Origin of the sequence: Streptomyces brasiliensis (genome assembly GCF_014647875.1) — a bacterium.
In the GTDB taxonomy this organism is placed as follows: Bacteria; Actinomycetota; Actinomycetes; order Streptomycetales; family Streptomycetaceae; genus Streptomyces; species Streptomyces brasiliensis.
Genome location: NZ_BMQA01000009.1, coordinates 281,659 through 332,244 on the forward strand (window position 1 = coordinate 281,659; position 50,586 = coordinate 332,244).

Sequence of the window (50,586 nt, forward strand, 5' to 3'; positions counted from 1 at the left end):
CATCGACGACAACACGATCCAGGCGAAGAACGTCGCCGACATGGTGTTCCACGAGGAGCAGTCCTCCTACCTCGCCGGTGTCGCCGCGGCCAAGGCCACCAAGAAGAACCACATCGGGTTCATCGGTGGTGTGGACATCCCGCTGATCCACAAGTTCGAGGCCGGGTTCGACCAGGGCGCCAAGTCCGTGAACCCGAAGATCAAGATCGAGTCGCAGTACCTCACCCAGACCGCCCAGGAGGGTGGCTTCTCCAGCCCCGACAAGGGCAAGGACGCCGCCAACGGCCAGATCGAGGCGGGTGCCGACGTCGTCTACCACGCCGCCGGCCTGTCCGGCCAGGGCGTGATCCAGGCCGCCGCCACGCACAAGGTGTGGGCGATCGGCGTCGACTCCGACCAGTACGGGCAGAGCGCGCTGGCCCAGTACAAGGACTACATCCTCGGCTCCGCCCTGAAGAACGTCGGCGGTGCCGTGTACGACCTCACCAAGTCCGTCGTCGAGGGCAAGCCGCTCAGCGGTGAGGTGCGCGGCGACCTCAAGTCGGGCGGTGTGGGCTTCGCCGACACGAACCCGAAGTACCAGGCGATGACCGACGTCGTCTCCGCGGTCGACAAGGCCAAGGAGGACATCATCTCCGGCAAGATCACCGTCGACACCGAGTGATCGCCGGGGCCTGACGGGGGCCCCGAGACCGCCCGGCATCGTCGCAGCCCGGACGCCCCTTGCCTCGCGCAAGGGGCGTTCTGCTGTCCGTCACGATGGGCGTGAGTGTGGCCACAGGTGGATAACGGACCGGACAGAAGGGTTTTTCCGTCTGGTCTACGCGCGTTACGCTGCGGCGGAATCAGCGCCTGGTATGGGCGCTTGCACGAAGGAGTCTCGTTCCATGCGCCGGGTGTCCCGTATAGCGGTTGCAGGCGTTGCAACCGCAGCCCTTGCCGTCACTGCTTCCGCCTGCGGAAGCTCGTCCACCTCGTCCTCCGCCGGCGACGGCAAGTCCAAGGGCATCGGCCTTGCGTACGACATCGGCGGCAAGGGCGACCAGTCGTTCAACGACGCCGCCTACGCCGGTCTGCAGAAGGCCGAGAAGGACTTCGGCGTCAGCGGCCGGGACATCGAGCCGCAGGACGGCGAGACGGACGCGGACAAGGTGCAGCGCCTGGAGACCCTGGCCAAGTCGGGCTACGACCCGATCATCGGCGTCGGCTACTCCTACGCCCCCGCCGTGAAGGAAGTCGCGGCCAAGTACCCGAAGGTGACCTTCGGCATCATCGACGACAACACCATCGAGTCGAAGAACGTGGCCGACATGGTGTTCCACGAGGAGCAGTCCTCCTACCTCGCGGGCGTCGCCGCGGCCAAGGCCACCAAGAAGGACCACATCGGGTTCATCGGTGGTGTGGACATCCCGCTGATCCACAAGTTCGAGGCGGGCTACGTCCAGGGCGCCAAGTCCGTGAACCCGAAGATCAAGATCGAGTCGCAGTACCTCACCCAGACCGCCCAGGAGGGTGGCTTCTCCAGCCCCGACAAGGGCAAGGACGCCGCCAACGGCCAGATCGAGGCGGGCGCGGACGTCGTCTACGCCGCCGCCGGTCTGTCCGGCCAGGGTGTCATCGAGTCCGCCGCCACGCACAAGGTGTGGGCGATCGGCGTCGACTCCGACCAGTACAAGCAGGACGCGCTGGCGAAGTACAAGGACTACATCCTGACCTCGGCCCTCAAGAACGTCGAGGGCGCGGTGTACGACCTGTCCCAGTCCGTCCTCAAGGACAAGAAGCCGTTGTCCGGCGAGATCCGCGGCGACCTGAAGTCGGGCGGTGTGGGCATCTCCGAGTCCAACCCGGTCTTCAAGAACAACGCCGACCTGCAGGCCGCGCTGAAGAAGGCCGAGGAAGGCATCAAGAACGGCACCATCCAGGTCAAGACTTCCTGACCGGAGGTCATGGGCCTGTCCCAGGCATGGCCAAAAGTGCGCCGTAATGACACCGTTACGGCCACGGAACGGGGCGCCGGGAGGATGACCTCCCTGCGCCCCGTCAGCGCGGCACAATGCTCGGAACCGGATCGAGAACAACCAAGATCGATCAGGTCCGGGCACTATTTAAAGCAGGGGCGCTACGCGCGTAGAGCGGCCCCTTTCCCGAGGAGAGTGCGCCATCGACGCGTCCAGCAGCCCTCCGCTCACCGCAGAGTCGACAGTCGCGGTCGAGCTGGCGGGGATCACCAAACGATTCCCGGGTGTCGTGGCCAACCACGACATCCACCTGACCGTCCGCAAGGGGACCGTCCACGCCCTCGTCGGCGAGAACGGTGCGGGCAAGTCGACCCTGATGAAGATCCTCTACGGCATGCAGAAGCCGGACGAGGGCACCATCGCGGTCAGCGGCGAACAGGTCACCTTCTCGTCCCCGGCCGACGCCATCTCCCGCGGCATCGGCATGGTCCACCAGCACTTCATGCTGGCCGACAACCTGACCGTCCTCGAGAACGTCGTGCTCGGCAGCGAGAAGCTGTACGGCATCGGTGGCGGCGCCCGCAGGAAGATCAAGGAGATCTCCGACCGCTACGGCCTCGGCGTCCGCCCGGACGCGCTCGTCGAGGACCTCGGCGTCGCCGACCGCCAGCGCGTCGAGATCCTCAAGGTCCTCTACCGCGGCGCCCGGACCCTGATCCTCGACGAGCCGACCGCCGTCCTGGTCCCGCAGGAGGTCGACGCGCTCTTCGACAACCTGCGCGAGCTCAAGTCCGAGGGCCTGTCCGTCATCTTCATCTCGCACAAGCTCGGCGAGGTGCTCTCCGTGGCGGACGAGATCACCGTCATCCGGCGCGGTACGACCGTCGGCACGGCCGTACCCGCCGAGACCACCTCGCGTCAGCTCGCCGAGATGATGGTCGGCAGCGAGCTGCCCACCCCGGAGACCGCCGAGTCGACGGTCACCGACCGGGCGGTCCTCGAGGTCAAGGGCCTGACCGTGTACGCCAGCGGTGGCGCGTCCCTGGGGGAGGCCGGCGCGCTCGCCGAGACCGCGACGGTCGGCGCGGGCGGCGCCACGGCGGGCGGCGACGTCCTCACCGAGGCCACCACCCCCGGCGAGGCCAAGCGCGTCCTCGACGACGTCAGCTTCACCATCCACGCCGGCGAGGTCATGGGCATCGCCGGTGTCGAGGGCAACGGCCAGACCGAGCTGATCGACGCCCTGATCGGCCTCAAGAACGCCGACTCCGGCTCGATCCACTTCCTGGGCGAGGACGTCACGAACTGGCCCACCCGCAAGCGCCGCGAGCAGGGCGTCGGCTACATACCCGAGGACCGCCACCGCCAGGGCCTGCTCCTGGAGGCGCCCCTCTGGGAGAACCGCATACTCGGCCACGTCACCGAGACGCCCAACGCCAAGGGCTTCTGGCTCGACCCCAAGGGCGCCCAGGCCGACACGCGCCGGATCGTCGAGGAGTACGACGTCCGCACCCCCGGCATCGACGTCACCGCGGCCTCCCTGTCCGGCGGCAACCAGCAGAAGCTGATCGTCGGCCGCGAGATGAGCCACGACCCGAAGTTCCTGATCGCCGCCCACCCCACCCGCGGTGTGGACGTCGGCGCCCAGGCGCAGATCTGGGACCGCATCCGCGAGGCCCGCCGCAACGGCCTCGCCGTCCTGCTGATCTCCGCCGACCTGGACGAGCTGATCGGCCTGTCGGACACCCTGCGGGTGATCTACAACGGCACTCTGGTCGCCGACGCCGATCCGGCCACGGTCACCCCGGAGGAGCTCGGCTCGGCCATGACCGGCGCCGCGTCCGGTCACCTCGAGCATGTTGAATCCCCTTCCGACAACGCGGAAGCCGCCGGTCCGGAGGACGAGGCCCGATGAAGAAGTTCGACAAGGAGCGGGTGCTCCTCGCGGTGGCCGGCCCGGTCATCGCGCTCGTCCTCGCGATCGTGCTGACCTCGGTCGTGCTGATCGCGTCGGGCAAGAACCCGATCGAGCCGTACAGCCTGATGCTGGAGCAGCTGCCCTACTCCGACATTCAGGTGCTGATCATCAACCAGGCGTCGATGTACTACATCGCCGCCATCGCGGTCGCCCTCGGCTTCCGCATGAACCTGTTCAACATCGGTGTGGACGGCCAGTACCGCCTCGCCGTGGTGATGACCGCCGTGGTCGGCGCCAACGTGGCGCTCCCGAGCTTCCTGCAGATCCCGCTGCTCCTGCTGGTCGCGGCCTTCACCGGCGCCTTCTGGGCCGGCATCGCGGGCGTCCTCAAGGTCACCCGCGGTGTCAGCGAGGTCGTCGCGACGATCATGCTGAACTCCATCGCGACCGCCCTCATCGGCTACGTCACCCTCTCCACCGTGTGGGGCGTGCAGGTCGGCAACAACATGACGACCGGCGTCATGAAGGAGTCCGGCTGGTTCCCCGGCATCAACCTGGGATCCGACGTCGGTGAGATCTACGGCCTGGTCTTCCTCGCGATCCTGCTCGGCATCGCCTACTGGGTCGTCCTCAACCGCACCCGCTTCGGCTTCGACCTGCGCGCCACCGGCGCCTCCGAGTCCGCCGCCGCGGCCTCCGGCGTCAGCGCCAAGCGGATGGTGCTCCTCTCCATGCTGATCTCCGGCGGCGTCGCGGGCCTGGCCGGTCTGCCGCTGCTGCTCGGCGACACCCACACCTACAGCCTGAGCTTCCCCACGGGCGTCGGCTTCACCGCCATCGGCATCGCCCTGCTCGGCCGCAACAACCCCGGCGGCATCGCCCTCGCCGCCCTGCTGTGGGCCTTCCTCGAGAAGGCCTCGCCCGCCCTCGACTACGCGACCCCGGTGGCGTACGAGAAGGAGATCGCCACGATCATGCAGGGCCTGATCGTCTTCGCGGTCGTCATCTCGTACGAGGCCGTACGCCAGTGGGGTCTGCGCCGCCAGCAGCGTCAGGTCGGCGCCGAGCTGGCCGCGGCCGCCGCCCAGAACACCATGAAGGAGGTGGCGGCCCGATGACCACCGTGACCGTCGCGAAGCCGAAGGCGCAGCAGCCCGGCAGGGGCAGCCGCCGCATCTCGCTCCCGGTGCTCCTGCTCGTCATCGCGGGCGTGCTCGTGCTCACCTCGGTCGTCCGCCTGATCACCGGCGCGGACGGCATCACCTCGACAGGCCAGATGTCCACCGCGCTGCGCCTCGCCGTGCCGATCGGGCTCGCGGGCCTCGGCGGCCTGTGGTCCGAACGCTCCGGCGTTGTCAACATCGGCCTCGAGGGCATGATGATCCTCGGCACCTGGTTCGGCGCCTGGGCGGGCTATCAGTGGGGCCCGTGGGCCGGCGTGGCCTTCGGCATCATCGGCGGTGCCCTCGGCGCCGTCCTGCACGCCATCGCCACCGTGACCTTCAACGTCAACCACATCGTCTCCGGTGTGGCCCTCAACATCCTGGCGCTCGGCGCCACCCGCTATCTGTCGAAGTTCACCTTCGCCGACGCCCCGCAGGGTTCCGCCAAGCAGTCCCCGCCGATCGACTCGCTGGGCAACTTCGACATCCCGGGCCTGTCCGGCTGGCTGGACACCCTCAACCAGAAGCACTGGTTCGTGGTCTCGGACATCGCCGGCCTGATCGGCGGTCTGGTCACCGACCTGTCGCCGCTGACCGTCATCGCTGTCGCGCTCGTGCCGTTCACCTGGTGGGTGCTGTGGCGCACGCCGTTCGGCCTGCGGCTGCGCTCCTGCGGCGAGAACCCGGTCGCTGCCGAGTCCCTCGGCGTCAACGTCTACAAGTACAAGTACCTCGCGGTGATCATCTCGGGCGGCTTCGCCGGCCTCGGCGGTGCCTTCCTGTCGATCGTCGCCTCGAACGTGTACTTGGACGGCCAGACCGCCGGCCGCGGCTACATCGGTCTCGCCGCGATGATCTTCGGCAACTGGATGCCGGGCGGTCTCGCCCTCGGCGCGGGCCTGTTCGGCTACACCGACAGCCTCAACCTGCGCGGCGGCACGGTGAACGTCCACGCGCTGATCCTGCTGCTCGCGATCCTGCTGGTGTTCGGGGCGGCCTACCTCGCCTGGCGCAAGAAGTACGTCCCCGCGCTGGTCACCCTGGTGATCTCGGTCCTGATGTTCGTCTGGTACGCCGCCACGAACGAGGTGCCGCGTCAGCTCGTGACGGCCACTCCGTACATCGTGACCCTGCTCGTCCTGTCGCTGTCCGCGCAGTCCCTGCGGATGCCGAAGGCCGACGGTCTGCCGTACCGGAAGGGACAGGGCAAGTGACGCCGCCCGCCGACGTCGACTGGGAGGCGCTGCGGGCCGAGGCGCGGGAGGCGATGTCCCACGCGTACGCGCCGTACTCGGGCTTCCCGGTCGGCGCGGCGGCCCTGGCCGACGACGGACGCACCGTCTCGGGCTGCAACGTCGAGAACGCCTCGTACGGGCTCGGCCTGTGCGCCGAGTGCGGGCTGGTGTCCGAGCTGCGGCGCACCGGGGGCGGCCGGCTCACGCACTTCACATGCGTGGACGGCACGGGCGGGCTGCTCGTCCCGTGCGGCCGCTGCCGGCAGCTGCTGTACGAGTTCGGCGGGCCCGACCTGCTGCTGGACACCCCGGCGGGCGTCCTGCCGCTGTCGGAGATGCTGCCCCAGGCCTTCGGCCCGGACCATCTCTCCAAGTAACTCCCCCGCGGCCCCTCCGAGTTGATTGCACCGACGGTCATCGGAGGGGCCGCAGGGTTTCGCACCTCCCCGGAAGGAACGCACCCCCATGGCCATGGACGCCATCTCCGTCATCCGCACCAAGCGGGACCGCGGTGAGCTGAGCGACGAGCAGATCGACTGGGTCATCGACGCGTACACGCGCGGCGTGGTCGCCGACGAGCAGATGTCCGCGCTCGCGATGGCGATCCTGCTCAACGGCATGAACCGCCACGAGATCGCCCGCTGGACCGCCGCGATGATCGCGTCCGGCGAGCGCATGGACTTCTCGTCGCTGTCCCGCCCCACGGCCGACAAGCACTCCACGGGCGGCGTCGGCGACAAGATCACGCTTCCGCTGGCCCCGTTGGTCGCCGCCTGCGGCGCCGCCGTGCCCCAGCTGTCCGGCCGGGGGCTCGGCCACACCGGCGGCACGCTGGACAAGCTGGAGTCGATCCCCGGCTGGCGCGCGCTCCTGTCCAACGAGGAGATGCTGTCCGTCCTGGACGGCGTCGGCGCGGTGATCTGCGCGGCGGGCGACGGCCTGGCCCCGGCGGACAAGAAGCTGTACGCGCTGCGGGACGTGACCGGGACGGTCGAGGCGATCCCGCTGATCGCCTCGTCGATCATGTCGAAGAAGATCGCGGAGGGCACCGGCTCGCTGGTCCTGGACGTGAAGGTCGGCACCGGCGCCTTCATGAAGACGATCGAGGACGCGCGTGAGCTGGCGTCGACGATGGTCGGCCTGGGCACGGACCACGGAGTGAAGACGGTCGCGCTGCTGACCGACATGTCGACCCCGCTGGGCCTCATGGCGGGCAACGCGCTCGAGGTCCGCGAGTCCCTGGAGGTCCTGGCGGGCGGCGGTCCCGCCGACGTCGTGGAACTGACCCTCGCCCTGGCCCGCGAGATGCTGGCCGCGGCCGGCATCAAGGACGCGGACCCGGCGAAGGCGCTGGCCGACGGCTCGGCGATGGACGTCTGGCGCCGGATGATCGCGGCCCAGGGCGGCGACCCGGACGCCCCGCTGCCCACGTCGAAGGAACAGCACGTGGTCAGGGCCCCGTCCTCCGGTGTCCTCACCCGCCTCGACGCGTACGACATCGGCGTCGCCGCCTGGCGCCTCGGCGCCGGCCGCGCCCGCAAGGAGGATCCGGTCCAGGCGGCGGCGGGTGTCGAACTCCACGCCAAGCCGGGCGACACGGTGACGGAGGGCCGGCCCCTACTGACCCTCCACACGGACACGCCGGAACGCTTCGACTACGCGCTGGAGGCGGTGCAGGGGTCCTACGACATCGCGGCGACGGACATCCCGTTCACACCGACTCCCGTCGTGCTGGAACGTATCGCCTGACCAGGCATTTCATCGTTCGGGTGAACGGGATCGGTGGACCAGCACCGGTCCCGTTCGGCATGCTGGGATCGGTGACGCACCGATTGGAGACACCGCCATGAGCGCACTCAGCGTCGAGCCCGAGTCCCCGAGGGGAACGGGCTGGGACGAGATCGTCCGTGTCTGGGAGGAGACGGACGCTCCCGAGGGCAGCAAGGTGGAGATCATCGAAGGGGTCGTCACCGTGTCGCCACCACCGTCCGAAGAACACAACGACACCGCTGAGCTGCTTCACGAACGCCTGTACGGTGCAATTTCCCCTGACTGCGACTGGGGCATTTATCAGACACTCGGGCTGACGTGCCCGGAGACGGGCGGCCTGTTCATTCCGGACCTGTGTGTGGTGCCCAGGGAAGCCTTGCGTCGCGGGACACGAGTGCCCGCCACCGAGGCCGAACTGGTGGTCGAGGTCACGTCTCCGAGCAATGCGAACCACGACCGGATCAAGAAGGCCCACGGCTATGCCGTAGCGGGGGTGCCGCTTTACCTCCTACTGGACGCCTGGCAGTCCGGACGCCCGACAGCAACGCTGTACGGAGAGCCGCAGAACGGCACGTACCGAGTGCTTGCCTCAGTGGAGTACGGCGAGGAGCTCACGCTGCCCGCCCCGTTCAAGTTGGTTCTCGACACCGGCATCTTCCCGCTCAGCTGAGACGGCGTCACCCCGCCGGGCCCTCCCGATGAGTTATGGCCGGCCTACCGGTCTACAGCACGTGGACGACACGACACCTGCTGTGCTCATGCTGGCCGGCCCCGTCACCCGGGACGAGGTGCCGGGCCTGGTCGACGACGTGCGGGCGCTCCTCGGCGCCACCGGCGGCGGAGTCGTCGTCTGCGACGTGGGCGGGCTCGGACCGCCGGGTATCGGGCACATCGATCTGCTCGCCCGGCTGGAGCTGGCCGCCCGCCGGGCCGGGGGCCGGATACGGCTCCGGGACCCGGACCCCGCGCTACACGCCCTCCTCGATCTCGTCGGCCTCCGGTTCGAGATGGAGGGGCAGGCCGAACAGCGGGAACCAGCGCTTCGTGTCGAGGAAGAAGTGGAACCCGGTCAGCCGTCCGGCTGAGATCTCCAGGACCTGGACCGCCCACGGCGTGAAGCCGCCCGTCTCCGGGTCCGGCTTGTACTGCGCGAAGCCCGGCAGACCGTTGACCTCCACCGGCAGCAGACGCGAGCCCGCGCAGGACGCGCCCAGCGTCGTCATGAAGCCCGCGATGTCGGCGTGGCCGGTGAGCCACAGGTCGAACGGCGGCATCGTCATGACGGCGTCCTCGTGCAGCAGCGCGGTCAGCGCCGTCATGTCGTACCCCTCGAACGCCTTCACATAGCGCTCCAGGAGCCTTTGCTGCTCCTCGTCCAGGGGGTCCGACACCGCCGCGTCCGAGCCTGACTCGTCCCGCTCGGCGAGCGTCGCACGCGCCCGCTGCAGGGCGCTGTTGACCGACGCCACCGTGGTGCCGAGCAGCTCGGCGACCTCGCTCGCCCGCCAGGCCAGCACCTCCCGCAGGATCAGCACCGCCCGCTGCTTGGGCGGGAGTTGCTGCAGGGCGGCCATGAAGGCGAGCCGGACCGACTCCTTGGCGACGGCGGCCTCCGCCGGATCATCGACCGTGGGGAGCATCCGCGCGTCCGGCATCGGCTCCAGCCAGGTGTTGTCCGGGCGGGGGGAAAGGGCCGCCTGGGCCAGCGGGGTGGACTCCGTGAGGTCCATCGGGCGGGCCCGTTTGTTGCCCGCCGTCAGCATGTCCAGGCAGACGTTCGTCGCGATCCGGTACAGCCAGGAGCGGAGGCTGGAACGGCCCTCGAACTTGTCGTAGCTCCGCCAGGCGCGGACCAGCGTGTCCTGCACCGCGTCCTCGGCCTCGAAGGAGGAGCCGAGCATGCGGTAGCAGTATCCGGTCAGCTCGACGCGGTGTTTCTCCAGCGCGCTGTCGAGATCCGTCGTCGCCGTGCTGTCGCTCATCGTCCACCCACCCCTGTGGCCGTTCCTGTCGCGCGCCGTCGCGCCCCAGCACCTCGGAAGCTACCGCAGCCCACTGACAATGGCCCTGGGAGCCGATAAAAGCCCAGCTCAGACCCGTTGCTTACAGGCGTGATCGAATGCCGTACGGCGCGCGACACCCCCCGCCCGGTGTCGGACAGGGGGTGTCGAGGGAGTCCGGGGAGCCGCAAAGCTCGATGAGCGTCCTCAGTACGCAGGCGACGCATCCGCATCCGCCGCCGCGAGCCGCGCAGCGCGCGTGCCGAGCAGCGTGATCGTCACGACGCCGAGCACCGCCAGCAGGCCCACGCCGACCGTGCCGGTCCAGCCGCCCGCGTGGAAGGCGAGCGCGCCAACCGTGCTGCCCGCGCTGGAGCCGATGTAGTACGCCGACTGGTACAGCGCCGACGCCTGCGCCCGCCCCACCGTCGCCGTCTTGCCGACCGCCGAGGACGCCACCGCGTGCCCCGCGAAGAAGCCCGCCGTGATCAGCACCAGGCCGAGCAGGACCAGCGGCAGGGAGGCGGCCAGCGAGAGCAGCAGACCCGACGCCGTCGTACCGCCCGCCAGGTACAGCGCGCCCCGCCGGCCCAGGCGCCCGACCAGCCGGCCCGCCGTCGACGCGGACACCGTACCGACCAGGTACACCAGGAAGATCGAGCCGATGATGCCCTGCGGCAGACCGAACGGCGCCTCGGTCAGCCGGTAGCCGATCACCGTGTACACACCGCCGAACACCGTCATGAACAGCGCGCCGATCGCGTACAGCCGTTGCAGCAGCGGGTTCGCGAGATGGTCGCGGACCGTGCCGGCCAGCACGCGCGGGCGCAGCGAACCGGCCGTGAAGTGCCGCGGGGCCGGCAGCAGCAGCCGGAACGCCACCGCGCAGCCCACCGCGATCGTGCCGATCACGCCGACCGCGACGCGCCAGCCCCACTCCTGCGCCACCCAGCCGGTGATCAACCGGCCGCTCATCCCGCCGACGCTGTTGCCCGCGATGAACAGACCGATCGCCGTGACCAGTGCCCGCGGCCTGACCTCCTCGGCCAGATACGCCGTCGCCGACGCCGGCAGCCCGGCGAGGGCCCCGCCCTGCACCGCGCGCAGCGCCACCAGCGTGCCGATCGAGGGCGCGAAGGGGACCAGCATGCCGACGGTCACCGCGACCGCCAGCGAGGCCGTCATCACCGTACGGCGGCCGAAGCGTTCGGACAGCGCACTCATCGGCAGTACGAACAGCGCCAGACCACCCGTCGCGGCCGCCACCGTCCAGCTCGCCTCGCTCGCCGCGACCCCGAACTCGCCGGAGATCAGCGGCAGCAGCGCCTGCGTGGAGTAGAGCAGCGCGAAGGTGGCGACTCCGGCGAGGAAGAGGGCGAGGCTCATCCGGCGGTAGCCGGGGCCGCCCGGGGTCAGCCGGGTGTCGGAGGCGGAGGAGGTGGGCGAGGGAGAGGGGGACGGTACGGCGTCCACGGCGGTGGACGCCCCGGTACTGGCAGGCATGCTTCGAACCTAAACAGTCCACACTCATGCGTCCAATGCATGGAATCGCCATAATCGTTCCCATGGTGCATGAGCAGAGGTCAGGGGTTCGACTGTCACCGTCCAGTGACACAAAAGACATGCGGGACGACATCGTCGCGTTGCTCGCGCCCCGCCTGGCGCACTTCGCCGGGGTCGCCCGCACCGAGCACGTCACCCGGGCCGCCCAGGAGCTCCGGGTGCCGCAGTCGACGCTGTCCCGGGCCATGGTCCGCCTCGAACAGGACCTGGGCGTGGACCTCTTCGCGCGCCGCGGCCGCACCCTCTCCCTCACACCCGCGGGCCGTACGTTCCTCACCTCCGTCGAGCGTGCGCTGGGCGAGATCGAGCGAGCCGCCGAGGAGGTGCGGGCCGACGCCGACCCGGCCACCGGCAAGGTGGCCTTCGGCTTTCTGCACACCATGGGCGCAGGGACGGTCCCGGGGCTCCTCCACGCCTTCCGTGCCGACCATCCGCGCGTCCGTTTCAGCCTCGTCCAGAACTACGGCGAGGCGATGCTCGAAGGGCTGCGCGCGGGGGAGCTGGACCTCTGCCTGACCTCGCCGGTCCCGGACGCGCCGGACCTCGTGGCCCGGCGCCTGGACGAGCAGAAACTCCGTCTGGTCGTCCCGGCCGACCACCGCCTGGCCGCGCGCCGCCGCGTCCGTCTCGCCGAGGCCGCCGAGGACATGTTCGTCACCCTCGAAGCGGGCTACGGCCTGCGCCGCATCACCGACGACCTCTGCAAGGAGGCCGGTTTCCGGCCGCGGGTGGCCTTCGAGGGGGAGGAGGCGGAGACCTTGCGCGGCCTGGTCGCGGCAGGCCTGGGCGTGGCCCTCCTGCCGCCACCGGCCGTACCCCGCCCGGGAGTTGTGGAACTGACGGTCACGGCGCCGAGGGCCGTGCGCGAGATCGGGGTGGCCTGGCTGGACGGCCACCCGGACACACCACCGGTGGCGGAGTTCAAGAAGTTCCTGCTCTCGCGGCGCGGCAACCTGCTCGCGTAGCCCCGGCCGGCTGCTCTCCCGGGGCGACGCCTCGCCGGCCCGCCGCGCAGCAGGCTCCCCGGCACCCCGCCCGCGCTAGTGCTGTGACCGGAAGGGTTCACCGGCTCGCGACGCCCGGCACGGCACCTCGCGGCGTTGTCGCCTCACCCGAGTACATCCAGTACGCGGGTGACGCTCCGCCTTGCGATGCACCGCACCGGACGCCGCGAGCTTCCCGGCAAGCCTTCCCGGCCACAGCACTACGACCCGCGCAGCGACCGCCCGAATCCCGCCGCCAAGGGCATGCGCAGTCCGAGCGGCGGCGGCGCTGCCAGGGCGTCCTCCAGCGGGCGGGACAGGGCGTGCCCGAACAGGGCTCCCCGTACGAAGTCCGTGGTGAGCGCGAGGACCTCGTCGCGGTACTGGTGCAGTCCGTGGCCGTCCGCGTGGACCTCGAACCGGCACACGTCACGGTTCGCCTTCTTCGCCCGCGCCGCCAGCCGGAAGGACAGTTCGGGGTCGGTGCGCTCGTCGTTCGTGCCGTGCACGATCAGCACCCGGCGCCCGACGAGCTGCCGTACCGGCTCCGGTGTCGCCGCCACGTCGTCCTCCGGCAGCCAGGGGGCGATCGCCACCACGGAGTCGACCGCGTCGTGGCCGCCCGCCCGCAGGGCCGCGCGGCCGCCCATGTCGACCCCGACCAGGCACACCGGGACGTCGCCGTAGCGCCGCAGGACCTCGTCGATCGCCCAGACCGCGTCCCCGGCCGGATGCGCCTCGCTGCCGTTCCAGCCGCGATAGCGGTACTGGACGGCGTGCGTGGCCAGCCCCTCGTCGCGTCCGGCGCGGGCCAGGGCGCGGCCGAGCGCGCGCACGGAGGCCGTCGCCCATACGGGGGACGGCCTGCGGGCGGAGACCTCCTGGCCCCCGGGCAGGAGCAGCACCACGCCGCTCACCGCCGTCGGCTCGTGCCCGACCGCCCGGCCCAGCCGGGCCGTTCGTACCGGCGTCGCTTGGGTTGCCATGACAGAACAGTGTCAGAAGTGCGTGTGTACGCGACCCGTCCGTGCGGTCACCATTACGTATCGACGTATACGTGCACCCGGCGATCTACGCGCGTAGGAGTTAGAGTGCGGAAATGACGAGCCAGACTGCACCGACCGGGAACGTCCCGACGCCGGACCAGATCCGCAGGGCGCCCAAGGTTCTGCTCCATGATCACCTCGACGGCGGGCTCCGCCCCGGGACCGTCGTCGAACTCGCCCGGGAGAGCGGCTACTCCCAGCTCCCCGAGACCGACCCCGACAAGCTCGGGATCTGGTTCCGCGAAGCCGCCGACTCCGGGTCCCTGGAGCGGTATCTGGAGACCTTCTCGCACACCGTCGGCGTGATGCAGACCCGTGACGCGCTGATCCGGGTCGCCCGCGAGTGCGCCGAGGACCTCGCCGAGGACGGCGTCGTCTACGCCGAGGTGCGGTACGCACCCGAACAGCACCTCGAGGCCGGGCTCAGCCTCGAGGAGGTCGTCGAGGCCGTCAACGAGGGCTTCCGGCAGGGGGAGCGGCTGGCCCGCGAGAACGGCCACCGCATCCGTGTCGGCGCCCTGCTCACCGCCATGCGGCACGCCGCCCGCGCGCTGGAGATCGCCGAACTCGCCAACCGCTACCGGGACCTGGGCGTGGTCGGTTTCGACATCGCCGGTGCCGAGGCCGGGTACCCGCCCACCCGGCACCTGGACGCGTTCGAGTACCTCAAGCGCGAGAACAACCACTTCACCATCCACGCCGGCGAGGCCTTCGGGCTGCCGTCCATCTGGCAGGCCCTGCAGTGGTGCGGCGCCGACCGGCTCGGGCACGGGGTGCGGATCATCGACGACATCCAGGTGCAGGAGGACGGCTCGGTCAAGCTCGGCCGGCTCGCCTCGTACGTCCGCGACAAGCGCATCCCGCTGGAGCTGTGCCCCAGTTCCAACCTGCAGACCGGGGCGGCGGCGTCGTACGCCGAGCATCCGATCGGGCTGCTGCGCCGGCTGCATTTCCGGGCCACCGTGAACACGGACAACCGGCTGATGTCCCACACGAGCATGAGCCGGGAATTCGAGCATCTCGTCGAAGCATTCGGTTACACGCTCGACGACCTGCAGTGGTTCTCCGTCAATGCGATGAAATCAGCATTCATTCCTTTCGATGAACGGCTGGCCATGATCAATGACGTCGTCAAGCCTGGATACGCCGAACTGAAATCCGAATGGCTGTTCCGGCAGGCCGTGTCTACCAGCGGTTCTGTTCCTCAGGAGGGCTGAACGGAGGCGAGACGGGTGTACGGAATGCGGACGGGCTTCACCATCCGTCCGCATTTCGATGTTTGCGGCGGCCGGTCTGGCGTGTTTACGGTCGTGGACCGCTCAGTTCGTTTTTGATCCCCGTCATCGCATGCAAGGACGCATTCACCATGAAGCAGTCTGCTGCCAAGACCCTCGGTGTCGCCGCGCTCGGTGCCGCCTTCGCCGCCGCCGGCGCGGGCGCCGCCGACGCGGCTCCGGCTCTCCCGGACGCCACCCGGGCGCTGGGCGTCGCCCAGACCCTCCCGGCGCAGAACGTGGCCCAGGCGCTCCCCGGCGCCGGTGAGGCGCTCACCCAGGGGACCGGCGCGGTCGGCTCCGGTCTCGCCGCGGCCCAGCCCACGGTGCAGAAGGTGCTCGCCGACGGTCCGGCCGCGCCGGTCGCCGGCCTGCTCGGCGGACTGCCGCTGCAGGGTCTGCCCACGCACGGCCTGCCGGTGAACGGCCTCCCGCTCGGCTGAGCCGGAGCCCACGACGCGCCGTTGGGGCGCGCCCCCCTCGTCCCGGGGCGCGCCCCAACGGCGCGTCTGTGTCCTGCCGGGCCGCTACCAGGCCGTACGGGACTTGCCCTCGGACGGGAACAGGATCCACAGGGCGATGTAGAGCAGGAACTGCGGTCCCGGCAGCAGGCAGGAGACCAGGAAGATCACCCGCATCGTCGTGGCGGACGTACCGAAGCGCCGAGCCAGCGCTGCGCACACGCCGCCGATCATGCGGCCTTCGGTGGGGCGGACCAGAGCGGAGGACATGTCGGCTCCTTCGTGAGCGTCCCTCGGAGGCGTCCCGTGCGGCTGCCTCCAACTGTCCTCCACGCTACGGAACCGTCCGTGACGAAGCGTCGCTCCACGGTGCGATCCCGACCCTGGGAATCGTCGGGGTCCGGCCCTGAGGCGGGTCCTCCTGGAGAGGGGCCGTAGGGCCTCGGCGCTCGCCCCTGTGGCGGAGCCGGGCGCGGGCCGCGGGGACTATGGCGACGTGCGCGAGGGCCACGCCCGCCGTGTTGAGGAGCAGCGAGTCCACGTCCACCACCCGGCCCGGCACCCCGGTCTGCAGCAGGGCTATGCCCAGCGAGATCAGCGCGCCCGCGGCCGCCGTACGCAGCAGGGACGCGAGCGGCGAGCCGGTGAGCCGGCCGTGCGTCATCGGCAGCAGCACGCCCAGCGGGGCCAGCAGCGCCAGACCCTCGCAGATCCGCCGGGCCGCGTGCGGCCAGCCCAGCGCAAGGTCGGCGCGGAGGCCGGCGAGGGGGCGCAGATTGGCGGGCGTCACCCAGGGAACGTCCAGCGGCCGCAGCATCAGCCAGGCGACGAGCGCGAGGTGGGCGACCAGGAGGACACCCCCTGTCACACGGATGCGGATCGCGGCGCTGCCGCCGATGGAGCCTTGACGCTGCACGACCCCCTAGACGCGCCCCCGTGCGCGATCGGTTCCGGATCGGCCGCTGATGCGTGGGTGAGGCATGCGTCACGCTGTGCTGGAAGTGCCGTGATGGTGTGTCGCTCGGCTGAGGCGCCGTCGTGGCTGGTCGCGCCCACGCGGCGGAGCCGCGTATCGGACACTGCCCCGTGCCCCTTCGGGGCGCTGCTCAGCCCGCCGGCACCTCGGTCGACGGTGGAGGGGTGGCCCCAGGGCGGGAGCGGACGTCGTCGGTGCACTCGTAGCGGCGCGGGCGGTCGGCGCCGGGGCCGCCCAGGACCACCGAGCCGTCGCCCTCGGCCGCGGCCGAGTCGGAGAATGTGCAGACGATCTGGGCGAGCGCGTACGACGTCAGCTGGTCCGGCGCGGTGCTCAGCCGCAGGGTGTCCTCGGGGTCCGTGCGGCGCGGCCCGGTCACCCTCATGCCGCCGTGCACGTACGTCGTGTAGCCCGCGCTCCGCTCGCTCTGCGACGGCGTCTGCGCGAGCTGGTCCAGCAGCCCCTGGGCCAAGATCACCCGGCGCTTCGCGTCCACCGTGCCGTCCGGCACACGCACCGAGCGGTCCACGGTCACCAGCGAGGAACGGCACAGCAGGAACACCTGCACCGGCACGCCCTTCGAGGACTGCGCCGACAGATCCGGCTCGGCCAGCGAACAGGGCATCCGGGAGGGCGCGCCGCCGAAGTCGGTGGGCACCTCGGTGGCGCGGATCCCGCACCCGGCGAGCAGCAGACCCAGCAGGGGCAGGGCCAGCAGCCTGCGGGTGCGTCGTACGGGCCTGGTCATGGTGTCTCCCCCTGCGCCCCGTCGCCGCTTCCCTTGTCCTTCTCCGCGCGGTCCTCGGGGTCTTCGGTGAGGGGCGAGGTGTCCCGCGGCAGGCGGAGGGTGAACACCGCGCCGCCCTCGGGGGAGTTGGCCGCGGTGATCTCGCCGCCGTGGATGTGGGCGTTCTCCATCGCGATGGACAGGCCGAGGCCGCTGCCGTCGGAGCGCGGGCGGGAGGCGCTGGCCTTGTAGAAGCGGTCGAAGACGTGCGGCAGGACGTCCTCGGGGATGCCGGGGCCATGGTCCTGTACCTGGATCACCAGCTCGTCTTCCGTCTCGCGCACCGACACCCGCACCGGCGAACCGCCGTGCTTGAGCGCGTTGCCGATCAGGTTGGCGAGGATGACGTCGAGGCGGCGCGGGTCGAGCCGGGCGTGGATACCGCGCTCGGCGTCCAGATCCACCGCGTCCAGCCAGGCCCGCGCGTCGATGCACGCGGTGATCTGGTCGGCGATGTCGACGTCGTCCAGGACCAGCCGGGCGGTGCCCGCGTCGAAGCGGGTGACCTCCATCAGGTTCTCGACCAGATTGTTCAGCCGCCGGGTCTCGCTGACCACCAGCCGTACCGCCGGCTCGATCATCGGGTCGATGCCGCCGGCCTCCGAGTCCAGTTCCTCCTCCAGCACCTCCGTCACGGCGGTGATGGCGGTGAGCGGCGTGCGCAGTTCGTGGCTCATGTCCGCGACGAAGCGCCGGGACGCCTCGTCGCGCGCGGCCATCTCGGCGACCCGCTTCTCCAGTGCCTCGGCCGCGTTGTTGAACGTGCGGGAGAGATCGGCGAGTTCATCCGTGCCGGAGACCCGCAGGCGCGTGTCCAGCTTGCCCTCGCCCAACCGGCTGGCGGCGACACCGAGGCGGTGCACCGGCTTCAGTACGGTCGTCGCGGCGGCCTGCGCGAGCAGCGCCGAGCCGATCAGCGCCAGCCCCGTGGCGATGCCGAGCGACCAGGCGAGCGAGTTGAGGTCCTTCGCCTCCGGCTCGAGCGACTTCATCATGTAGCCGGTCGGACCGCCGCCGATCACCTTCGTGCCGGCCACCAGATACGGCGTGCCGTGGTCGACGATCCGCTGCCAGTACAGGTGGTACGGCGACTTGTTGCCATCGGTGACGTCCTGCTGCCTGATCACGGCGGCGCGCAGCGTCTTCGGCACGTCCTCCAGCTCGAAGCCGTTCAGGCCGCCCGAATTGCCGTACACCGTCCGGCCGGTGGCGTCCTCGGCGACCAGCAGGACGCTGAAGCGCTGGCTGCTGCTGGCCATCTGGCCCGCGGTGCGCTGGAGTTCGTCCTGGGTGGGGTGCGCCGGGAGGGAGCCCGCGCGGTTGTGCATCTCCTGCCGGAAGTCGCGCAGCACCGCCTCCTGGGTGCGGGTGAGCACGGCCTCCCGGTTCAGCCAGTACGCGATGCCCGACGCCGACACGGCGGCGGTCAGCGCCACCAGACCGAAGACCACGACCAGCCGCAGCCGCAGGCTCGTGAACCGCAGCCGCGACAGAGCTCCCTTGCGACCCGCGGCCCAGCCGCGGACCCCGCCTTGCTGGTCCGTCACTGAGGAGCGTCCAGGCGGTAGCCGACTCCACGGACGGTACGGATCAGGGTCGGCGACGACGGCACGTCCTCCACCTTGGCGCGCAGCCGCTGGACACAGGCGTCCACGAGCCGCGAGTCGCCCAGGTAGTCGTGCTCCCACACCAGCCGCAGCAACTGCTGACGGGACAGCGCCTGACCGGGCCGCCGGCTCAGTTCGAGCAGCAGCCGCAGCTCGGTCGGGGTCAGCTGGAGGTCCTCGCCGTTCTTCGTCACGGTCATCGCGGACCGGTCGATGACGAGGCTGCCGAACGTCGCCGAGTCGCTGGCCTCCCGCTCGCCGCGCCGCAGTACGGCCCGGATCCGGGCGTCCAGCACCCGGCCCTGGACAGGCTTGACGACATAGTCGTCGGCGCCGGACTCCAGCCCGACCACCACGTCGATGTCGTCGCTGCGCGCGGTCAGCAGGATGATCGGCAGCTGGTCCGTACGCCGGATGCGCCGGCACACCTCGAACCCGTCGATGCCGGGCAGCATCACGTCCAGCACGATGAGGTCGGGCCGCTGCTCGCGCAGCAGCTTCAGACCGTCCTCGCCGGTGGCAGCGGTGGCAACCCGGTGCCCCTGGCGCGTCAGTGAGAGCTCCAGGGCCGTACGGATGGCGTCGTCGTCCTCGATCAGCAACAGGGAAGGCACGGGGCTCATTCTGGCCCATGGCCGGGCGGGTTTCGACACCTGTACGTCTACGTACACGTAGCGCTCTTCTCCGTGACCGGCCTGTGGCGTACGTACGGCCGGCCCCTGTGACAGGTCTGTGACAGACGGCGGACACGGTCATGAAGTGTCCCCGGCAAGCTTTTCACCACAGGCAAGGAAGCGAGCCGGACACCGGCAAGTCCACGACGGGGGGCGCGAGATGAACACGCTGCACGGCATGAGCACCAGCGCAGTGATCACGCGCCTGCACGACGTCACCAGGAGTTCCGAGAAGTCCGGCGCTGATGGGGGTTCCGCCCGCGGGAGCGTGTTCGAGCGTGGGGGAGGTCGGGGGTGCGCTCGCGGCACCGGGCGTCAGCACGCCACGTACATGACGGTGGTCGACGCTCTTCCAGGGGGAAGCGCGTACAGGGAGGACACGGGGGAGCGCCGTTCGCTGACGGAGGCCGAGTTCACCGCTTACGTCCAGGAGCGCCGCGCCTCCCTGTACGCAACCGCCTACCACCTGACCGGCGACCGCTTCGAGGCCGAGGACCTGCTGCAGAGCGCGCTGTTCTCGACGTACAGGGCGTGGGACCGCATCAGCGACAAGGCGGCCGTCGGCGGGTACCTCCGCCGCACCATGACGAACCTGCACATCAGCGCCTGGCGGCGCCGCAAGCTCAACGAGTACCCGACCGAGGAACTTCCGGAGACGCCCGGCGACACGGACGCGATGCGCGGCACCGAACTGCGCGCGGTCCTGTGGCAGGCGCTGGCCCGGCTGCCCGAACTCCAGCGCACCATGCTGGTCCTGCGCTACTACGAGGGCCGTACGGACCCGGAGATCGCGGACATCCTCGGTATCAGTGTCGGCACGGTGAAGTCCAGCATCTGGCGCTCGCTGCGCCGGCTGCGCGAGGACGAGGTCCTCAGCTTCGGCCGTGACGAGGAGGACGCCTTCGGCGAACTCGTCGCCTGAGGGCTGGGGGGAGACCCGGAGGAACAACGGGGGAGTGCGGGGTCCGGGGGGACCGACGGGGGACCGCACGGGGGAGCTTCGCCACGGGGGAAACGGGGCGGAGCGCGGAACGGGACTGGAGGGCCGGGGGGTCCGTCCAGTCCCGTTCTCGTGCGTGTGCGGCGCCTACGCCGGCGTCTGCGTCCTGCGGTGCCCCTGCCGACCCACCGCAGCCCCAGCGAGCCGGCCCAGCGCCTCGTCCAGGTCGCAGGGATGTGCGCCCAGCGACACCTGGCGGGCGACGATCGACCGCTCCGCGCGCATCAGCCGCCAGCCGCGACGCAGCAGGAACGGCACCGACTTGCGGCCCTCCTTCAGGTCGCGCAGGAAGCGGCGCCGGAAGGTGGTGACCGGGCCGCGGCTCAGACACAGCGCGTCGGCCAGCACACCGAGTTCACGGCAGCGCGTCACGATCTCGGCGGCGAAGATGCCCTCCGCGACGAACAGCGGCGTACGCCCGATGTGCAGCGTCTCCTCGCCGGTGCGGGCGCTCAGTGCGATGTCGTACACCGGCACGGGCGTCGACCCCGTGGCACACAGCCGGGTGATGGCCTCGACCGCGACGTCCGCGTCCCAGGACGCGGGATGGTCCCAGTCGATGTCCGAATTCCCCGCCACCAGCGGCAGCGTCGGGTCGTCGCCCTCCTTGTAGAAGTCGTCGAGACGCAGGACGGGCAGCCCGCAACGGGCGGCGACGAGTGACTTGCCCGAGCCCGAGGGGCCGCACAGCAGTACGACACGGGCGGGGGACGGGGGATGAAGGCTCACGGAACACCAGTTTGACGCATGGTGCGCCTCGTGCCGACCCCGCGGGTCGGCTTTGGAGCGCGCGTCACACCTCAACTACCCTTCGTGTCGTCACAATCACCCTGCGCACCAGAAGGTGGCACCACCAATGGCCCGACACGCGTCCCCTGTCAACTCCACTGCCCGGCGCGCCCTGTTCGCCCTCGCTACCGCCGGAGCGGCCCTGGGCGCGGGCGCGGCGACGGCCTCCGCGGCGGACGCGGGCCCGCTCGTCGACGTGCCCCCCCGCTCCGCCTCGCTCGGCGACGTCGATCCACTGGCGGGCCTGCAGGCCGTCAACGGCTCGCTGCCGTACGCGACGGACGCGCTCCGGTCCCTCAAGCCGAACCCGCTCGCGGGCACGGGCGTCGACCCCCTCGACAACGGCATCGGCACCCAGGTCGCCGACTTCAAGCCGGTGACGTCCCGGGCGCTGACCGCTCCGATCGCCGAGGCCCAGTCGCTGGGCGGCCTGCCCGTGGTCGGGCCGCTCCTCGGAACGCTGGGCCACTGAAGCGCCCCGCGGAGGCGCGGGACCAGGGTCGATATGCGGCTCCGCCGCGCGGGCGCGACCAGCCGCACACGACCCGCAGCCGGCGGAAGACGGCAGTTCCCCGCCGAGCCCCCGTCAGTAAGAAGAACCCGACGCGCCCAGGGAACCCGTCGGGTGCCACACCGTCTTCGTCTCCAGGAACGCGGTCATCCGCTCGGTGCCCGGAGTCGCCGACCAGTTGTCCACAGCCTGTGGACGAAGGGTGCGCTTCAGATTGTCGGCCGCCGAAATCTCCAGCTCCTTCGCCAGCACCTCGCCCGCGCCCGCGAGATCGATCGCGTTGACGTCCTGGTGCGCGGCCAGCGGCGCCGCGATCTCCGCCGTACGGCCGGACAGGACGTTGACGACACCGCCGGGCAGGTCGGAGGTGGCCAGCACCTCGCCCAGGGAGAGGGCGGGGAGCGGGGACCGCTCGGACGCCACGACCACGGCCGTGTTGCCCGTCGCGATCACCGGGGCGATCACCGAGACCAGGCCGAGGAACGACGACTCCTGGGGGGCCAGGACCGCGACCACGCCCGTCGGCTCGGGCGAGGAGAGGTTGAAGAACGGGCCCGCGACCGGGTTCCCGCCCCCCACGACCTGGGCGATCTTGTCCGTCCAGCCCGCGTACCAGACCCAGCGGTCGATCGCCGCGTCGACCTGGGCGGCGGCCTTGGACTTGGACAGGCCTTCCGCGTCGGCCACTTCGCGCACGAACTGCTCGCGACGGCCCTCGAGCATCTCCGCGATGCGGTAGAGGATCTGCCCCCGGTTGTACGCCGTTGCGCCAGACCAGCCGCCGAACGCCTTGCGTGCGGCCACCACCGCGTCACGGGCGTCCTTACGGGAGGAGAGGGGCGCGTTCGCCAGCCACTTGCCCTTCGAGTCCGTCACCTCGTACACCCGGCCGCTCTCGGAACGCGGGAACTTGCCGCCCACGTACAGCTTGTAGGTCTTGAAGACGGAAAGTCGCTCGTCGATCTTCTCGGACTTGTCAGACATCGAGGTACGCCTCCAGGCCGTGGCGGCCGCCCTCGCGGCCGAAGCCCGACTCCTTGTAGCCGCCGAAGGGCGAGGTCGGGTCGAACTTGTTGAACGTGTTGGACCAGACGACACCGGCGCGCAGCTTGTTCGCGACGGCGAGGATCCGCGACCCCTTCTCCGTCCAGATGCCCGCCGACAGGCCGTACTGCGTGTTGTTGGCCTTGGCGACGGCCTCCTCCGGGGTGCGGAAGGTCAGCACCGACAGCACCGGGCCGAAGATCTCGTCGCGGGCGATGGCGTGAGCCTGGGTGACGTTCGTGAACAGCGTCGGCGCGAACCAGTAGCCGGAGGAGGGGAGTTCGCAGGCGGGGGACCAGCGCTCGGCACCCTCCGCCTCGCCCTGGTCGGCGAGCGCGGTGATCCGGGCCAGCTGCTCGGCGGAGTTGATCGCGCCGATGTCGGTGTTCTTGTCGAGCGGGTCGCCCAGGCGAAGGGTGGCGACCCGGCGCTTGAGGGAGTCGAGCAGCTCGTCCTGGATCGACTCCTGCACCAGCAGCCGGGAGCCCGCGCAGCAGACCTGGCCCTGGTTGAAGAAGATGCCGGTGACGATGCCCTCGACGGCCTGGTCGACGGGGGCGTCGTCGAAGACGATGTTGGCGCCCTTGCCGCCCAGTTCGAGCGTGAGCTTCTTGCGCGTGCCGGCCACGGTCCGCGCGATCTCCTTGCCCACGGCCGTCGAGCCCGTGAACGCGACCTTGTTCACGTCCGGGTGCGCGACGAGCGCGGCGCCCGTGTCGCCGTACCCGGGAAGGATGTTGACGACGCCCTTGGGCAGGCCCGCCTGACGGCAGATGTCCGCGAAGAACAGGGCGGACAGGGGCGTGGTCTCGGCGGGCTTGAGGACGACCGTGTTGCCGGTCGCCAGCGCCGGGGCGATCTTCCAGGCCAGCATCAGGAGCGGGAAGTTCCAGGGGATGACCTGGCCCGCGACGCCGAGCGGACGCGGGCTCGCGCCGAAGCCGGCGTGGTCGAGCTTGTCGGCCCAGCCCGCGTAGTAGAAGAAGTGCGCGGCGACCAGGGGGAGGTCCGCATCGCGGGTCTCCTTGATCGGCTTGCCGTTGTCCAGCGTCTCCAGAACGGCCAGCTCACGGCTGCGCTCCTGGATGATGCGGGCGATGCGGAACAGGTACTTGGCGCGCTCGGAGCCGGGCAGCGCCGACCACTTCTCGAAGGCCTTGCGGGCCGCCTTCACGGCGCGGTCCACGTCCTCGGCGCCGGCCTGGGCGACCTCGGACAGCACCTCCTCCGTGCTGGGGGAGACCGTCTTGAAGACCTTGCCGTCGGCCGCCTCGGTGAACTCGCCGTCGATGAACAGGCCGTAGGACGGAGCGATGTCGACGATCGAGCGGGACTCGGGCGCCGGTGCGTACTCGAATACGGAAGCCATGATGATCAGTCCACCGTCACGTAGTCGGGGCCGGAGTAGCGGCCGGTGGCCAGCTTCTGGCGCTGCATCAGCAGGTCGTTCAGGAGCGAGGAGGCGCCGAAGCGGAACCAGTGGTTGTCCAGCCAGTCCTCGCCCGCGGTCTCGTTGACGAGCACCAGGAACTTGATCGCGTCCTTGCTCGTCCGGATGCCGCCGGCCGGCTTCACGCCGACCTGGACGCCGGTCTGCGCGCGGAAGTCGCGCACGGCCTCCAGCATGAGGAGGGTGTTGGCGGGCGTCGCGTTGACGGCGACCTTGCCGGTGGAGGTCTTGATGAAGTCCGCGCCGGCGAGCATGCCGAGCCAGGAGGCGCGCCGGATGTTGTCGTACGTCGACAGCTCGCCGGTCTCGAAGATCACCTTGAGGCGGGCGCCGCCGCAGGCCTCCTTCACGGCGGTGATCTCGTCGTACACCTTGAGGTACCTGCCCGCGAGGAACGCCCCGCGGTCGATGACCATGTCGATCTCGTCGGCGCCCGCGGCCACGGCCTCGCGCACGTCGGCCAGTTTCACGTCGAGCGCGGTGCGGCCGGCCGGGAAGGCGGTGGCGACGGAGGCGACCTTCACGTCGGAACCGGCGACGGCCTCCTTCGCGACGGTCACCATGTCGGGGTAGACACAGACGGCCGCGGTCATGGGGGTCGTACGGTCCGTCGGGTCCGGGTGGACCGCCTTGGCGCCGAGCGCCCGGACCTTGCCCGGGGTGTCCGCGCCTTCCAGCGTCGTCAGGTCGACCATCGAGATGGCGAGGTCGATGGCGTACGCCTTCGCGGTGGTCTTGATGGAACGGGTGCCGAGCGAGGCGGCGCGCGCCTCCAGGCCGACCGCGTCGACGCCGGGCAGCCCGTGGAGGAAGCGGCGCAGCGTGCTGTCGGACGCGGTGACGTCTGAGAGCGAGTGTGCGGGTGCAGTGGTGGGCATGGTCACCAGGCGAGCATATCTACGCGCGTAGCGGCTGTACAGCCCCGGGACCGGTTCTCGGGCGGCGCCGGGGAGCCGGCCGACCTCAGGGGTGCGAGGAACGGCGCGACCAGCCGGACACGGCCCGCACGCGTACACAGGGGAGCCCCCCACGGTGTTCGGGCGGTCCTTCACGGCGCTGAGCTGTTCCCCACAGCGGTCTGGGCGACTCGGCCGGGCGCCGCAGGCATACGGCAGAATCGGCAGCATGACGACGCCCGACCACCAGTCACCCTCGCCCCAGCCCCCGGCGCCCTCCGTCCGGGACCGGATCTATCGATCGCCCGCCGGGCTCGCGGGCGGCGTGCTGCTGCTCGTCATCATTCTGTGGCTGGGCATCGACGCGCTGGTCAAGGGGCACGGGCGTACGCCGTGGCTGGCGCTGGCCGGCCTGATCCTCGTCGTGCCGCTCGTGATCGCGTTCACCCTGCGCCCCGCCGTCTTCTCCGGCGACGCCCGGCTGCGTGTCCGCAACCCGTTCCGCGTGGTCACGCTGCCCTGGGGTGAGATCGTCTCGCTGCGTTCCGGGTACTCCAACGAGGTCGTCACCAAGTCCGGCGCCAAGTACCAGCTGTGGGCGGTGCCCGTGTCGCTGCGGGCCCGTAAGAGGGCCGCGCACCGGGCGGCCCGGGCGGAGGCCGCGGCACGGGGCGAGGCGGCCGGTCGTGGCGGACGCCGGTCGGGCGGGTTCGGCGGGTTCGGCAGCGGCGGGCTGGGGGGCTTCGGGGGTTTCGGCGGCGCGCGCGACGCCGGTGACACCGGGCCGATCCGGGCCGAGACCGACAAGGTGATGGACGACCTGCGCGAGACCCTGGCGCGCCGGGAGCACGAGGGGCCGGCCCAGGGCGAGGTCACGGTCCGCTGGGCCTACGAGATCGTGGCGCCGGTGGTGGCGGGGGCGGTTCTGCTGGCGATTCTGTTCGCGGTGGGGTGAGGGGCCAGGGGCGGACGGCCGTCCCCCGGGTCGCCTTGGTGCGGCTGGGCCCCGTGAGTCTTCGTGCGTCTCCGAGCGCATGCCCACGGGCGCCGACGGTGAGCGCTTTCTTCCCGTCTTTCCTAGGGGTTACCTAGGGGATACTTCGACGTGAAGCATGGCTTCGACGGCCACTTTTGTCCGCGCGCTGTCACGAATGTCTCAGTAGATTGCTCCTGCCGCCCCGTACTGCCGTACCTGCGGGTTTTACTCTTCGAAGGGGTGGCGGGGGTGGGGAAATGGACCGTTCCAGCGCGACGGGAAGACCTGCCGCCACGGCGGGGATCAGGTGCCAGGTCGACATCGATGTCGACGGCAGATTCGGCTGGCGCCTGGTGGCGATCAACGGGCGGTCGGTGGCGGTGTCGCTGACTTCGTACGACACGCACGCGCGGTGTCGTACCGCGTTCCACCGGCTGTGCAGCGGCCACGCCGACATGGGCGGCGGCATCCAGCACAGCTCCGAGGGAGGCGGCTGGGTGTGGGTGCTCTGGGATACCGCGGGCCGGCACCTGGCCCGATCGGCGCGTACGTACGAACGCCACGCCACGTGCCGCTCCGCATACGGGCGGTTCCGCGCACTGTTACCCGAACTGGCCACGGCGGGAACTGAGTTATGGGCGCAGACCTGAGCTTCGAGACATGCGGGAAGCCGCACCCGGGGCCGGCCCCCGTACCGGTCCTGCCAGTGCTCGGTGGAGCCGGCGCTTGTTCGCGGCTGTGATGCCCGAAGTGGCGGAACACCGGAAAACATCGCACGAGAAAAGGAGCAGCACATCACGGCCGAATCCCGTGTGGCTGTAATCGTGTTTATTTTCGCTGCTGGAAATCCTCTAAGAAATCCTTCTCTGGTCGGGTGAATTCATCGCGAATTTGTCCGTAGGGAACACCCTCGCCGGGCCGCCGAAGGAGAAACGTACGGCGCCGGGCACCCTGTGCGGGGTCCCCGGCGCCGCTTGGCTCAGGGCTCAGCGCACGTCGATGAAGTCGCCCGCCGACACCGCGGCGGCGGTGTCGGCCGTGCCTGCGTAGGCCCAGCGGTAGGAGCCGTCGGAGGTCGCCAGGACGGTGGTGGAGACGGTGCCGTCCGCAGCGGTCCGGACGGTCTTGACGGTGGTGTAGGTGTCGCAGCCCTCCTCGCGGAACTGCAGTTCCACGGGCCGTCCGGCCTCGGCACCGGTGTACGTGCCGGTCGCCCAGTCGGCGTGCCGCACGCCGCCCGTGACGGTGATGGTCCTGCCCCAAGCCACCCGTTCGGGCGTGGCGTCGGCGGTGATCCGGGTGTCGCGCTGCACGGCGACGGTGGCGGCGCTGTCCAGGAACTCCGCGTCGCTGTCGGAGGCGATCGCGTAGGCGCTGACGGACCAGGTCCCGGCCGACGCGTCGTCGGCCGGGACGGTGCCGGGCTCGAGTGTGAAGGTCAGTGTGCAGGTGCTGGTGGCGTCGGTCGTCGGCCCGCAGGCCGACGTCGAGGACACGGTGGCGTCCGGGGCGCTGTAGGGGCCGTGGTACAGGGTGGCGTTGATCGCGTCGAAACCGGCCGGGTCGGTCGCCGTGACCTCGACGGTGACGGTTCTTTCGGTGGTGCCGAGGACGATGGGCCGATCGCCGTTGACGACCACGCCGGTGATCTCGGTGTCACCGAACTTCTCGTCCGCGTGAGCGGCGGGAATGGCGAGAGCGGACAGGGCCAGGACGCCGATCGCAGCGGCGACGGCAGAGAGTGTGCGCATGCGAATTCCCCAAGGTGAGTGCCATGGTCTGTCAACTTCCCCTGACGGACCCGAATTGACGTGTGCAGCGTAGTCATCCTGTGGAGATTTAGGAACGCTTTTGTCGAAAGAGTGCGACGGGCTGCGGATTTCCTTCCGGAGGAAACGGTGCCGAATATCGACCGCGTCGATTTAATGGGAAGCCGAAGGACCAATTCGATCCGAATTTCAGTCGACCCGGCGGCCACGGACCCGTACCGCGGCCCGGCCGCCGCCTCGCGAGCCGGCCCTGGTGCGCGACGGTGCTGCCCCGGCTCCGGGCGTGCGGCACGTCTCGTCCGTGGAGTGACCCCGTATCGAAGAGGTGAATGCGGGACAACCTTTACGTGAATCAAGCCTCCTGGGCCCGAACAGGAGACCCCGCATCACACGCGCCTCTTTACCCTGCGTCTGTCGTCGGGGCGCTCGACTGCGAACAGCGCCCGCGACCTTTCGCGACACGAGGCAACAGAGGTGGGGATGGCAGGACTCAAGGGGGGCGCGGTCTTATCGGGCACGCGCTTCCATGTGGACATCGAGGTGGACGGCTCCTGCTGGTGGCGGCTGACCGCGTCGAACGGGCGGGTGATCGCCGTGGCCGCGAGGTCGTACGCAGACCACGGCGAGTGCCGTGCCGTGTTCGAGCAACTGTGCGCCGGCATCGAGGGTTTGCAGGGCGAGCTGCACCATGCCCAGGAGGGGACAGGCTGGAAATGGCGGCTCCGTGACCGCAGCGGCGCGATCGCGGCCGTGTCCGCACGCACCTACGAGCGGCACTCGACGTGCCAGACGGCGTACGACCGGTTGTGGGCGCTCCTCGTCGAGGTCGGAGCGGGACGGGTGAGGGTGTGGGACGACGCCGAGTGACGTGGAATCACCACGCGTTCGTCACCGGAAGTTGCCCCTAGGAGTCGCCTCGTTCATGTCCGTGCGCTGTGGCGTCCATTCCGTCCCAGAAGCCTCGTGGCACGTGACGACGCGAATATCTGAGCGACCAGTGACCCCGGCGGCTCAGCCGCCGAGACGTCTGTACCCGGACCCTGGTGTGTCCGACCGCGTGTTCCGGGGCGTCCTGCGCAGTGGCGGCGCCCTGGTTCTCGTGATCATGCTGCTCGTCGGCGGCTTCCTGTCGTACCGGGCCTGGGAGGCCCTGTCGGTCGCGAAGTGGGGCTTCATCACCACCGAGACCTGGGAGCCCGACGGCGGCAACTTCGGCATCGCGGCCGTACTCGTCGGCACGATCCTCATCGCGCTCGTCGCCATCGTCTTCGCGGTGCCGATGGCACTCGGCACCGCGCTCTACATCTCCGAGTACGCCCCGCCGAGGATCCGCCAGACCCTCATCAGCATCGTGGACCTGATGGCCGCCGTGCCGTCCGTGGTCTACGGCCTGTGGGGACTGTTCTTCTTCCAGGGGCACGTGGTCACGCTGTCGCGCTGGATCTCCACGTACTTCGGCTGGATACCGCTCTTCGAGGTCGACGGCGCCGATCCGCGGGACCCGCTCGCCACCGCCACCGTCTTCACCTCCTCCACCTTCATCGCCGGCATGGTCGTGTCCCTGATGGTCGCGCCCATCATCTGCTCGGTGATGCGGGAGGTGTTCTCGCAGGCTCCGATCGGCGAGCGGGAGGGCGCGTTTGCGCTCGGCGCGAACCGCTGGGGCATGATCCGCAGCGTCGTCCTACCCTTCGGCAAGGGCGGAATGATCGGCGGCGCCATGCTGGGCCTGGGCCGTGCGCTGGGCGAGACCATCGCCGTGTACCTGATCATCTCGCCGGTCTTCGTGATCCAGCCGCACATCCTGCAGAACGGCACCAGCTCGGTCTCCTCGCTGATCGCCCTGCGCTACGGCGAGGCGAGCGAGATCGGCATGTCGGCGCTGATGGCCGCGGGCCTCGCGCTGTTCCTGATGACCCTCGTCGTCAACTTCGTCGCGTCGTCGATCGTCGCCCGCAGCCGTTCCGGCGCGGCGAGCGACTCCTGAGGAGACCGAGCCGGATGACCGTCACCACCGCACAGAGCCCGCCCGGCGACCAGGGACCGCAGCCGAGTCCCGACGGCCCGGTGACACCGTCGGTGCCGGGCACCATCCTGCCCGCACGCCGCACGACGCGTACCGAGTCACGCCGCAACCTGGCCACGCTGCGCGCCACCGACGTGTACGCCATGCTCGCGGCCGCGGCCGCGTCCCTCTGCATCACCTGGCTGCTGTTCGACCGGATGCTGCCCTTCAACGGCGCCCTCGGCTTCGTCGTCGTCTCCTACGCGCTCTTCCTCGGCGTGTACGCGCTGCTTGTCTCCTTCGACGAGGACGGGCCGGCGGTACGTGACCGGGTGGCCGCCGCCGTCGTCCAGAGCCTCGGCCTGGTGATGCTGGCCGTGCTGGCGTTCGTGGTCGTCTACACCCTCTACGAGGGCCGCGACGCGCTGCCGCACCTGAACTTCTACACCGAGTCGATGGCCGACGCGGGTCCGATCGAGCCGCTCAGCGTCGGTGGCATCCTGCACGCGATCGTCGGCACGCTGTGGCAGATCTCCATCGCCCTGCTGATCTGCATCCCGGCCGGGCTGGTGTGCGCGGTCTTCCTCAACGAAGTCCCGGGTGCCTTCAGCCGGTTCGTGCGCACGATCGTGGAGGCGATGACAGCGTTGCCGTCCATCGTGGCCGGCCTGTTCATCTACGCGACCTTCATCCTCGCGCTGGGCTTCGAGCGCTCCGGGCTCGCCGCTGCGCTCGCGATCTCCGTGATGATGCTGCCGATCATCATCCGCGCGGCGGACGTGGTGATCCGGCTGGTTCCCGGCACCCTGCGCGAGGCGTCGTACGCGCTCGGCACCTCGCGGTGGCGCACGGTGTGGCACGTGGTGCTGCCCACCTCCCGGTCCGGTCTGACGACGGCGATCATCCTGGGTACCGCCCGCGGCGTCGGTGAGACCTCGCCGGTCCTGCTGACCGCCGGCTACACGGCGGAGCTCAACACCGATCCGCTGCACGACCCGATGGTGTCGCTGCCGCTGGCGGCCTTCGAACTCGTCAAGTCCCCCGAACCAACCTATATCGCCCGCGGCTTCGGCACTGCGGCGGTGCTTCTCGTCCTGGTGTTGGTCCTGTTCGTGTTCGCCCGCGTTTTGGGCGGCCGCGGACCGGGCCAGTTGACCAGGCGTCAGGAACACCACCGGGTCAGGGCCTCCCGCCGGGACGCGAAGCGCTTCGCCGCGTACGCCTCCGCAGACCAGTCGTCAGACAGACCCGCACCGACGAGGAGCACCCCGTGATACCCGCACCTGTCCGTCGTCCGCGCGCCACGCGCGTGTACCAGGCGCTGGCGCTGTTCGTCGCCGCGGTCTGCGCGCTGCTGGCCGTCCACCCACCGGCCTTCGCCGAGAGTTACACGAAGATCAGCGGCTCCGGCTCGACCTGGAGCGCCAACGCCATCGAGCAGTGGCGCCGCAACGTCCGCCAGCAGGGCATGACCGTGAACTACGCGGCGGTCGGCTCGTCGGTCGGCCGCCAGCAGTTCAAGAACGGCACCTCCGACTTCGGTGTGTCCGAGATCCCCTACGGCCTCAACGACCTCGGCCAGCAGGACCCTCCGCCCACCCGCAAGTACGCCTACATGCCGATCGTGGCGGGCGGTACGTCGTTCATGTACAACCTGAAGATCAGCGGCAGGCAGGTCACCAACCTCCGGCTGTCCGGTGAGGTCCTCACCAAGATCTTCACCGGCAAGCTGACGATGTGGAACGCGCCGGAGATCAAGACGGACAACCCCAAACTGGCCCTGCCGGCCCGCCGTATCGTCCCGGTGGTCCGCTCCGACGGCTCCGGTACGACCGCGCAGTTCACGCTGTGGATGTCCAAGCAGTACGGCTCCCTGTGGAACGACTACTGCAAACGGGCGGGCAAGCAGACACCGTGCGGTCTCACGTCGTACTTCCCTGTGATCCCCGGCTCCGGCTTCGTCGCCCAGTCCAGCTCCCTCGGCGTCGCGGGCTACACGAAGCAGTCCCAGGCCGAGGGCGCGATCACCTACGTCGAGTACTCGTACGCCAGGAACGCAGGCTTCCCCGTGGCCAAGGTCCTCAACAGGTCCGGCTACTACGTCGAGCCGACCGCCTCCAGCGTGGCGGTCGCCCTCACCAAGGCTCAGATCAACAATGACCCGCGCTCCGCGAACTACCTGACCCAGGACCTCGACGACGTCTACACGTTCGGGGACCGGCGCACCTACCCGCTCTCCAGCTACAGCTACATGATCATCCCCACCAAGGAGGAGTCGGGCTTCACCAAGGCCAAGGGGAAGACGTTGAGCGCGTTCAACAACTACTTCCTCTGCGACGGCCAGCAGCAGGCCGACCGGCTCGGCTACTCGCCGCTGCCGAAGAACCTGGTGGAAGCCGCCATGGCGCAGACGCGGAAGATCCCCGGCGCCGACCCGGCCAGGATCGACGTCAACAAGTGCAACAACCCGACGTTCTCCGGCGGACGCAACCTCCTGATCCAGAACGCTCCCTACCCGCAGGCGTGCGACAAGAAGGGCGCGGACCAGTGCGCGACCGGCACGGGCGGCAACAAGGCCGCCACACCGGTCACCGGCGGCAGCTCCGGCGGCTCCGGCTCGGGCGGCGGCTCCGGCTCGGGCGGGTCGGGCGCGGGGGCGTCGGGCGGTTCCGGTTCGGGCGGTTCCAGTGCGGGGACGTCCGGCGGCGCGACGGCCGGCTCCGGCAGCGGTACGGCGGGCAGTAGTGGCGCGGGCGGGGCGAGCGGCGGGAGCGTCGTCGACCCCGACACCGGCGAGGTGATCAGCGGCGACCAGGCCGCCGGTGACACCTCCGTCGCCGCCAGCCCGGTCTCTCTCGGGGCGGACGACTCCCTCGGCCTGCGTACGGCGCTGATGGCGCTGTCCGCCGTGCTGCTGGTCGGCGTCGTCGTCGGACCACCGGTCGTCGCGCGGGTGATGGCGGGCCGGACGCGTCGCAAGGAGGGTGCGGCATGACGAAGGTACTGAGGCGTCCCAGACCGCGGATTCTCGTCGCCGTGGGCTGTCTGCTGGCCGCGCTCGTGGTGGCGCTGCTGCCGGTGCCGCCGGCGACGACGCCCGCTGTGGCGGCGGACAGCGGGGCCGAGGACTCGGCGGTGACGAAGTCGGTGACGAAGTCGGGGACGAAGGGACCGTACGACGACTTCTCCGACCTGAAGGTGACCGTCCACCAGACGAAGAACCTGCACTCGCAGGGTGTGCGGGTGAGCTGGGAGGGTGGGGCGCCGACGCTGCCCAGCACCAGGTTCAACGTCAACTACCTCCAGATCATGCAGTGCTGGGGGGACGATCCGTCCGGTCCCGACCGGGAGCAGTGTGCTTTCGGAGCGGGGCCCACAGATGGGGCCGGGATCGGCCGGACCGTCGTGTATGGGCCGGCCGACTCCGGGAATCCGGCGGCCGTGGACCCGGCGGAGGAACCCGGGGCGACATTCATCCCGTTCAGCCCGGCCAACGGTGAGCCGCCCACAACCGCTTCCATCGACTACACCTACTTCAGTCCCCTGGACACCAACGAGCAGAAGGCCGTCCGGACCTTCGCCAACGGCACGGGCGAAACCGAGTTCGAGGTGCAGGACGGCATCCAGGCGGACCACCTCGGCTGCGGTCTGAACACGGCGCCGTCCGGTCAGACCCCGGTCCCGCGTTCGTGCTGGCTGGTCGTCGTGCCGCGCGGCGACCACTACGCGAACGGCACGAAGGACACCAACACCGAGAGCGATGCGCTCAGGACCTCGCCGCTGTCCGCGACGAACTGGGCTCAGCGGATCGTCTTCCGGCTGGACTTCCAGTTGGTCGACAGTTTCTGTCCGGAAGGTCAGCCCGAGCGGTCCATACCCGGCTCCGAACTCGCGGACGACGCCTTCTCGTTGTGGGCGCCGAAGCTGTGCACCTCAACCGGGAACAACTTCAGCTTCGTGCGCGAGCCCGAGGACTCCGCCAGGAACGAGGTGCTGAGCGCGACGGAGGACACGCCCGCGATGGGTGTCACCGTCGATCCGGTGGCTCAATCGGGAGACGGGCCACGTGTGGTCCACGCGCCGGTGTCGGTGTCCGGGCTCGCGATCGGCTTCTTCATCGAAGGGACGAACGGTGTGCTGCAGGACATGAAGCTGACGCCGCGGCTTGTGGCCAAGATGCTCACCCATTCCTACGTGCATGATGTCCCGTGGACGAATGTATGCAACCCAAGTCCCTGCCCACCCGGTGAGCCGGCCCCGCCCGAGTACCTCAAAGGAAATCCGCTTTATTACACTGCGGATCCAGAATTCGTTGAGCTCAATCCGGAATTTTCTGAAGTGGATTCGCAAGCGGCACCGCTGAGTCTCATGGTTCCGCAGGGAAATTCCGACACTACGCGAGTGATCTGGAACTGGCTGCGGTCGGACAAGGAAGCTCGGGACTTCCTCTCCGGGGAACCGGACCCGTGGGGCATGGTGGTAAATCGCCACTACAAGGACTTGGATCTTGTGGACAATGCAGACCTGACTGATTTCCCCAAGTCGGACCCTACCGTTGCGCCGGCCATCAATAACCAATGGTGGCCAGATCCTGTTACCTATACAATCCTGGACTTGGACCCATACACGGCTGACCTGCATGACGGAGCTATAAAAACCCGTCGAGGCAATAACGGTCGTACCATCGATTATGAACCACCCAATCTCCCGACTCCGCCCAAGGTCGTCAACACGGCCCCGCCGCCGGGCCGTCGTATCGCGATGGCGATCGTCGATACAGCGTCGGCGGAGCGTTACGGCCTCCAGATCGCGGCCCTGCGCAACGCGGACGGAAAATTCGTGAAGCCCTCGGTCGACACACTTCAGGCGGGTGTCGACGACATGCGACCATGGCCGGACAACTCCGCCGTACTCAAACCCGATCCGGGACGGGCCGAGGGCCAGGCGTACCCGCTGACCGTGGTGAGCTACGCCGCGGCTTCGGTGAACCAGGCCCCCAAGGACCGCAAGGCGTACGCGGACTTCATGAGGTACGCGGCGGGACCGGGCCAGACGCAGGGCCGGGCGGCGGGCCAACTTCCCCCCGGCTACGCACCGTTGCCGGAGAAACTGCGCAAGCAGGCCGAGGCCGCGGCCGACGACCTTGAGCGGGGCGACCCCGGCAGCGATCAGTCGTCCGACGACCCGGACGCGCAGGGCTCAGGGGGACTCACGGTCGGAGCGGGCACCGGTGGCATCTCTTCCGGTACGGGCAGCGGCGGAGCGGCCGCAGGCGGAACGGTCGGCGGCGACACCAGCTCGTCGGCGTCGGAGGCAGCCGCTCCGAACGGCTCTGCGTCTCCCTCGTCAGGGCCGCAGCAGAATATCGCCCAAGCCAGGCAAGGAATTACACCAGGAGAAATCCTCGGCGTTATTCGCTGGGTCCTGCTCGCCGTGCTTTTTGTGGCGGGAGCAGCAGGTCTGGCAGGTCCTGTCATGCTTCGCTATGCGCAGCGCCGGACTCCCTAGGTGACACCTAAGAAGCCTCCCCGTAACCTTTCCCTCGCAGGGAATTGGTTGGCCGTCGCGTGCAATTCTGGAATTGTAAGCGGTGGCCGATCGACGGGTCGGCAGCGCGAAAATCCGGATTCAGCTTGAACGTCCAGTCTTCGGAAATCCAGAAACCAAGGGGTTCAGAAGTGAACGTCAAGTCTTACGCCAAGGTCGGTGCCGCTGTCGGCGCCGCGGTTCTCGGTCTCGGTATCCTGACCACCCCGGCTTCGGCCGACCCGTCCTCGCTGACCGACTACCGCACCCTGGCCGCGGTCGGCTCGGACACCACGCAGTACGTCATGAACGGTCTGGCCAACGGCGGTGCCGTCGTCGACGCCGGCAACAACAATGTCATCGCGTCGTGGAACGCCGTCGACGGCCTTGGCGACCCGTACAAGACCAAGCCCACGCCCGCGTCTTCGACGGAGTGCCAGTACAACCGCGCCGACACCAACGGCTCCAGCAACGGCCTGGGCCGGCTGGCCGAGGACATCGCCAACGGCGGTACCACCTGCATCGACATCGTCCGCTCCTCCCGCGGCCCGAAGACCAGTGGCACCGACCTCACCTACGTCCCGTTCGCCCGGGACGCGGTGACCTACGCCACCGACCTCGGCAGCACCGTGCCGACGAGCCTGTCGAAGGACCAGCTGAGGCAGATCTACACGGACTGCACCTACACGGACGACACCGGTACGCACACGGTGGCGCCGCTGCTGCCGCAGGCCGGATCGGGCACCCGGCAGTACTGGCTCGACTCCATCGGTGTCCCCACGCCGGGTGCGTGTGTCACCCAGGGCATCCAGGAGCACGACGGGACCGCCATCACCGCCGCGAACCAGCTCATGCCGTACTCGGTCGCGCAGTGGATCGCCCAGGGCAAGGGCATCGCGGAGGTCCCGAACCGGCGCGGTGAGTCGCGTCTGCGCAGCATCACCGGCGGTGCGGCCGGTAGCGAGAACCCGACCACCGGCTCGGGCACCGCGCTCGCACTCAACCCGAACTTCGTCTTCTCCCGGGACGTCTACAACGTCGTTCAGACGTCCCGGCTGAACAGCGACGCCACGATCTCCAAGGCGCTGTCGGACATCTGTGCGGCCGGCACCACCATCCAGAACTACGGCTTCGGTGTCATCTCCAACTGCAACGACCGCACGCTCACGGGCGGCCTGAACGGCAACAACTCGTGATCGTCGGCTGATCCCCGCGCGACGGCCGGGCGCCCTCCAGGTGCCCGGCCCCGCGTGCTGTCCCCATGTCCATCCACCAACCGTCCCCCGGGGGGCCAACACCATGACAGCGCAACGCTTGTTGCTCCACCCGTTCCGAAGAGCGGCCGCCATCGTGGCCGCCTGTGCCGTGCTCGCCCTGGGCGTTGTGGCCCTGGTGACGTCCCAGTCCCAGCCTGCCCGGGCGGCGTCCGTCGGCGAGTTCACCTTGACGCCCAACTTCGGCAAGGTGACCGATTCGCAGCCGTTTGGTTCCCTCACGATCCCCGCAGCCTGCCCCGTGTTCGAGGATGGAGGTGAGACCGTTCCCTTCAACTACGACCTCGTTCTCCGAGTGGTCGGTCCCGACGGTAATGAGGCCAACGCAGTGGAAGGGATCACCGACGGGTCGCCTTACGACGATCCGGAGTCAACGGTTTCCCTCGCCCCTGCCGACAACCCGGGGATGGTGGTCGCCAGCCTGTCGAACGTCATCAAGGGCGATGGCACCTACGAGCTGCGCGTACGATGCCGGGACGAATTCGCGGGTTTTGCCCCGGGCGATCCGTACTGGACCCAGAAGATCACCGTTACCGGCGACAACTGGGTGGTCGGGGAAGGCGCAAAGGCCACCGGCGTCAAGCTGACCCCCTCCGCCAACCAAGTCGAGCCTGACCAGGAGGTGACGTTCACCGCGGAGGTCACGCCGGCGGAGGCGGCCGGCTCCGTGCAGTTCCTGGACGGCGAGACAATGCTGGGGGAGGCCCCCGTCGCCGACGGGAAGGCCGAGTTCAAGAAGACGCTCTCCGACGGAGACCATGACATTGTTGCCCGGTTCACTCCGACGGACATCACCGAGTTCGGGTCCTCCGAATCCACATCCATCCACGTGACAGTGCGGACCGCACGATCCGAGATACACGACGACTCGGGCACGCGGCTGGCCGACAACCCCGAACTGCAGCGAGGCCAGACGGTGAAACTCATCGTCCGCAGGTGCCAGCCGAACACGGCGTTCACCCTTTCCATGGAGCGGAACGACGGCACCTTCCCCGGCGCCACCTCTGACGCGAGCGGAACCGTGACCTGGCCGTCCCTCACCGTTCCGGACGACGCGGTCGAAGGCCAGAGTTCGTGGACGCTCAGCCCGGGCTGCCTCGGCGGCGTCGGCGAGACCAACGTGAATTCGGTGCCGTTCAAGGTCCCCGCCCCGCCCTCCGGGTCCCCGAGCGGCGACCCGTCGGACGACCCCTCCGGTGACCCGTCGGACGCCCCCAGCGGTGACCCGAGCGGCGACCCCTCGGGTGACACGTCCGGCACCACGTCCGGGTCGACCGGCGGCGACTCCACCACCGGCGGTGACTCCACCACCGGCGGCACGTCGACCTCCGGCGGCACCTCGGCCACCGGCGGCCTCGCCTCCACCGGTAGCCAGATCGCGCTGTTCTCCGGTATCGGCGCCGTGGTCCTGACCGGGGCCGGCATCGCCTTCGTGCGGTACGGCCGTCGCAACGGGCTGCTGACCTTCGGCGAGCCCCGCTCGTAACGGCATGCGGAGCACAGGCGGCGGGCCCCCACCCCGCCGCCCACGTCTCCATGTCTCCCTTCGACACCTCGCCACAGGAGCGCTTCCCGTGACCGTGCTGACCCCGCCCCCGCCGGCCGTGGCGCCGCCGGCGCCGGAGCCTTCACCCGAGCCCCAGCCCGAGTCCAGCCCGAGGGCGCCGCGGGCGGAACGCGCCGGCTTCGCGTTCACCGGGGCCGCGCTGTGCGTGCTCGCCGCCCTGCTGCTCGGCTTCGCCGCCAACCTCACGATCGTGGGCCATCTCCAGCACGCCCGCGACCAGCAGACCGCGTACGACGAACTCCGCCGCCAACTCGCCCTCGGTATCGCGCCGGTGGGGCAGCAGACGTACGACGGCAACATGCTGAAGCCGGGTGCCCCCGTCGCGCTGCTGCGCATCCCGGCCCTGGGATTGAAGGAGGTCGTCGGAGAGGGCACCGCCTCCGGTGTGCTCATGTCCGGCCCCGGCCACCGCCGGGACACCCCGCTGCCGGGACAGGCCGGCACCAGCGTGATCATGGGCCGCCAGTGGGGATACGGCAGCCCGTTCAACGACCTGCACCAGCTGCCCCTGGGCAGTGAGATCCGGCTGACGACCGGACAGGGCACGGCCACCTACAAGGTCACGGCCATCCGCCGCAAGGGCGACCCGCTGCCTCCCGTCCTGAAGGAGAACGAGGGCCGGCTCACGCTCATCACCGCCGAGGGCAGCCCCTACACCCCCTCCGGCACCCTGCGCGTCGACGCGACCCTGACCAGCGGCGTGCAGCCCGCTCCGCCCCGCCCGCTCGCCCTCGGCTGGATCGACGACTCCGAGCAGGCCATGGGCACCGAAGACGCCGCCTGGCTCTCGGTGTTCCTCTGGTCGCAGGGGCTGTTCCTTGCCGCCCTGCTCACCATGGCCGCGTACCGCGCGTGGGGCCGCTGGCAGACCTGGATCTTCGGCGCGCCCGTCCTGGCCGCCTTCGGCCTCGCCGTCTCCGGCGCCGCCGCCCGACTGCTGCCCAACCTGCTCTGATCGACGAGGAGTTCAGCATCATGTCCGACACCACTGACACGACCGACACACTCGTCGACGAAATCCTCGATCCGACGAGGAAGATGAAGGCGGTACAGGCCGAACGGCCCGGCGGGGCCATCGCCGGCAGCAACCCGGCCACTCTGGAGGCCGACTCCATCTCGGCCTGGTTCGGTGACCACAAGGTCCTGGAGGGCGTCTCGCTCACCATGCCCGCCCGCAAGGTCACCGCGCTCATCGGCCCGTCCGGCTGCGGCAAGTCCACGTTCCTGCGGATCCTCAACCGCATGCACGAACTGGTCGGCTCCGCCTCCCTCTCGGGCCGGGTGCTGCTCGACGGCGAGGACATCTATGACCGGGGCCGCCGCATCACCCACGCCCGCCGCCAGATCGGCATGGTCTTCCAGAAGCCCAACCCCTTCCCGGCGATGTCGATCTACGACAACGTCACCGCCGGCCTGAAGATGAGCGGCATCAAGGCGGGCCGCGAGGACAAGGACCGGCTCGTCGAGGAATGTCTCATGAAGGCAGGCCTGTGGAAGGAGGTCCGCGACCGCCTCCGCCAGCCCGGCGGCGCGCTCTCCGGCGGCCAGCAGCAGCGCCTGTGCATCGCGCGGTCGCTGGCGGTACGCCCCCGGGTCCTGCTGATGGACGAGCCCTGCTCCGCGCTGGACCCGACGTCCACGCGCCGCATCGAGGAGACGATCCACGAGCTGACCGACGAGGTCACCATCGTGATCGTCACCCACAACATGCAGCAGGCGGCCCGCGTCTCCAACCAGTGCGCCTTCTTCCTCGCCGAACAGGGCACCCCGGGCGCCATCGTCGAACACGGCGCCACGGACGCGATGTTCAACAACCCCCAGGACCCGCGCACCACGGACTACGTGAACGGCCGCTTCGGATAAGACCGGAGCGGTCCTGAGCAGGGAGTTCGGGAGTCGACAGGGATGAAACGGAACCGTCGGATGCGAGGCGCTCTCCGTGCAACCGCCGTCCTGGCCTTGGCCTCGTACGTCGCCCTCACGGGCTGTGCCGTCCCCGGCGCGCCCGACAAGCCGCTCGCGAACCCGCCCGCCCCCGCGCCGTCGGCCGCGGGCGGGCGGTACGCGGAAACGACGGTGCCGGCCGAGCCGACCCCTGACGGAGCCTCGTCAGGGACGGTCGCGGCCGATCCCACTTCCACCTTCACGGCACCCGCTCACAGCCGTACCCCCGAACCCGCACCCTCCCCGAGCAAGCCCACCGCCACCCCCAAGGCGAAGCTCCCCGATCTGTCCCGCACGGCACGGCCCACCACACCGTCCCGACCCCGCATCACCCGCCCTGGGCCGTCACCGAAGCCGTCGGCCACGCCGGGCGCGCAGACGGTCGGCCCGCGCAGCCCGGACGGTTCGACCACCCTCCGGATCGGCTCCTGGTCGGCCCGGGTCGTACGTGGCGGGCAGGAGAGGGTGGACGCCTGTCGTGACGCCGTGCAGTGGACGGGGCCCGACCTGGGGACCGAGGACGGCTACGCGCTGCGCACCGCTGTCGTCGTGGGCCATGACTACTGCGGCTTCGACCGGTTCGCCACGCTGCCGGTGGGCACGGTCGTCACGGCGACGACCCCGCGCGGCACCTTCACGTACCGCGTCTACGCCCACGAGGTCTCAGCTGGCCGCGGCACCCTTTCCCACGGCCTGTACTGGGGCGACCTCACGCTTCAGTCCTGCGTCGGCCCGGACACGGGTTTCAGCTACCTGATGCGCGTGTGAGGCACCGCGCCGCCCCGTACCCGCGTTGTTCACCTCCGCTTCGCCCCGTGGAGTCGGACAGGTGCACTGCCCCGGAGACTCGCCTGTCTAGCGTCGGGCGCGGAACCGGAAGTGGCACCTCAGGCCCCAACTGCCGCTGAACTCCCGACTGTCAGGAGTACTCCCATGCCCCGTCCGCTCACCAGACCCCTTCGCCGAGTGAGCGCACGGCTGCGCACCCGGCGCGGCCTGCGCGGCACTGCCGTCGGAACGATCGCCACGGTCGCCGCGGCCCTGCTCACCGCCGGATCCCAGGCAACAGGACCCGCCGGAGCGTCCCAGGCCCAGGACCCCAAGGACGACGGCTTGAGCGTGCCCGGCGGATTCGTGGCCCCCGACACCCCGCTCCCGGACGTCCCCTCGCAGGGCGACGGCTCCTACCACGTCGAACTGCCGCCGCTGGAAGGCGTGTCGGCCGCCGCGAAGCTGTGGGGCCAGGAAGCCGCGAAGCCCTCGGCGCAGCAGGCCGCGGCCGACGCCGGGCTGCCGGCGAGCGTGTTCGCCGCCTACCAGCAGGCGGCGAAGTCAGTGGGCCGTACCGACCCGGGCTGCCACCTGAAGTGGGAACTGCTCGCCGGGATCGGCAAGGTCGAGTCCGGCCACGCGGCCGGCGGCGCAGTCGCCGCGAACGGCGACACCCTCAGCCGCATCACCGGCCCTGCCCTCGACGGCAACGGCTTCGCGCTGATCCTCGACACCGAGAACGGCGTCTGGGACGGCGACCCGGTCTACGACCGCGCCGTGGGCCCCATGCAGTTCCTGCCGTCCACCTGGAAGACCTGGGGCGCGGACGGCAACGGCGACGGCGTCGCCAACCCCAACAACGTGTACGACGCCGCCCTCGCCGCGGGCCACTACCTGTGCGCCGGCGACCGCGACCTCGGCACCTCGGCGGGCCTGGAGCGCGCGATCCTCAGCTACAACTACTCGCGCGACTACCTCAACCTGGTTCTCGGCTGGATGGAGTTCTACCTCCGCGGCGTGCACACCGTGCCCGACGGCAAGGGAGTCGTCCCGCGCAGTCCCGGGGCGGGCAGCGAGACCCCGGCCACGGAGCCGGTGCACGAGGGCGACGTCGGAGGCGGCGGTGGCCAGGAGGGCGGTGGCGCCCACGGCACCGCGCCCGGTTCCACGCCCGGCGGTGCCGGCACGCCGTCACCCGGCACGCCCGTCGGGCCGCACCCCCACCCGTCGTCGGTGCCGTCGGCGAGTCCGTCCTCGACCCCGGCCGCCGACCCGACTCCCACCCCCACGGCGATATCCCCGTCGCCCTCCGACGGCGGCGGGACGGAGCCGGTACCCACCGACACCCCGGAGCAACCCGCCGGCACGGAGTCCCCCACCCCGGAACAACCGGCCGACACCCCCACCCCCACGGAGACGACGCCCGAGCCCACCCCGTCCGACACCACCGACCCGGTCCCGTCCTCGGAGGAGACGGCCACGACCGACGCCACGGAAACGCCTGTGGGCTGAACGGGCGGCGGGACACGGGGTTCAGACGCCTGGGGGCAGGCCGAACCCCGTGTCCCGCCCTTGCTCGGTATCCCGCATTCGTGCGAACGGGGGCGCGGGACACCTGGTGGAGGCGGCAGCGCCCAAGGGGGGAGGACGTGGACCGCACTCCCCACCAGCGTGGGACAACGGGAGACGCGGCGGGCAGCCGGGAGGCATACGGCGCCCCAACTCCCCGTGAATCACGGGGCACTCGGCCAGACCAGCAGCATGTACGCGCCGCAGTACGCCGAGCCGGCCACCGCCGCCGCCAGGACGAACGCGCGGTGCCGGCGGGAGGTGTGGGCCAGATGCCGGGCCACGGGCAGCAGGAGCGGGAAGCCGGGGAGCAGGAAGCGGGCGCGAGGGAAGTAGACACCGCCGCTGAGCACGACGATCGCCAGCAGGGCACCGGTGAACACCAGCAGTGGCAGGCGCTGCCGGTCCCACACCGACACGGCGAACAGCACCGCGGACGCGAGCATCGTCAGCGTCACCATGATCAGGAACAGCTGGGGTCTCGGCTCCTGGCCGAACAGCTCGCGCAGCCGGCGCAGTGTCTCCCGGCCGCTGTCCAGCTCGTTGTGCCACAGCCGCTGTACGGCGAAGTATCCGTCCCAGCGGCCCAGGCGCAGGCCCACCCAGCCGACGTACGCGCACCAGCCGAGCGGAGCGAGTGCGGCGCCCGCGAGGGCCTGCCAGGACAAGCGGCGGCGCAGGGAGAGCAGCGCGGCGACCGCGACCGCCGCGGCCAGCGCGATCCCCGTCGGCCGGGTCAGCCCGGCCAGGCACGCACCGGCACCGGCCCACACCCAGCGTCCGCCGAGCACCGCGTACAGCGTCCAGGCGGCGAAGGCCGTGAACAGCGACTCGGTGTACCCCATCCACTGCACGAGCCCGACCGGCAACGCGGCCCACAGTACGGTGAGCAGCACCCCGACCCGCCGCCCGTGCAACCGGTCGCCCACCGCGAACACGCCCCAGGCGGCGACGAACGAGGCGAGGACGGCGAGCCCGAGCCCGGTGCTGGCCCGGCTGCCGGGGGTGAGGACGGCGACGGCCCTCACCAGCACCGGGTAGAGCGGGAAGAAGGCGAGGTTGTTCGCGTCGTAGGCGGTGCCCAGTTCCCGTGTGTACCCGTGGTCGGCGATCCCGAGGTACCAGTCGGCGTCCCACTGCGTCGCCAGCAGCGGCCACACACCGTGGTGCCGCCGGTGCGCCCAGACGGCCAGGAACAGCAGCCCGCACAGATGGACGGCTAGAAAACCGCCGAGGGCGGGAGCCGCACGCCGCAGGCTGCCCAGCACACGTGGTGGTACGGCCGTGGGGCCGTGGGGTCGCCGGGTGCCCGGGATGTGCCCGCTGGGGGCGGCGTCGGGGGCGGTGTGCGGCACGGCGGCGGCTCCAGTACGTCGGTGGAGTGGGCGTACCGGATCACAGTGTCCCGGACCCGCGCGGTGGGGCGCGGCGAGGTGCGTCAGCCGTAGCCGTGAAATCACCCTCAGGGGTGCCCCCTGGCACCCCTGAGGGGAGGTCAGATGCCGGCGGCCGCGGACAGATCCCGCTTGACGGCGTCGAGCAGTTCGGCCGCGCGGGCCCGGGCGGCCGGCAGCTCGGCGTGCGAGGCGACCGGCACGACGACCTCCAGGTAGCACTTCAGCTTGGGCTCGGTGCCGCTGGGCCGGACGACGACACGGGCGCCGTCGAGCGTGTAGCGCAGCCCGTCGGTGGGCGGGAGCGTCTCGGTGCCGCGCGTGAGGTCCTCGGCCCGGGTGACGGCCAGACCGGCCAGCTCGGTCGGCGGGTGCTCACGCAGTCGCCGCATGGCGTCGGAGATGACCGACAGATCCTCGACGCGCACCGAGAGCTGGTCGGTGGCGTGCAGCCCGTGCTCGACGGCGAGGTCGTCCAGCAGGTCGAGCAGGGTCCGCCCCTGCTCCTTCAGCTCGGAGGCCAGCTCGGCGACGAGGAGGGCGGCGGTGATGCCGTCCTTGTCCCGCACCCCGTCCGGGTCGACGCAGTACCCGAGGGCCTCCTCGTACCCGTACCGCAGTCCGTCCACCCGCGCGATCCACTTGAACCCGGTGAGGGTCTCCTCGTACGGCAGTCCGGCCTTCTCGGCGATCCGCCCCAGCAGGGACGACGAGACGATGGACTCGGCGAAGGTCCCACGGGCCCCCCGCCGGACGAGATGGGCCGCGAGCAGCGAACCGACCTCGTCGCCGCGCAGCATCCGCCAGCCGTCCCCGTCCTTGACGGCGACGGCGCAGCGGTCGGCGTCGGGGTCGTTGGCGATGACGAGGTCGGGTTCGGTCGCGCGGGCCGCGGCGAACGCGAGGTCCATCGCACCCGGCTCTTCCGGATTGGGGAAGGCGACGGTGGGGAAGTCGGGATCGGGCTCGGCCTGTTCGGCGACGAGGACGGGCACGGGAAAACCGGCACGGGCGAACGCGGCAAGCAGCACGTCCTTCCCGACGCCGTGCATGGCCGTGTAGACGGTACGGGCGGTGCGGGCGGACCCGTCGGCGAGGACGGCGTCGGTACGGCCGAGATAGGCGTCGAGGACGGAGTCGTCGAGCACGTCCCACCCGCCCTCGGCCCGCGGCACGTCGTCGAGGGAGGCGATGGCGTCGATCTTGGCGGCGATCTCGGCGTCGGCGGGCGGCACGATCTGGGAACCGTCGCCGAGGTAGACCTTGTAGCCGTTGTCCCGGGGCGGGTTGTGGCTGGCGGTGACCTCCACGCCGGCGACGGCGCCGAGATGCCGGACGGCGTAGGCGAGGACGGGGGTGGGCAGCGGGCGGGGGAGTACGGCCGCGCGCAGCCCGGCTCCGGTCATCACGGCGGCGGTGTCGCGCGCGAAGTCGGCGGACTTGTGCCGGGCGTCGTACCCCACGACGACGAGCCCGTCCCCCTGGCCGTTCTTCCTCAGGTAGGCGGCGAGCCCGGCGGCGGCCCGGATGACGACGGCCCGGTTCATCCGCATGGGCCCGGCACCCAGCTCACCCCGCAGCCCCGCGGTACCGAACTGAAGCGTGCCGCTGAAGCGGGCGGCGAGCTCCGTGACGTCCCCCGCGTCGATCAGCTTGGCGAGTTCGTCACGGGTCTCGGCGTCGGGGTCCTCGGCGAGCCATGCCGTGGCCCGCGCGATGAGATCGTCGTGCACGTCGGTTCAACCTCTCGATGATCTCCGCCCGCCCGCCCACCCGACTCGCTTGGCCGGGAGGCTGGGCTTGGGGGCGGGGGTTGCGTGGTCGGGTACAGGGTGGGGGAGCGGGCGTGGTCCGGGGGTGAAACCCCGGCGGAGGAGTCGCAATCCCGCGAGGGGTACGGAGGGCGAAGCCGGTCGGGCTGTGGAAGGTGGAGCCGGTCGGGCTGTGGAGGGTGGAGCCGGTCGTGGTGCGGGGACGGAGTCCCCGCTGGGGTCTGGGGCGAAGCCGGTCGGGGTGCGGAGGGTGGAGCCCCGCCAGGGGTGCAGGGGACGGAGTCCCCGCTGGGGTCCGGGGCGGAGCGCCAGGGCGAGGGAACCTCTTCACCCACCGAGTCGGGCGGGCGGGTGGGCGAGCGGGCCCCGGGGCGGAGCCCCGGGGTGGGGCACCCTTTCAGCCCACCGAGTCGGGTGGGCCGGCGGGGTTTGCGGCGGAGCCCCAGGCGGAGTCCTACCCCGCCGAGGACGCGACCCCGGTCAGAGCCGGCGCAGCACCTGGACCAGCAGCTCCCCCATCCGCGCCGCCGAGTCCCGCCCGGCCTGCAGCACCTCCTCATGGTTCAGAGGCTCCCCCGTCATCCCGGCGGCAAGATTCGTCACCAGGGAGATGCCCAGCACCTCCGCTCCGGCCTCCCGCGCCGCGATGGCCTCCAGCACCGTCGACATCCCCACCAGATCCGCCCCGATCACCCGAGCCATCCGGATCTCCGCCGGTGTCTCGTAGTGCGGCCCGGGGAACTGCGCGTACACCCCCTCCTCCAGCGAGGAGTCGATCTCCTTGCACAGCGCCCGCAGCCGAGGCGAGTACAGATCGGTCAGGTCCACGAAGTTCGCCCCGACGATCGGCGACGTCGCCGTCAGATTGATGTGGTCGCTGATCAGCACCGGCTGCCCCGGCCGCATACCCTCACGCAGCCCCCCGCACCCGTTCGTCAGCACCACGGACTTGCAGCCGGCCGCCACCGCCGTACGGACGCCGTGCGCGACAGCGGCGACACCCCGCCCCTCGTAGTAGTGCGTACGGCCCAGGAACACCAGCGCGCGCTTGTCACCGATCGCGTACGAGCGGACCTTGCCCCCGTGACCCTCGACCGCCGGCGGCGGGAAGCCGGGCAGCTCGGTGACCCGGAACTCGGCATCGGGAGCGCCCAGGGCGTCGACGGCCGGCGCCCAGCCGGAGCCCATCACGAGGGCGACGTCATGGGTCTCGGCGCCGGTCAGCTCGCGCAGGCGCGAGGCGGCAGCGTCGGCGGCGGCATGGGGATCGCCCTGGATGTCGTCCGGAAGAAGAGATGCGTTCACGCGATGAGCGTAGCCGGTCTGGGCCTACGCGCGTAGATGGTAGAGGTCACGGGTTGGCGATCGTTGTCTTGTCGTTTCCGACAAAAGGGTGCTGCGATACGCGCCACCAGATCCGGAAACAGGTCCCGGAACGGGGTCGAACGGCTCAGCAGGGCCGCTTGCGCAGCTCCATCACATAGTCGTGCGGCGCCCCGGCCGACTCGGCGGCGTCCGCGATCTCACCCAGATACCGTGCCGACGACAACCCGCCCTCATACCCGTTCAGCACGTACACCCACGCCGGCTCCTCCCCGTCCAGCGTGTGCGCCCGAATCCGTGCGCGGCGGTAGATCCCGAGCCCCACGCCCTCCCACCGGTCCAGGGCCTCCTCGTCCGGCGGCGCGATGTCGTACAGCCCCACGAAGACCTGGCACCCCGGCTCCTCGACGATCGTCGCCAGCGCGCCCTCCCAGCCGAGCTGCTCGCCGCCGAAGGTCAGCCGCCATCCGTTCAGCCAGCCCGTGGCGCGCAGCGGCGAGTGCGGGGCGCGGCGGGACATCAGCCGCGTGTCGAGATTGCCGGCGTACGCGGCGTAGAGCGACATGGCTCGAGAGTACGGCAGCGGAAACTCCCGTCCCCCGTGCCCCGCAAACAACCTCCGTACCGCCCACCCGTCCCACCGCTCCCACAGATAACGGAAAGCACACCAGTCACGCCCCCGGGCAGTTGCACCTTGAGGAGTGCGGGACAATGGGGTACGTGACTCGGATCGTGATCATCGGTGGCGGCCCCGGCGGATACGAAGCGGCGCTGGTGGCCGCACAGCTCGGCGCGGAGGTGACCGTCGTCGACTGCGACGGTCTCGGCGGCGCCTCGGTGCTGACCGACTGCGTGCCGTCGAAGACCCTCATCGCCACGGCCGAGGTGATGACCACCTTCGACTCCTCCTACGAGGAACTGGGCATCATCGTGGCCGACGACACACCGCCGCTGGAGCAGGCGGCCCGGGTCGTCGGCGTCGACCTCGGCAAGGTCAACCGCCGTGTGAAGCGCCTCGCGCTCGCCCAGTCCCACGACATCACCGCCTCCGTCACCCGCGCCGGCGCCCGCGTCCTGCGCGGCCGCGGCCGCCTGGAGGGCATGCAGGCCCTCGACGGCTCCCGCAAGGTCGTCGTCACCGCCGCCGACGGCACTGAGGAGACCCTGGTCGCCGACGCCGTACTGATCGCGACCGGCGGCCACCCGCGTGAGCTCCCCGACGCCCAGCCCGACGGCGAGCGCATCCTCAACTGGACCCAGGTCTACGACCTCACCGAGCTCCCCGAGGAGCTCATCGTGGTCGGTTCCGGTGTCACGGGCGCCGAGTTCGCCGGTGCCTACCAGGCCCTCGGCTCCAAGGTCACCCTCGTCTCCTCCCGCGACCGCGTGCTGCCCGGCGAGGACCCGGACGCCGCCGCCGTCCTCGAGGACGTCTTCCGCCGCCGCGGCATGAACGTCATGGCCCGCTCCCGCGCCGCCTCCGCCAAGCGCGTCGGCGACAAGGTCGAGGTCACCCTCTCCGACGGCCGCGTGATCACCGGCTCGCACTGCCTCATGGCCGTCGGTGCCATCCCCAACAGCGCGGGCCTCGGCCTGGAGGAGGCCGGCGTCAAGCTCCGCGAGTCCGGGCACATCTGGACCGACAAGGTCTCCCGCACCACCGCGCCCGGTGTGTACGCCGCCGGTGACGTGACCGGCGTCTTCGCCCTCGCCTCGGTCGCCGCGATGCAGGGACGTATCGCCATGTACCACTTCCTCGGCGACGCGGTGGCCCCGCTCAACCTGAAGACGGTCTCCTCGAACGTCTTCACCGACCCCGAGATCGCCACCGTCGGCTACACGCAGGCAGACATCGACGCGGGCAAGATCGAGGCCCGGGTCGTCAAGCTGCCCCTCCTGCGCAACCCGCGCGCCAAGATGCAGGGCATCCGCGACGGCTTCGTCAAGATCTTCTGCCGGCCGGGCACCGGGATCGTCGTCGGCGGTGTCGTCGTCGCGCCCCGCGCCTCGGAACTGATCCACCCCATCTCGATCGCCGTCGACAACAATCTGACGGTCGAACAGATCGCGAACGCCTTCACGGTGTACCCCTCCCTTTCGGGGTCGATCGCGGAGGTGGCCCGACAGCTCCACACCCGCAAGGCGACGGGCGAGTTCTGACGTACGACTCCGACTCCCCGCTGGTCACGGGGAGTTGTCGAGCATGCGTACGGCATAGGCGGGACGGGTAGGCCCTATACCACTTCCCACCCTGCCATGCGAACAACTTCTGTTATTCGGCGCAAACTGCTGAAAGCAGACGGTCGTTGGGGTTACTGTCAGTTTCGTGTTCGCTGCAGAACGTCGTCAATTGATCCTCGAAATGGTGCGAGCGAATGGGGCCGTGTCGCTCCGCGAGCTCGCCCGCGTCGTCCAGACCTCCGAAGTGACCGTACGGCGGGACGTGCGCGCACTGGAGGCAGAAGGACTCCTCGACCGCCGGCACGGCGGTGCGGTACTGCCGGGCGGATTCACGCGGGAATCCGGCTTTCCGCAGAAGTCACATCTCGCGACCGCCGAGAAGACGGCCATCGCCGATCTCGCCGCCGGACTCGTCGAAGAGGGCGAGGCCATCGTGGTCGGGGCGGGGACCACCACTCAGGAGCTGGCCCGCCGGCTCGCCCGGGTGCCCGGTCTGACCGTCGTCACCAACTCGCTGCTGGTGGCCCAGGCCCTGGCGCACGCCAACCGTGTCGAAGTCGTCATGACCGGCGGCACCCTGCGCGGCTCCAACTACGCCCTCGTCGGCTCCGGAGCGGAGCAGTCCCTCCAGGGCCTGCGGGTGTCCAAGGCGTTCCTGTCGGGCAGCGGCCTGACCGCGGAGCGCGGGCTGTCCACGTCCAACATGCTCTCGGCGTCCGTCGACCGGGCGCTCGTGCAGGCCGCTGCGGAGGTCGTCGTCCTGGCCGACCACTCCAAGCTCGGCACGGACACGATGTTCCAGACGGTGCCCACGGATGTGATCACCCGGCTCGTGACCGACGAGCCGCCGGCGCACGACGACCGTGCGGGTACGGAGTTGCAGGCGCTGGCGGATCAGGGGGTGCAGATCGCCGTCGCCGGGGCGTCGGGAAACCCGGGGGGTGATCATGTCCCGGCACGACGCGCTCCGCTGCCGGGACCGCGCGCTCCGCGCCGGGAGGTACCAGGCGCTCTGCGGGCAGCCGCGGTTGTCGGTGAGCAGGGTTCGGGTGAGCGGCGCGTTGCTGACCTGCGCCGGCGCTGACCGGGCTCGGTAAGGGCCTGGGTGTGAGTGCCTGTTCGCCGTAGGGGTGCGCTTGTTCGGCGGCTGCGGGTGTGTCGTGGCCGGTCGTGCCCATGCGGCGGAGCCGCAGATCGATACAGGCCCGCGTCCCTGGCGGGGCGCCGGAGCTTGCCGGGGACATGAAGGCGCCCGGCCGGAGCCGGGCGCCGTCGGTTGTCGTGCGGTTCGTCAGTCCTTGATTTCGCAGATCACTGCGCCGGAGGTGAGGGATGCGCCGACCTCTGCGCTGAGGCCCTTGATGGTGCCGGTCTTGTGGGCGTTGAGGGGCTGTTCCATCTTCATGGCCT

47 protein-coding genes (1 of these 47 only partly in view) are annotated in these 50,586 nt (G+C 70.3%); 29 read left to right on the forward strand and 18 right to left on the reverse strand.

Translation table 11 applies throughout. The features are described from left to right. From IEZ19_RS17365 to IEZ19_RS17400, 9 genes are all read left to right on the forward strand, one after another. A protein-coding gene (locus IEZ19_RS17365; RefSeq protein ID WP_189312085.1) for a BMP family lipoprotein crosses the window boundary here: on the forward strand, positions 1-664 show its 3' portion. Its footprint begins 362 nt before the window's first position; 664 of the gene's 1,026 nt are visible here — the last part of the coding sequence; the start codon falls outside the window, past its left edge; it ends in the stop codon at positions 662-664. Between the two features lie 223 nt (positions 665-887). After that, complete coding sequence (locus IEZ19_RS17370) at positions 888-1,937, forward strand: BMP family lipoprotein (RefSeq protein WP_189312086.1); 1,050 nt, start codon at positions 888-890, stop codon at positions 1,935-1,937. Positions 1,938-2,160: 223 nt separating this feature from the next. After that, positions 2,161-3,873: an ABC transporter ATP-binding protein gene (locus IEZ19_RS17375; RefSeq protein WP_189312145.1), complete on the forward strand. Its 1,713-nt coding sequence runs from the start codon at positions 2,161-2,163 to the stop codon at positions 3,871-3,873. Beyond that, positions 3,870-4,994 (forward strand): ABC transporter permease, encoded by a 1,125-nt coding sequence (locus IEZ19_RS17380; RefSeq protein WP_189312087.1) that lies wholly within the window; start codon positions 3,870-3,872, stop codon positions 4,992-4,994. Before IEZ19_RS17375 ends, IEZ19_RS17380 begins: the two co-directional genes overlap by 4 nt. Continuing rightward, on the forward strand, positions 4,991-6,253 hold the full coding sequence (locus tag IEZ19_RS50725; RefSeq protein WP_229840402.1) for an ABC transporter permease: 1,263 nt from the start codon (positions 4,991-4,993) through the stop codon (positions 6,251-6,253). Before IEZ19_RS17380 ends, IEZ19_RS50725 begins: the two co-directional genes overlap by 4 nt. Next, a complete protein-coding gene (locus IEZ19_RS17385; protein WP_229840404.1) occupies positions 6,250-6,651 on the forward strand; it encodes a cytidine deaminase in 402 nt (133 codons plus the stop codon). Before IEZ19_RS50725 ends, IEZ19_RS17385 begins: the two co-directional genes overlap by 4 nt. Positions 6,652-6,739: 88 nt before the next feature. Continuing rightward, positions 6,740-8,023, forward strand: a complete 1,284-nt coding sequence (locus IEZ19_RS17390) for a thymidine phosphorylase (protein ID WP_189312088.1) — start codon at positions 6,740-6,742, stop codon at positions 8,021-8,023. A 97-nt stretch (positions 8,024-8,120) separates the two neighbouring features. Next, the gene (locus IEZ19_RS17395) at positions 8,121-8,714 is read left to right on the forward strand and encodes a Uma2 family endonuclease (RefSeq protein WP_189312089.1); all 594 of its coding nucleotides are present in this window, start codon (positions 8,121-8,123) and stop codon (positions 8,712-8,714) included. Between the two features lie 28 nt (positions 8,715-8,742). Then, entirely contained in the window at positions 8,743-9,129 is a 387-nt protein-coding gene (locus tag IEZ19_RS17400; RefSeq protein WP_189312090.1) for an STAS domain-containing protein, read from the forward strand. On the opposite strand, the gene IEZ19_RS17405 is transcribed toward IEZ19_RS17400, so the two are convergent. Both IEZ19_RS17405 and IEZ19_RS17410 read right to left on the reverse strand, forming a co-directional pair. Beyond that, complete coding sequence (locus IEZ19_RS17405; protein WP_189312091.1) at positions 9,013-10,026, reverse strand: sigma-70 family RNA polymerase sigma factor; 1,014 nt, start codon at positions 10,024-10,026, stop codon at positions 9,013-9,015. The two genes, IEZ19_RS17400 and IEZ19_RS17405, sit on opposite strands and share 117 nt — an antisense overlap. Positions 10,027-10,251: 225 nt before the next feature. After that, entirely contained in the window at positions 10,252-11,547 is a 1,296-nt protein-coding gene (locus tag IEZ19_RS17410; protein WP_189312092.1) for an MFS transporter, read from the reverse strand. 62 nt (positions 11,548-11,609) lie between these two features. On the opposite strand from IEZ19_RS17410, the gene IEZ19_RS17415 reads away from it, so the two are divergent. Then, complete coding sequence (locus tag IEZ19_RS17415) at positions 11,610-12,572, forward strand: LysR family transcriptional regulator (RefSeq protein WP_189312093.1); 963 nt, start codon at positions 11,610-11,612, stop codon at positions 12,570-12,572. Positions 12,573-12,811: 239 nt separating this feature from the next. On the opposite strand, the gene IEZ19_RS17420 is transcribed toward IEZ19_RS17415, so the two are convergent. Further along, positions 12,812-13,576 carry an alpha/beta hydrolase gene (locus tag IEZ19_RS17420; protein WP_189312094.1) on the reverse strand — a complete coding sequence of 255 codons (765 nt, stop codon included), beginning with the start codon at positions 13,574-13,576 and terminating at the stop codon, positions 12,812-12,814. Positions 13,577-13,689: 113 nt separating this feature from the next. On the opposite strand from IEZ19_RS17420, the gene IEZ19_RS17425 reads away from it, so the two are divergent. After that, positions 13,690-14,853: an adenosine deaminase gene (locus tag IEZ19_RS17425; protein ID WP_189312095.1), complete on the forward strand. Its 1,164-nt coding sequence runs from the start codon at positions 13,690-13,692 to the stop codon at positions 14,851-14,853. A 149-nt stretch (positions 14,854-15,002) separates the two neighbouring features. Continuing rightward, on the forward strand, positions 15,003-15,353 hold the full coding sequence (locus IEZ19_RS17430; RefSeq protein ID WP_189312096.1) for an ATP-binding protein: 351 nt from the start codon (positions 15,003-15,005) through the stop codon (positions 15,351-15,353). An 84-nt stretch (positions 15,354-15,437) separates the two neighbouring features. Here IEZ19_RS17430 and IEZ19_RS17435 read toward each other — a convergent pair whose 3' ends face one another. The 5 genes from IEZ19_RS17435 to afsQ1 form a co-directional block, all read right to left on the reverse strand. Next, positions 15,438-15,641, reverse strand: a complete 204-nt coding sequence (locus IEZ19_RS17435; protein ID WP_189312097.1) for a PspC domain-containing protein — start codon at positions 15,639-15,641, stop codon at positions 15,438-15,440. Positions 15,642-15,705: 64 nt separating this feature from the next. After that, on the reverse strand, positions 15,706-16,287 hold the full coding sequence (locus IEZ19_RS17440) for a VanZ family protein (protein ID WP_189312098.1): 582 nt from the start codon (positions 16,285-16,287) through the stop codon (positions 15,706-15,708). A 190-nt stretch (positions 16,288-16,477) separates the two neighbouring features. Further along, positions 16,478-17,095, reverse strand: a complete 618-nt coding sequence (locus IEZ19_RS17445) for a hypothetical protein (RefSeq protein ID WP_189312099.1) — start codon at positions 17,093-17,095, stop codon at positions 16,478-16,480. Then, the gene (locus IEZ19_RS17450; RefSeq protein ID WP_189312100.1) at positions 17,092-18,681 is read right to left on the reverse strand and encodes an ATP-binding protein; all 1,590 of its coding nucleotides are present in this window, start codon (positions 18,679-18,681) and stop codon (positions 17,092-17,094) included. The genes IEZ19_RS17445 and IEZ19_RS17450 overlap by 4 nt, the downstream gene beginning before the upstream one ends. After that, positions 18,678-19,355, reverse strand: coding sequence for a two-component system response regulator AfsQ1 (gene afsQ1, locus IEZ19_RS17455; RefSeq protein ID WP_121887427.1), 678 nt, complete (start codon positions 19,353-19,355; stop codon positions 18,678-18,680). The genes IEZ19_RS17450 and afsQ1 overlap by 4 nt, the downstream gene beginning before the upstream one ends. A gap of 220 nt (positions 19,356-19,575) precedes the next feature. On the opposite strand from afsQ1, the gene IEZ19_RS17460 reads away from it, so the two are divergent. After that, complete coding sequence (locus IEZ19_RS17460) at positions 19,576-20,337, forward strand: SigE family RNA polymerase sigma factor (protein WP_189312101.1); 762 nt, start codon at positions 19,576-19,578, stop codon at positions 20,335-20,337. A 165-nt stretch (positions 20,338-20,502) separates the two neighbouring features. Here IEZ19_RS17460 and IEZ19_RS17465 read toward each other — a convergent pair whose 3' ends face one another. After that, positions 20,503-21,144: a uridine kinase family protein gene (locus tag IEZ19_RS17465; RefSeq protein WP_189312102.1), complete on the reverse strand. Its 642-nt coding sequence runs from the start codon at positions 21,142-21,144 to the stop codon at positions 20,503-20,505. 127 nt (positions 21,145-21,271) lie between these two features. Here IEZ19_RS17465 and IEZ19_RS17470 point away from each other — a divergent pair, with 127 nt between their 5' ends. Then, on the forward strand, positions 21,272-21,676 hold the full coding sequence (locus tag IEZ19_RS17470) for a hypothetical protein (protein WP_189312103.1): 405 nt from the start codon (positions 21,272-21,274) through the stop codon (positions 21,674-21,676). A 114-nt stretch (positions 21,677-21,790) separates the two neighbouring features. On the opposite strand, the gene IEZ19_RS17475 is transcribed toward IEZ19_RS17470, so the two are convergent. From IEZ19_RS17475 to deoC, 3 genes are read right to left on the reverse strand one after another with little or no spacing between them, the layout of a single operon-like run. Continuing rightward, positions 21,791-22,699 carry an aldehyde dehydrogenase family protein gene (locus tag IEZ19_RS17475; protein WP_189312104.1) on the reverse strand — a complete coding sequence of 303 codons (909 nt, stop codon included), beginning with the start codon at positions 22,697-22,699 and terminating at the stop codon, positions 21,791-21,793. Further along, positions 22,692-24,128 carry an aldehyde dehydrogenase family protein gene (locus IEZ19_RS17480; protein WP_189312105.1) on the reverse strand — a complete coding sequence of 479 codons (1,437 nt, stop codon included), beginning with the start codon at positions 24,126-24,128 and terminating at the stop codon, positions 22,692-22,694. The genes IEZ19_RS17475 and IEZ19_RS17480 overlap by 8 nt, the downstream gene beginning before the upstream one ends. A gap of 5 nt (positions 24,129-24,133) precedes the next feature. After that, positions 24,134-25,087: a deoxyribose-phosphate aldolase gene (gene deoC, locus IEZ19_RS17485; RefSeq protein ID WP_189312147.1), complete on the reverse strand. Its 954-nt coding sequence runs from the start codon at positions 25,085-25,087 to the stop codon at positions 24,134-24,136. A gap of 247 nt (positions 25,088-25,334) precedes the next feature. Between deoC and IEZ19_RS17490 the strand changes: the two genes are divergently transcribed. Further along, complete coding sequence (locus IEZ19_RS17490) at positions 25,335-26,060, forward strand: PH domain-containing protein (protein WP_189312106.1); 726 nt, start codon at positions 25,335-25,337, stop codon at positions 26,058-26,060. Between the two features lie 278 nt (positions 26,061-26,338). Next, entirely contained in the window at positions 26,339-26,731 is a 393-nt protein-coding gene (locus IEZ19_RS17495) for a YegP family protein (protein WP_189312107.1), read from the forward strand. Between the two features lie 336 nt (positions 26,732-27,067). Here IEZ19_RS17495 and IEZ19_RS17500 read toward each other — a convergent pair whose 3' ends face one another. Continuing rightward, positions 27,068-27,832 carry a calcium-binding protein gene (locus IEZ19_RS17500; protein WP_189312108.1) on the reverse strand — a complete coding sequence of 255 codons (765 nt, stop codon included), beginning with the start codon at positions 27,830-27,832 and terminating at the stop codon, positions 27,068-27,070. Between the two features lie 498 nt (positions 27,833-28,330). On the opposite strand from IEZ19_RS17500, the gene IEZ19_RS17505 reads away from it, so the two are divergent. From IEZ19_RS17505 to IEZ19_RS17555, 11 genes are all read left to right on the forward strand, one after another. Then, positions 28,331-28,717 (forward strand): YegP family protein, encoded by a 387-nt coding sequence (locus tag IEZ19_RS17505; protein ID WP_189312109.1) that lies wholly within the window; start codon positions 28,331-28,333, stop codon positions 28,715-28,717. Between the two features lie 178 nt (positions 28,718-28,895). Continuing rightward, positions 28,896-29,837 carry a phosphate ABC transporter permease subunit PstC gene (gene pstC, locus IEZ19_RS17510; RefSeq protein WP_229840406.1) on the forward strand — a complete coding sequence of 314 codons (942 nt, stop codon included), beginning with the start codon at positions 28,896-28,898 and terminating at the stop codon, positions 29,835-29,837. Positions 29,838-29,851: 14 nt separating this feature from the next. Beyond that, complete coding sequence (pstA, locus tag IEZ19_RS17515) at positions 29,852-31,129, forward strand: phosphate ABC transporter permease PstA (RefSeq protein ID WP_189312111.1); 1,278 nt, start codon at positions 29,852-29,854, stop codon at positions 31,127-31,129. After that, positions 31,126-32,850 (forward strand): phosphate ABC transporter substrate-binding protein PstS, encoded by a 1,725-nt coding sequence (gene pstS, locus IEZ19_RS17520; RefSeq protein WP_229840409.1) that lies wholly within the window; start codon positions 31,126-31,128, stop codon positions 32,848-32,850. Before pstA ends, pstS begins: the two co-directional genes overlap by 4 nt. After that, a complete protein-coding gene (locus IEZ19_RS17525; protein ID WP_189312112.1) occupies positions 32,847-35,363 on the forward strand; it encodes a hypothetical protein in 2,517 nt (838 codons plus the stop codon). The genes pstS and IEZ19_RS17525 overlap by 4 nt, the downstream gene beginning before the upstream one ends. 170 nt (positions 35,364-35,533) lie before the next feature. Beyond that, positions 35,534-36,577: a hypothetical protein gene (locus IEZ19_RS17530; protein WP_189312113.1), complete on the forward strand. Its 1,044-nt coding sequence runs from the start codon at positions 35,534-35,536 to the stop codon at positions 36,575-36,577. 103 nt (positions 36,578-36,680) lie between these two features. Continuing rightward, a complete protein-coding gene (locus IEZ19_RS50730; protein WP_229840411.1) occupies positions 36,681-38,141 on the forward strand; it encodes an Ig-like domain-containing protein in 1,461 nt (486 codons plus the stop codon). 88 nt (positions 38,142-38,229) lie between these two features. After that, the gene (locus IEZ19_RS17540) at positions 38,230-39,177 is read left to right on the forward strand and encodes a sortase (protein WP_189312114.1); all 948 of its coding nucleotides are present in this window, start codon (positions 38,230-38,232) and stop codon (positions 39,175-39,177) included. 83 nt (positions 39,178-39,260) lie between these two features. Beyond that, positions 39,261-40,085 carry a phosphate ABC transporter ATP-binding protein gene (locus tag IEZ19_RS17545; protein ID WP_189312149.1) on the forward strand — a complete coding sequence of 275 codons (825 nt, stop codon included), beginning with the start codon at positions 39,261-39,263 and terminating at the stop codon, positions 40,083-40,085. A gap of 60 nt (positions 40,086-40,145) precedes the next feature. Then, positions 40,146-40,934: a hypothetical protein gene (locus IEZ19_RS17550; RefSeq protein WP_189312115.1), complete on the forward strand. Its 789-nt coding sequence runs from the start codon at positions 40,146-40,148 to the stop codon at positions 40,932-40,934. Between the two features lie 165 nt (positions 40,935-41,099). Then, the gene (locus tag IEZ19_RS17555; RefSeq protein WP_189312116.1) at positions 41,100-42,449 is read left to right on the forward strand and encodes a lytic transglycosylase domain-containing protein; all 1,350 of its coding nucleotides are present in this window, start codon (positions 41,100-41,102) and stop codon (positions 42,447-42,449) included. Between the two features lie 221 nt (positions 42,450-42,670). Here the strand turns inward: IEZ19_RS17555 and IEZ19_RS17560 are convergent, their stop codons facing one another. From IEZ19_RS17560 to IEZ19_RS17575, 4 genes are all read right to left on the reverse strand, one after another. After that, positions 42,671-43,861, reverse strand: coding sequence for a putative hexosyltransferase (locus tag IEZ19_RS17560; RefSeq protein ID WP_189312117.1), 1,191 nt, complete (start codon positions 43,859-43,861; stop codon positions 42,671-42,673). Positions 43,862-44,001: 140 nt separating this feature from the next. After that, complete coding sequence (locus IEZ19_RS17565; RefSeq protein ID WP_189312118.1) at positions 44,002-45,633, reverse strand: phospho-sugar mutase; 1,632 nt, start codon at positions 45,631-45,633, stop codon at positions 44,002-44,004. Between the two features lie 519 nt (positions 45,634-46,152). Beyond that, complete coding sequence (locus IEZ19_RS17570; RefSeq protein WP_189312119.1) at positions 46,153-46,977, reverse strand: purine-nucleoside phosphorylase; 825 nt, start codon at positions 46,975-46,977, stop codon at positions 46,153-46,155. A 145-nt stretch (positions 46,978-47,122) separates the two neighbouring features. Beyond that, positions 47,123-47,560 (reverse strand): gamma-glutamylcyclotransferase family protein, encoded by a 438-nt coding sequence (locus IEZ19_RS17575; RefSeq protein WP_189312120.1) that lies wholly within the window; start codon positions 47,558-47,560, stop codon positions 47,123-47,125. Between the two features lie 146 nt (positions 47,561-47,706). Between IEZ19_RS17575 and IEZ19_RS17580 the strand changes: the two genes are divergently transcribed. Then, positions 47,707-49,155, forward strand: coding sequence for an NAD(P)H-quinone dehydrogenase (locus tag IEZ19_RS17580; RefSeq protein ID WP_189312121.1), 1,449 nt, complete (start codon positions 47,707-47,709; stop codon positions 49,153-49,155). Between the two features lie 166 nt (positions 49,156-49,321). Next, positions 49,322-50,260, forward strand: coding sequence for a DeoR/GlpR family DNA-binding transcription regulator (locus tag IEZ19_RS17585; RefSeq protein WP_189312122.1), 939 nt, complete (start codon positions 49,322-49,324; stop codon positions 50,258-50,260). Positions 50,261-50,467: 207 nt separating this feature from the next. Here the strand turns inward: IEZ19_RS17585 and IEZ19_RS17590 are convergent. Next, a partial coding sequence (locus IEZ19_RS17590; protein ID WP_189312123.1) for a biotin/lipoyl-containing protein occupies positions 50,468-50,586 on the reverse strand: 119 nt, incomplete at its 5' end.

Excerpts from the sequence above, each read along its gene's own strand:
- IEZ19_RS17380 (WP_189312087.1), top strand. The coding sequence starts at position 3,870 with ATGAAGAAGTTCGACAAGGAGCGGGTGCTCCTCGCGGTGGCCGGCCCG.
- IEZ19_RS50725 (WP_229840402.1), top strand. The coding sequence starts at position 4,991 with ATGACCACCGTGACCGTCGCGAAGCCGAAGGCGCAGCAGCCCGGCAGG.
- IEZ19_RS50730 (WP_229840411.1), top strand. The coding sequence starts at position 36,681 with ATGACAGCGCAACGCTTGTTGCTCCACCCGTTCCGAAGAGCGGCCGCC.
- IEZ19_RS17390 (WP_189312088.1), top strand. The coding sequence starts at position 6,740 with ATGGCCATGGACGCCATCTCCGTCATCCGCACCAAGCGGGACCGCGGT.
- deoC (WP_189312147.1), bottom strand. The coding sequence starts at position 25,087 with ATGCCCACCACTGCACCCGCACACTCGCTCTCAGACGTCACCGCGTCC.
- pstA (WP_189312111.1), top strand. The coding sequence starts at position 29,852 with ATGACCGTCACCACCGCACAGAGCCCGCCCGGCGACCAGGGACCGCAG.
- IEZ19_RS17400 (WP_189312090.1), top strand. The coding sequence starts at position 8,743 with ATGAGTTATGGCCGGCCTACCGGTCTACAGCACGTGGACGACACGACA.
- IEZ19_RS17505 (WP_189312109.1), top strand. The coding sequence starts at position 28,331 with ATGGCAGGACTCAAGGGGGGCGCGGTCTTATCGGGCACGCGCTTCCAT.
- IEZ19_RS17580 (WP_189312121.1), top strand. The coding sequence starts at position 47,707 with ATGGGGTACGTGACTCGGATCGTGATCATCGGTGGCGGCCCCGGCGGA.
- IEZ19_RS17435 (WP_189312097.1), bottom strand. The coding sequence starts at position 15,641 with ATGTCCTCCGCTCTGGTCCGCCCCACCGAAGGCCGCATGATCGGCGGC.
- IEZ19_RS17480 (WP_189312105.1), bottom strand. The coding sequence starts at position 24,128 with ATGGCTTCCGTATTCGAGTACGCACCGGCGCCCGAGTCCCGCTCGATC.
- IEZ19_RS17525 (WP_189312112.1), top strand. The coding sequence starts at position 32,847 with ATGACGAAGGTACTGAGGCGTCCCAGACCGCGGATTCTCGTCGCCGTG.
- IEZ19_RS17550 (WP_189312115.1), top strand. The coding sequence starts at position 40,146 with ATGCGAGGCGCTCTCCGTGCAACCGCCGTCCTGGCCTTGGCCTCGTAC.
- IEZ19_RS17470 (WP_189312103.1), top strand. The coding sequence starts at position 21,272 with ATGGCCCGACACGCGTCCCCTGTCAACTCCACTGCCCGGCGCGCCCTG.
- IEZ19_RS17475 (WP_189312104.1), bottom strand. The coding sequence starts at position 22,699 with ATGTCTGACAAGTCCGAGAAGATCGACGAGCGACTTTCCGTCTTCAAG.
- IEZ19_RS17575 (WP_189312120.1), bottom strand. The coding sequence starts at position 47,560 with ATGTCGCTCTACGCCGCGTACGCCGGCAATCTCGACACGCGGCTGATG.
- IEZ19_RS17395 (WP_189312089.1), top strand. The coding sequence starts at position 8,121 with ATGAGCGCACTCAGCGTCGAGCCCGAGTCCCCGAGGGGAACGGGCTGG.
- IEZ19_RS17370 (WP_189312086.1), top strand. The coding sequence starts at position 888 with ATGCGCCGGGTGTCCCGTATAGCGGTTGCAGGCGTTGCAACCGCAGCC.
- IEZ19_RS17490 (WP_189312106.1), top strand. The coding sequence starts at position 25,335 with ATGACGACGCCCGACCACCAGTCACCCTCGCCCCAGCCCCCGGCGCCC.
- IEZ19_RS17430 (WP_189312096.1), top strand. The coding sequence starts at position 15,003 with ATGAAGCAGTCTGCTGCCAAGACCCTCGGTGTCGCCGCGCTCGGTGCC.
- IEZ19_RS17415 (WP_189312093.1), top strand. The coding sequence starts at position 11,610 with ATGGTGCATGAGCAGAGGTCAGGGGTTCGACTGTCACCGTCCAGTGAC.
- IEZ19_RS17545 (WP_189312149.1), top strand. The coding sequence starts at position 39,261 with ATGAAGGCGGTACAGGCCGAACGGCCCGGCGGGGCCATCGCCGGCAGC.
- IEZ19_RS17500 (WP_189312108.1), bottom strand. The coding sequence starts at position 27,832 with ATGCGCACACTCTCTGCCGTCGCCGCTGCGATCGGCGTCCTGGCCCTG.
- IEZ19_RS17445 (WP_189312099.1), bottom strand. The coding sequence starts at position 17,095 with ATGACCAGGCCCGTACGACGCACCCGCAGGCTGCTGGCCCTGCCCCTG.
- IEZ19_RS17425 (WP_189312095.1), top strand. The coding sequence starts at position 13,690 with ATGACGAGCCAGACTGCACCGACCGGGAACGTCCCGACGCCGGACCAG.
- IEZ19_RS17460 (WP_189312101.1), top strand. The coding sequence starts at position 19,576 with ATGAACACGCTGCACGGCATGAGCACCAGCGCAGTGATCACGCGCCTG.
- IEZ19_RS17420 (WP_189312094.1), bottom strand. The coding sequence starts at position 13,576 with ATGGCAACCCAAGCGACGCCGGTACGAACGGCCCGGCTGGGCCGGGCG.
- IEZ19_RS17405 (WP_189312091.1), bottom strand. The coding sequence starts at position 10,026 with ATGAGCGACAGCACGGCGACGACGGATCTCGACAGCGCGCTGGAGAAA.
- IEZ19_RS17495 (WP_189312107.1), top strand. The coding sequence starts at position 26,339 with ATGGACCGTTCCAGCGCGACGGGAAGACCTGCCGCCACGGCGGGGATC.
- IEZ19_RS17555 (WP_189312116.1), top strand. The coding sequence starts at position 41,100 with ATGCCCCGTCCGCTCACCAGACCCCTTCGCCGAGTGAGCGCACGGCTG.
- IEZ19_RS17410 (WP_189312092.1), bottom strand. The coding sequence starts at position 11,547 with ATGCCTGCCAGTACCGGGGCGTCCACCGCCGTGGACGCCGTACCGTCC.